The organism is [Flexibacter] sp. ATCC 35103, assembly GCF_001975985.1.
In the GTDB taxonomy this organism is placed as follows: domain Bacteria; phylum Bacteroidota; class Bacteroidia; order Flavobacteriales; family Flavobacteriaceae; genus Flavobacterium.
Genome location: NZ_MTQF01000006.1, coordinates 217,530 through 275,200, shown reverse-complemented (window position 1 = coordinate 275,200; position 57,671 = coordinate 217,530). Strand labels below are relative to the sequence as shown.

Below are 57,671 nucleotides of genomic sequence, written 5' to 3'. Positions count from 1 at the left end.
CTTTATTTTTTGTACCAATCCATAAATTTCCCGAATCATCTTCGGCAATTGCCTGAACATTTAATTGATCTGTAGCATTTAGAGGATAATTTCTAAAAAATAATTTCCCATTTTTCCTGCTTGTAAGCTGGCATAAACCTTTTGTAGTACCAATCCAGATTTCTCCTTTTTTGGTTTTCAAAATACTCAGGATATTGTTGCTTGGCAGAGTAGAAGTATCCGTATCTGAATGAAAAACCGAAATAAATTGTTTTGATTTTTTATTATAAATCGTCAATCCTTTTGAAGTTCCAAACCACATTTCGTCAACAATTTCTTTGATCGACCAAATTGCATTGCTGCTTATCGTATGATTGGTTTTGGTATGTAAATAACGTTTAAAAGTATTTTTGACAGGATTATAGCAATTGAGTCCGTTATAAGTTCCAACCCAGATTTTTCCTTTATTATCTTCCTCAATAGATAAAATATCATTGTTGCTTATCGAATTTTTATTAGTAACATCATTTCTAAAAACGGTGAATTTACTTCCGTCATATTTGTTAAGACCATCGCGCGTACCAAACCACATTTGCCCAAATTTATCCTGATGAATAGCAATAACAGAACTCTGCGAAAGTCCGTCTGTAGTCGAGATATTTTTAAGACGGTATTTATTTTGGGAAAATATATTTCCAAAAACAGATACGATTATTAGAAAGGCTATTTTGTATTTCATGGCATTGAAATTTTAGTAAAGAATTCTGTTTTGCCACAGATTAAAAAGATTAGAAAGATTAACGAAATAAGTTTAAAAAAATAGCCACGAATTCACGAATGATTGCGGTTAATTAATTAAAAAAATTCGTGAATTCGTGGCTAAAAAATCTTTTTAATCTTTTTAATCTGTGGCAAAAAACTATTTTAATCGTTTCTGCAATTGATAATCATATAACGAAGGAACTTTATCCATTGCTGTATTTAAGAACTCAATATAAGCGTCAGGGTCATATTTTACTTCGAATTTAGAGTTTCCGTTCACGCCTATAATTCTGGCAAAAGGCCCGTCTTTCATGCCGTATAATAAAACCGGTTTATCATTTGGGTTTGAAACCTGAACGTTCAGGTTCCAGAACGTACTAAAAGGTCCGTGAGAAGGTTTCCAGTAATCAGCACCGCCGCCGCCAAACAAATAATAACTATTATTTTTATCAGCGGTTATATGTACCGTAATATTATCGAATAAGTTTTGATGATTGGCACCTGAATGCTGATCTAAAAGCGCATCGGCAAAAATCTCACAATTCTGATACACGTTTTTAGTCGCAAAAGTGTTGAAACTTAAAGGATGAACGGCTTTATTATAAATTTTCAGATTCTTTACCAATACATTATGTACACCTCCCAAGGTCACTGTATAATGCGCCATATGAGTCCCGTCTGTTACAATGTCCTGAACAGTAACATTTGATATTTCCTCGGCTAAAATCCCGCTGTCAGAATTTGTGATTTTGACATCTTTTACCCAACTATTAAAAACACGTGTTAAAAAGATCGCATTATTTCCGGGTTCTACGTGATGTGCCAATCTGGGAATATCAGGAAAAGTAAAACGTAAATGTTCGATTCCTACTTCGTCAAGATGTTTCCATTCGACCAATTGTGCCTGATAGGCGGGTTTTATAGCAATCGTTAAAGGCGTTTTTATTGTAATTTTTGAATCCGAAATTTTAGTAATTTCAACTTGTTGTCTTACGATAGGAAGTTTAGGAAATTTCCAGTGATGAGAACCCGGTTTTACATTCGCTCCTTTGTATAAATCTTTTATGATTTCGCCATTTTCACCGTCTTTATTAAACAATTGCAATTCGACAATATCGCCAACTTTCAATCCTTTTACTTCCGAAACTGAAATGGTATGTTCGCCCATATTTCCGGAACTTACTTTCGCTAAAGGCTTTGGATTAGGTTCGTATTTATCCAGATATGATTTTACACGTTCACCCGGAATCTGCGTCCAGATAAATCCGCCGGACCACGCATATTGGGAGAAAGGCAAATCAATATTGTTTTCAGGTTCGCGTTGTCTTTTATCAAACGTGGTTAAATATTCGCGAAGTTCAGCCAAAGATTCCGGATTTTTGAGATACATCATAGGTCTCGGGCAATAGATTTCGGTTCCGTTTTCATCAGAACCTGCACCGCGAAATACAAAATTGCTTCTTTCGATATATATAATATCACTTAGAATTATTCTTCCAGCCGGCAATTGCAAAATCACATTTCCTTCAATCGCATTTGCAGCTTTTACCGCTTTCAGTAAAGCTTTCGAATCGTCAAGGTCATCATTTGCTTTTACGCCATAATCAGTCGCATTGATGATTGTTCCCTGAGCTTCAGGAAGATTGCTCTCGCCAAAATGATACCCGGCATAACTAAAATCAGGTAAATAATTCGCTTTTGAGTCGGGGAGTATTTTCGGCGTTTGCTGCGCCATTATAACACTATTTACAAAAAGACTGCAATAAATAAGGATGTTTTGGCGGGTCATGGTTGTGGTTATTTGGTTAGTTAGTTTTGCCACGAAGGCAGGATTTTTTTTGTTTCACGCAGATTTTAAAAGATTTAAGCAGATATACGCAGAGAAATTTTATAAGATGCTCTAAATAATTAATCTGTCTAATCGGCTTAAATCTTTTAAAATCTGCGTGAAACTTTTTTTTAATCCTAATTATAACGATAGCTTAAAAAAACTTTGCGCCTCTGCGACTTGGCGAGATTATCTTAAAGCGACTTCTTAATCCCCATTTCAAGTCCTCTCAATTCAGCCAAACCTCTTAAACGCCCAATCGCAGAATATCCGGGATTGGTCTTTTTATTCAAATCGTCCAGCATTTGGTGTCCGTGATCCGGACGCATTGGCAATTGAGTGTTATTTCTGTTTTCGACTTCAATGATCGCTTTTACCACTTCGTACATATCTACATCGCCTTCAAGATGATTCGCTTCATAAAAGCTTCCTTCAGCATCTCTTTCCGTACTTCTTAAGTGTATGAAATTCATTTTATCGCCGTGACGTCTCACCATTCCAGGTAAATCATTATCAGCTCTTACACCATAAGAACCCGTACACATAGTAAATCCGTTTGACTTTGATTCGGCGCAAGCCATCAATTCAACCAAATCCTCTTCGGTACTCACCACTCTTGGTAACCCTAAAATAGGGTAGGGAGGATCGTCAGGATGAATCGCCATCAAAACACCTTTACTTTCGGCAACCGGAATAATTTCCTGTAAAAAGAAGAATAAATTTTTCTTCAAAGCCGCTCTGTCAATATGATTATAACCGCTTAAAGTAATCAGAAAATCTTCTACAGAATATGCTTCTTCAGCACCTGGAAGTCCAGCCAGAATATTTTGCTGTAATTTTACTTTATCAATATCTGTCATGGCTTCAAAATAGCTTTTGGCTTTCTCGATTTGCGCTGCCGAATATTCATTTTCTGCTCCAGGTCTTTTCAAAATATACAATTCGAAAGCCGCAAAAGCATTAATATCAAAACGTAAAGCTTTAGATCCGTCGGCAGTTTCATAAGCAAGATCTGTTCTCGACCAGTCTAAAACCGGCATGAAATTGTAGCAAATACATTTTATACCGCACAATGCCAGATTTCGAATGCTTTCTTTGTAGTTTTCAATGTATTGAAGATAGTTTCCGGTTTGTTTTTTAATGTCTTCATGAACAGGAATACTCTCAACCACACACCATGTCAAACCTGATGCGCCTTTTTTAGGATCTCCGTCTTCGTGTTCTATTTCAACTTTTCGTTTAATAATTTCTTCAATATCCCAAACTTGTCCATTCGGGATATGGTGTAATGCCGTTACAATTCCGGTCGCGCCGGTTTGCTTAATATTTTGTAAAGAAACGGGATCGTTTGGCCCGAACCATCTTAACGTTTGTTCCATTTTTGGTTTGTTTTTTGCCTCCAAAGCCTTAAACTTTGAGAGTATTATTTTTATAATTTTCAGGAGCTAATCCCGCTCCCGAAGCCTCGGGACGTTACAATCTTTTATTTTTTTAAAGAAAAAAAATAAAAGGATTTCCACTTCTATCGGGGCTAGGACATTCATTTTTTAAAAGAACTATCGTTCTCTGTCAATGAGATTTTTAATTTTTCAAAATCCTTTTGCAATCTCAAAGCAAAGCGATATAAAAACAAAGTTTTGTGAACTTTGCGGTAAAACTTCTTAAAGTATAATCGGCATAAAAATTTAAATACTTGTTGCAGCGAAACCTCCATCTACTTTGAGGATCGTTCCCGTTACAAATTTTGACATGTCGCTGCATAAAAATAAAAGTGCTCCATCGATATCTTCAGGAGTTCCAAATCTTCCCATTGGCGTATGTTCGATGATTTTTTCGCCTCTAGGTGTTAGTTTTCCTTCCGGGGTCAATAATAATGCACGGTTTTGTTCTCCTATAAAAAATCCGGGAGAAATGGCATTTACACGAATTCCTTCACCATATTTTGAAGCCAGTTCAACCGACATCCACTGCGTAAAATTATCAATCGCAGCTTTTGAAGCCGAATATCCCACAACTCTTGTCAAAGGTCTTTGTGCTGACGCCGAAGATATATTGATAATATTTCCTTGTTTTTGTTTTGCAAAAAGTTCAGAAAACACTTGAGTTGGCAGCATTGTACCAATAATATTAAGATCGACTACTTTTTGTAAATCGTCTACTTTCATATCATAAATCGCCTGATCCGGACTAATAGTTGCACCAGGCATATTACCACCCGCAGCATTAATTAATATGTCAAGACGTCCGTATTTTTCTACAATAAGATCTCTGGCTTTTTCCAGTTCTTCCTTATTTAAAACATTCGCCTGAATCGCAAAAGCTTTTCCGCCATTGCTTTCTATTGTTTCAACGGTTTTATTGGCTTTCTCAATCGATTGAGAAACAATCCCGACAATAACGCCTTGTTTTGCCAAAACGTTTGCAAAGTTGCTTCCTAATACACCAGCACCGCCTGTTATTAATGCAATTTTTCCTTTTAGGTTAAATATTGAATCCATTTTATGTTTTTATAATTTTGTTGTGTTTTTTTTGCCACTCCCGATAGCTCGGGATAAAAAGATTAACACAGATTATTAAAAAAAATCCTTTCTAATTTTTTTAATCTGTGGCAAGAATATTTTATTGTTTTCTTATTGTCTGAATGATTTCGAGTGCTTTTCTGGTTTCATTTTCAATTACCGGATAATCTTGCTCTTCCATGCGTTTTTTACTGATGAGTTTACTTCCCAGCCCAACTGCAGAAACACCGGCATTAAACCAACTCTCAATACTTGCATGTGTGGTTTCTACTCCGCCTGTAGTCATGAAAACTAACGATGGAAAAATATCTTTTATACTGCTTAAAAACTCGGTTCCTAATATATTTCCCGGAAAAAGCTTAACGAGTTTTATTCCGGCATTTTCGGCTGCGATGATTTCAGTTGGTGTCATACATCCCGGAGCATACAAAACTTCTTTATCTTTTAAGAAATCTGCTACTTCAGGAACAAACCCCGGACTGATAAAAAAGTCCGCTTGAGCATCATTAAAGTCTTTGGCTTGTTGCAGATTTTTGATAGTTCCAATACCTAATAACATTTCCGGTAATTCGGCATTTCGTACAGCAACCATTTTTTTAAAGTTCGATAACGCTTCAGTGCCTCTGTTAGTATATTCTACGGCTCTTATTCCTGCTTTATAAAGTGTTCTTAGAATTTCGACACTAATAGTTTCGTCTGTAATAAAATAAAGCGGAAGAATACCTTGTTTGGCAATAACATCGATGGTATTTTGAATTGTACTCATGTTTTAAATCTTTACTTTAATAACAATCTTTTTGAGTGTTCCTTCACCAATCATGGCAGCGTGAACATCTGTGGGAAATAATATGGCAAATTGTTTTTCCTGCAATTCAAAAAACATATCAGGTTTATCATGAAAGAAACGTACATCTCTTTCGTCGCTGTAATCTCCATTTGGACTCACACATTTTTCTCTTGGTTTCCAGGCAAAAATTTCCGGACCTTTTATCGAAATCTGTATGTCGATGTTTTGATCGTGACATTCAAAACCTTTTATGCTTTCTTCTTTTGTGGCACCTTCGCCAACAATTACAATTACTTTTAATCCTTCGGCAATTTCAAATGCACCTTCTTCAAGTTTGCTGATGTCATTTTGATTTACATATTCAAAAGCTTTTTTGAAATTAGGATGCAGGCTGAAATATTTTGCAGCGTTTTGTAATGAATCTACAATCATTTTATTTGGTTTTTTATATTTTATAATTTGATTTTATATCTAAAGTTTTACCTTATATGATTTGTTATATCTTACTGGTTTTTAATAATTAATATTATATGTGTCAGTGTTAAATTGTATGTCAGTTTTTTAATTTTAAAATTGAATCAAATTCTTTAATAATTTAAATCATCATAAATATTTTGATTTAATGTTATGTTTTTTCGAACACATGTGTATATTTGCGTGTACGCACACGGGCTTTTACAAATGTATATAAAAAGTTAACTAAAACAACTTATATTTAATAAAAAAAATAATAATTCAGAGTGATGTAAAGCATCATTTAACTTAAAAATCATCACTATCATAACGATAAAAAAAATTGCAGAATTAGCCAATGTTTCCCCTGGAACTGTTGATAGAATTATCCATAATCGTGGGCAGGTTGCTCAGGAAAATGTAGATAAGGTAAATGCTATTATTGAAAAATATGGATACAAACGTAATATTCTGGCAAGTAATCTTGCTTTGAATAAAAAGTTTCATTTTGCCGTGTTTTTACCTCAATATGAAAATTTGGAATATTGGAAAAGCCAGATTGACGGAATAGAAAAAGCAGCTGTTGAATTCAGTAAATTCGGAATTGTGCTGAATTATTTTTTATATGATTTTAATACAGCATCGTTTAAGGAATCAGTCAAAAAAGTACTGGAATTTGATTGCGACGGATTATTGTTTGCACCTATTTTTTACGAAGAATCGGTTCGTTTTTTAAATGAATACAAAAAGAAAAATATTCCTGTTGTCATGATCGACTCGAATATTGATAGTAATGCTGAACATGCTTATGTGGGACAAGATGCTTTTCAGAGTGGTTATCTCGCAGGAAGACTGATTAGTTTTGCGGTTAAGAAAGAAAGACAAATCCTGATTTTTAAAATTACCAGAGAGATAGAAAGCACATCGGTTTATTTACAGCGTATCGATGGTTTCTATTCCTTTTTTAAAGACAATGATGAGCTTACAAACTTTAAATTTTCTGAAATCACGATCAAAGATTCCGGAATCGACCAATTGAATCTGGAAATGTTCTCTGGAATAAACAGTGTTTTTGTGCCTAATTCCAGAGCGTATATTGTTGCGGGATTTTTAGAACAAAACAATATAAAAGGCGTTCGTATTATTGGTTATGATTTACTGGAACAAAATATCGAATACTTAAACAAAGGTGTAATCGATTTTTTAATCAATCAAAGACCAGAAGAACAAGGATATATGGCAATTAATCATTTGTATAAAAAATTAGTTTTGCAGGAAACGATAGAAAATACACATTATATTCCGTTGGAAATTATTTTAAAAGAGAATTATTTTCCTGTGAGGAAAGGGTAGAATAATTGCCCACGCATTTGGCGGGTTAAAATAGGTCTTCACAGATTTTTTTTACTCTCATTTAATAAGTAGTAAACCCGACAGGTTTTTAAAACCTGTCGGGTTTGACAAGATTGCGGATAATAAAAATTAAAAACCCGCATCAATCCGTTTAAACCCGCCAAATCCGTGGGCAAAAACACCTATTTCTTAACCTTTACAACCAATGGATTATTGATTTTTTTAGCATACGAACTCAAATACATTTCCCATTCTTGTTTGGTTTGAAACGGACTTCCTTTTTTCCATCCAAAACCAACATAATAAATCACCTTATTGTTTTTTACCTTTATATTTCCGTAAAGGTTACTCAAATCTTTATCATTTGTGATATGATTATCAAAACTCGTTAAACTATTTTTTGGAGCTACAATTCCGGTTCCAATTTCAGAATCATCTATTGGTTCCCAATGACTTATCCAGCCTTCTTTTATATTGGTCCCAATAGTTCCTTTTTTGTCATGAAGTGTTAAACCGGCGGCAATAGATTTTGTTCCCGTAATGTTAATCTCAAAACGAGAAAGATAACTTCCGTAATCCAGGCTTATCAATTTCGATTCGGTTATTTTGTTTCCTTTTGCATCCCAGTCTGCATATGTCAGGATAAAACTCGTTCTGATGGGACCTGTTGTAATGGTTTTCCAACTCTTAAAATTCTTGGAGAAATAATATTTATCATCGACTTTAACCGCAATTCCGCCTACGCCACGACTGTCACCTACATGAAAATTGTCTAAACCTTCGCCAGTATCTTTATGATAAGTTCCCGTTCCGTTAGTAGCTTTTTCGTACCATTTATTAATAATTGGATAATCGACTCTTTTTAGCCATGCATCGATTCCGCTTGTCAGAGTTCCTCCCGCTATATTGTCTTCGACCATTTTTTGCGCAACCGGACCATATGTTCTAAAGGCAACTTTATTGTTTTCCCACGCATAATCATCCGTTCGTTCCGGTACAAATCTCGAATAACAATTGATGTTTTTGTTTGCTGATGGATTCTCTGATGGTATAATTTCAAATTCTTTAGTAGTTGAAGCGCTTATTTTAGGCTGAAATAACAGGATATCCATAACGCCGTCGCCATCATTATCTATAGCTTGTGTTTCTAAAAATGCATTAGAACTTATATCCTTTACCGTATAATCTTCCAGTTTAGCTGATGTAGGTAATTGAAGTGATTTTTTAGTAAGTTCTACCGTTTCATATTCCCGATCGACAGAAAGGGAATTGGTAACTGTAATGATTTTGTTTTGAGCATGAACGGCAAAAGTACCAGTAAAGATTGCGCCTAATAAAATATATTTTTTCAAAATATTGCTGTTTTTAGTTGGAGAGGAAATAATGTATTGAATCTTTAAATTTACAAATGAAATCTTAAATCAAAGTCCATAAAAGGAGTAAAAATGTACAGAAATCTGAGAATTAATTTTTTATGGTTTAAAAAAAACACTTAGAATAAATATCTGAATTACGGAAAACAGTAAAATTGAATTTTTAAAAAATTATAAGTTTGAAAATTAAAAAATATAATTATTTAAAAATGAGATATGTTTCAAATTTAATTCCAGAAAAATCACAAGTCTTAAAACATTATTTTAAAGGAAATGCTCATGAAACTAAAAAATCTAATCCTTCTCTAAAAATGTTAAGATGGATTGGTGGCGTTTTTTTCTTGCTAATTGCATTATCATGTATAAAACATTTATTATTAACTATATTGTTTGGTTTCTTGGGTTTTATGATTTTGCCGTCAAGTCATAATTGGATTGAGAAAAAATTTAGATTTATCCTGACTACAAAAATAAAATCTGTTTTTGCATTTATAATTTTACTTTTCTCGCTACCTCTTTTAGGGCATTATAATGATGTAGATAAAAAAGAAGCACATTTATTAAAGCTAAAATTAGAGAACGAAGCAAGAATAAGAGCAGAATTGGAGCGAAAAGAAAAGATTAGAAATGATAGTTTGACTTATTTTATAAATGCAAGTTCTCAGTTTGCAGATAAACATAAAATTAACGAAGCATCAAAACAACTTAAAAAAGCTGCGTTGTTTTCAAAATTGCCTGTTGATAAGAATAGAATTGCAGTTGAAGAAAATAAAATTTCAACGATAAAAGCATTTGATCTTGTTAAGGCGGAGAAATATAAACTTGCTCTTCCTCAATTGGATTCCTTAATTTTAAAAGAAGAAAATAATCCAAACTTATTTTACAACAGAGCGCTTTGCTATAGTAAAACTGCTAAAATTAAAGAAGCAGTCAGCGATTGCCTCAAAGCAATGCAGCTTGGAGATAAAAAAGCAGATAAATTATACAATAAAATCAACCCAATAAAAAAGCGAATTGTAGGATATATTACTCGTTGCTGTGATGGTTCAACATCAGGTTCAACAGGCAGAGGAACTTGTTCGCATCATGGAGGCGTTTGTGATTGGAGCGAACCAATTTATCAAGAATATAGAAAATACGAATAAATTATGATAAAAAATGTTTTTCAGGTTGTACCACTGGTAAATGTAAGTTTCTTTCAGAAATTATTTAGTCAATTACCAGCTGAGAATAGTGTGATTGAAGTAAATAATTTATTGGCATCTTATCCAATAAAGGAAATTTCAAATGAGAATATTTATGAAATTGAGCAACGTTATCAGATTAACATTCAAAAGGAATTCAAGCTTAATTTAGAAGAATTTTATGCTGTTTATTTAAATGATTGTCTTAAAGATGGAGTGTTAAGCAATTTAGATTTTGAAAATTTAAATCATTTGAAATTGATCTTATCTTTAAAAGATGATTGTGTAGAAAAATTAAATCATAATGTTGGAATAATTGTTTACAGAATTATTTTTGAGAAAGCTATTTCTAACGGAAAATTAATACAAGAAGAAGAGCAGCTTTTGAATAAATTAGAAAATGATCTTAAACTTCCTAAATCATTTATTACTACCATTACGAATGAAGTTAAACATAACTTTATTCAAAAACATGTCGAAAATGTTATAAAGTATCAAGAACTTTCCCCGGATCAAGAAGAAGAAATAAACAATATAGCTAAAAATTTAAAAGTCGATTTGCTTTTTAGTAAAGAGATAACTAATCAATTAGAAAGACTTAGATTGTATTGGAAATTAGAAAATCTGCCTTTATCTACTATTGAGCCTGATATTGTAATTCAGAAATCAGAAAAATGTTATTTTAAAATTGGTTCAGTAAAATGGCATGAATTAAAAAGCTTTAAACAAAAGCCATTACATTATAAATCAGATATGAAAGCCTTAAAAAGATTTTATTTGAATTCAGTTTTTCAAAAGGTGAATGATTATTCTCTTAAGTATGTCGATACAGGGAATTTATATTTAACCAATAAAAGAATTGTTTTTATTGGAAGTTATAAAAATTTAAATATAAGGTTTGATAAAATTTTACGTTTAAGTCCTCAATCTGATGGAATTGAAATAGACAAAGAAACTATTAAGTCCGTATTTATTCATTTACCGCACAAATTAGATGAATTTTCTTTAATTTTAGACAGGCTAATAAAAGAATTAGAGCTAAATAGTTAAATCAGTAAAAAGTATATGAAACAAAGCGCCGGAATTCTCCTTTATAAATTCGTCGATAAAACAATTTTCTTTTTATTAGTCCATCCCGGTGGTCCGTTTTGGAAAAATAAAGATCTCGAAAGCTGGTCGATTCCCAAAGGGGAATTTACAGCCGAAGAAGATCCGCTGGATGCAGCAAAACGTGAATTTAAAGAAGAAACAGGTTTTGAGTTAGAAGGTGATTTTATCGAACTGGAATCTGTAAAGCTAAAATCAGGTAAAACCATTTTTGCATGGGCACATGAATTTGATATTGATGCAACGCTCATAAAAAGCAACGAATTTGAAATGGAATGGCCACCAAAATCCGGAAAAATGCAATCTTTTCCAGAAGTCGACAGAGCCGAATGGTTTCAGACAGAACATGCCCTGAAAAAAATAAATCCTGCTCAGGCTGATTTTATCGTTCAGATAATCTCAAAAATATCCTCTTCACTCTAAAAATCTCTTTGCTTTAGAGAATAATTTTGTAATTTACATTTTCGGTCAGGCCGAGTAATTAAAAATGTAAATAAATAGTATGGAAGTTAAATGTATAATTTTCGATTGTGATGGTGTTCTTGTAGATACAGAAAAAATAGGTAATGGTATAATGCTTTCAATGGCTGCCGAACATGGTTTTAAGATGAAACTTGAAGATGCTTACCGTGATTTTAATGGTCGCAATCTAAAAGAATGTTTCCTTCATATTGAAGAAGCTATTGGAAAAAAACTTCCGGATAATTTTGAAAGTGAGTATCGCGAAAAAAGTTTTGAAGCTTTTAAAACTCAGGTCAAACCAATGGAAGGCATAGTTGAATTTCTAAATAAATTGACCATACCGTATTGTGTTGCCTCCAGTGGTCCCGTCGATAAAATTAGACTGAATCTTGAAGTCGCAGGTTTATTGAATAAGTTCGAAAATAAAATATTCAGTTCCTACCAGATAAATAGTTGGAAACCAGAGCCCGGAATTTTTCTGCATGCAGCAAAAGAAATGGGTTTTGATGTAAAAGACTGCATTGTCATAGAAGATAGCAAAGCAGGCGTGATCGCAGGAATTAAAGGCGGATTCAAAGTTTATGGTTTCGCAAACGGATTTAACAACGAAGATTTACAAAAACAAGGAGCAGAACTTTTTCATTCTTATGAAGAATTAAATTTTTTGATTTAAATATTTTAAAAAGTTTCAGGTTTCAAGTTTCAGGTTTCAAGTTTCAGGTTTCAAGTTTAAAAAATTTCAAGTTTAAAAAGTTTCAAGTTTAAAAAGTTTCAAGTTTCAGGTTTCGCCAGTTTATGTCATTTCGAGCGAAGGGAGAAATCACATCAGTAATTCGACAAAGATTAGGATTTTACTTTGCGGAGTTTCTAGTGTGATTTCTCCCTTCGCTCGAAATGACAAGATTAAACGTAATATTTTCTAATTATCTAATTGCCCACATTCTCTAATTCCTCACTTTCTTTATTATCAAAATCTCTATTTTAATTGTAATTTGTTACATTAAAATAAATTTTTATATATTTGATTGTAGAGATTCGTTTTTTTTACTGCTCAAGATTGTCAAATTGTTATTTCGAAAGCAATGAATAAACAGTTTCTTTTGGCTTAAAAATGCTTTTTCCCAAAGGGGTATTTTTAAGAATGTAGTTCTCAAAAAGCTACGAACTAACCTACAGACAGAAAGAAAATGACAAAATTTACAATTAGAATTTTAGTTCTATCGATATCTCTTTTATATCCAATTGCCAATGCGCAAATTAAAAAAATTGGAGTTCCGTTTATTACAAATTATAGCCCTAAAACCTATAAAGCAGCCTCAGAGAATTGGGATGTTTTACAGGATTCTAAAGGAATGATGTTTTTTGCGAATCATTTTGGAATCATGCAATTTGATGGCGTAAGATGGAGCATTGTAACGCAGCCGGAAAACAAAAGTATGGTTCGCTCTCTTGCAATTGCTAAAAATGATAAGATGTATGTGGGCGCTCAGGGCGAATTTGGTTATACAATTCAACTGCCAAACGGACAATATAAATATACTTCTCTGGTAAAATTGATCCGGCATTCTGCTAGAAATTTTGGTGATGTTTTGCACACCGTTGTCAGGAAGAATGAAGTTGTTTTCTTCTCGAATGAAGAAATATTTATCTACAAGGATAACAAAATCAAAACAATACGATCGCAAGCCAAGTTTGATGATTTTTTTGAAGTCAACACAGAAATCTATGTTTCAGATAATATAAGAGGATTGCTGAAACTGGAAAATGATGTATTGGTTGAAATTGAAAATAGTAAACAATTTATAGGATTAAAAATCAGGAAAATTTTTGAAACCAAAGAAGGTTTGATTCTTCTGACACAAAAAAACGGACTTTTTAGTTATAAAAATGGTCAATTAAAATCTTTTGTGACAAAAGTGGATCATTTGTTACAGCAAAATCAAATCTCAACCGGAATTCTGCTTTCTGATGGTTATTTTGCAATAGGAACACGTCAGACAGGGCTGATAGTCATTGATAGTGAAGGAAATTTGATTCAGCATATTAACAAACAAACAGGTTTGCAGAACGAATATGTTACGAATCTTAAAGTCGATACAGAAGGCAATTTATGGGTAACTTTAAAAGAAGGTATTTCGCTGATTCAGATTTCGTCGCCTTTGTCAAAAATACTCGATGCATCAAATTCTGAAACCAAAATATATTGCAGTCAGATTTATCAAAACAAACTCTTTATTGCCACAGATAATGGCGTTTTCTGGTTAGATTGGGAACGTTACAAAAATGGTCAGCATGAGAATATGCATTTTCAGCATATTGCAGGAATGTCTGAAAATGTTTGGAATATTGGTGTTTTTGGAAATTCGCTTTTGGCTTTTGAAAAAAACGGAATCTTTGAAATAAAAGGCAATTCGGCAGAATTATTAGCAAAAACAGATGGCGCATGGCAAGGAGTTCTAATCCCCAATCATCCTGATTTATTGCTTGTTGGTGGATATAATGGTTTGTATTTATTAAAAAATATAAATAATTCCTGGGTTTATCAGCACAAAATAAAAGGTTTTGAAGAAAGCAGCAGGGTAATGGTTACAGATGCTGCTGAGAATATCTGGATCGCGCATGGATATAAGGGAATTTTTAAAATCAGGTTTAATAAAACATTCGATACCGTTTCAGACATTCAGTTTTATAATGATAAAAATGGTTTTCCGTCGAGTTTGTTTTTAAACACTTTTAAGATCAATAATCAGATTCTTTTTGGGACAACAAAAGGGGTTTATAAACAAAATTCTCATTCAAATAAAATGATTCCGGATCTTACTTTCAGGAAACCTCTTGGTTTAGAGAATCATATTCGTTTGCTTAAAGCAGATCATCAAAATAATATCTGGTATATCTCAGGCGAAAATACCGGAAAAATGAGTCAGAAAGCGGGAGGCAATTTTACTGTAGAAGAATTGCCTTTTAGAAAATTAAGGTATTTGTATATTCCGGGTTTCGAAAATATCCAGACAACAGCTAACGGAGATGTATTTTTTGGTACACAAGACGGCCTGATTCATTATAATACTACCAAAAATAAAAAATATCAGGCAAAGTATAAAGCGGTTATTTCTGAGGTTAAATCTATTTTTCCTAAAGATAGTTTGTTGTTTTCCAGTAGATATGACGTGCTTTCGAATCAAACAGAATCATCAAAAAATAAGCTTTCAACTGTTTTATCGCATTCTAATAACGCATTGCATTTTTCGTTTGCTTCACTTTGTTATGATGAAGCCGATGCTACAAAATATGAATACTGGCTGGAAGGTTTTGAACCCAAATGGTCTGATTGGAATTTGCAGACTGAAAAAGAATATACCAATTTGCCGGAAAACGAATATGTTTTTCACGTAAGGGCAAAAAATATTTATGATGTCGTAAGTGAAGAAGCAGTTTTTAAATTTGAGATTTTACCGCCGTGGTATAGGACAACCTGGGCTTATATTTTGTATTTAATTCTTTTTAGTATTTTGATTTATACGATCATCAAATACCAAAAAAATCTGGCAGAACGGGAACGGGAACAATTAATCCTGAATCAGGAAAAAGAATTGTTACGCAATCGGGCTGAATTAAACGAGCAAAAACTGGCATTAGAAAAAGAGAATATGAGTATTATGAGAGAAAATCTCGAAGCGACTATTAATCTCAAAAATGCCAAAGTAGCTTCGAATACTGTGAATCTTATTCATCTAAATGAGATTTTACTTTCGATAAAAGATCTTATTGGTCAGATCGATAAAAAGAATGACTTCAATACCAATTATGGTTTATTGACTAAAATTAACCGAATCATAGACCACGAATTGCAGGGCGATCAGCATTGGAATGAATTTGAAGAGATCTTTAATCAGCTTCACGATAATTTCATGCAAAGGTTAAAAAACAGCTTTCCGGAACTTACTCCGCGTGATATGCGATTGTGTGCTTACTTGCGAATGAATTTCAATACAAAAGAAATTGCTCCGCTTTTAGGAATTTCTGTTCGTGGAGTTGAAGATACGCGTTATCGTATTCGGAAAAAATTGCAGCTTTCATCAGAAGCTAATATTACAGAATATATTCTGAATTTTTAAATTTGGCGCAAAACGCGTTGGCATATTAAACCCGACAGGTTTTAAAAACCTGTCGGGTTTTACGCAATCATGTAATAAATTACAAAACGATTGTATTCCTACAAATAAAATTCCTTCTCGATCTGTTTAAAACCAATACATCACGCGTTTTTTAGTATCAGTAAAATCCTAAGTAGTTTTACGCATTTTGCGGGCTAAGTATTACATTTTTTTACAAACACCGTAGTCAAACCGTATTCAAAAATGTAAGTCTTACCTCATTTATTTGTTAATATTGTGCCACTATTATCAAAATAACAATCTATTTTTTACAAAGTAGCTATTTATTGCGGTAATAATCTTTACTAACAAAAAAACTAAAAAATGAATCAAAAAGACTCTTTTTCCGGCCGACCACCGGGAAACAATTACAATCCCGTAAAAAGGGCATTTCTACTGACAATTATAATATTGTCGCCTTTTTTAAAACTACACTCACAATGCAATACTTTAATTTGGTCAGATGAGTTTAACGGTACGACCGTAGACGCAACCAAATGGCAAAGTATTTCAGGAAACGGCTGTCCATCGCTTTGCGGATTCGGAAATGCAGAGGCACAGCGTTACGATCCTAATCAGGCAACAATTGTCAAGGAAGGAACAAACAGTTATTTGAATATTGAGGCAAAATATGCACCAAATGCCTCATTTCCGCAACAACCTTATTCTTCTGCAAAACTTACTACAGAAGGTAAATATGCCATAAAATATGGAAGAATAGAAGCCCGTATGAAATTATCTAACGGAATGGGAGCATGGCCGGCATTCTGGATGTTACCGGCAGGAACTTCAAATTGGCCTTTTACAGGTGAAATTGATATCATGGAAGCTAAACACAGAAATCCAAAATCTATAGACGGGACAATTCATTATGACGGTGGCGGGTATCATTATACCGGAAGAAGTTATTCTTCGCCAACTGATTTGTCTACAGAATTTCATGTTTATGCGGTAGAATGGGGACCAAATATTATAAAATGGTTTATTGATGGCAATTTATTTCATACGGCTACACCACAAACAACTGTAAACGGCGGATGGCCTTTTAATGACCAACAGTTTTATATTATTCTGAATCTTGCAGTTGGTAGTTTAGGAACGCCATATACAAGTGTAAACGGAGCAGGAGTAGAGCCAATTCCGGCTGATTTTCCGGCAAAACTACAAGTAGATTATGTTCGTGTTTACAGCGGAAGTTTTACTTACGGCGTTTTGGGCGATGCAAAAGTTTACAATAACGAAACTGGTAAAACATATTCTATAAATGCTATTGCCGGTGCCACTTATAACTGGACAGTTCCTGCGGGAGCTACAATTACTTCAGGACAAGGTACAAATACCATCAATGTAAATTGGGGAACCACAGGAGGAGATGTTTCTGTGGCCACAACAGTTTCAGGATGTACGGGTAATACGTATAAATTGGCGGTAACTACCGAGGTGCCTTTACCGGTAGAAAGAATCTATGAAGATTTTCAATCTAACAGAAATGTTGTGTACGGACTTAAAACAGGAGTTTTGACAGAAGCCGTTGCAAATCCTTCGGCTACAGGAATCAATACTTCTGCTTTGGTAGGTAAATATGTTCGTAACGCATCTGAATTATATGATGTTATGAATATCAAAAATGTAACCATCAGCAATGCAAATGATTATGTATATGGCAGAAAAAAGATTTCTTTTGATATCTATACTTCGGCGCCGGTTGGGACAAAAATCTCAATGCAGCTCGAAAATAGCCTGGTAACCACAGCAACTAATTTTCCATCCGGAAGACACAGCGGTTACAAAGCCACAACAACGGTACAGAACAAATGGGAAACGATAGAATTTGAATTCGAAAAAGTGATCGATCCTAATACAAGTGCATTAACGATTAACAATGTGGTGTTTCTTTTTGAATCTAATTCGAATTCCGGAACTACCTATTATTTTGATAATTTGTTGACAAAAGCGGCTCCTGAAAAACCAATTATTGCAACTGATGTTCTTCAAAATTATGACGGAATCAACAAAATTATCAAAGGAACAACTACAGGAGTATATTCTGTTGTAGCAAATCCGGGAGCAAATTCAGTAAACTCTTCTGCAAATGTGGCGAAGTATGTTCGAAATGTAACGGAACAATATGATGTGCTTTTCTTTAATACACAAAGCACAATCGAAGACGCAGGTTTATTAAAAAACCAGACGAATAAAATCATGATCGATGTTTATACTTCGGCACCAATTGGTACAGTGGTAAGTTTGAATTTAGAAAATAGTGCAACATCGCTTCCTGCGAATTTTCCAACAGGAAGAAACAGTAATTATGTAGCCATTACAACGAAACAAAATCAGTGGGAAACACTGACTTTCTATTACAATTCAAGTCCGGATGAGGGAACATCAAATCTGGCGATAAACCAAATGGTGATTCTTGCCAATTCAGGTTCTTATACAAGCGATACGTATTATTTTGATAATATCAGAATTGGTTCTACCAAATTACCGGATACTTACACACCGGGAGTGGTTTATGAAGATTATCAAACAGTGCATAATATCACATTCAGAGATGCAATTGGAACTTATACGCCAAACACGGCAAATCCTAGTGCAAGCGGAATCAATACTTCATCTAACGTTGGAAAATATGTTAGAAAATCGACTGAGTTGTATGATAATTTTTCATTCAATGCGACTTTAACCAATATTGGAGATTTTAAAAGCGGAACTAAAAAGTTTGCTATGGATGTGTATACATCTGCACCTGTTGGATCAGTGATTTCATGGCAGGCAGAAAGCAGCGCTTCAATTCCGTCTAATTATCCAGCGGGGAGACATAGTATTTATCAGGCTGTTGTAAAACAGACCAATACCTGGCATACCTTAGTGTTTTCATACGCAAGCTCGCCTGATGCATCTACATTAGACAGCGAAGTAAATCGTTTTGTTTTCTTATTAGAGCCCGGAACGAACTCAGGAAACACGTATTATTTTGACAATATCAGAGCTGTAAATTTAGTTTCTACAGAAAATCCTCCTGCAACATTGCCTGCTCCGTGGGTAAGCACAGATTTAGGTGCTGTAACTCCGGTTGGAGAAGCTACTCACGCAAACGGAACTTTCACGATTAAAGGATCAGGAATTGATATTTGGGAATCAAGCGATCAATTTCAGTTTGTAAATCAGCCTATTACAGGTGATGCTGAAATTATTGCCAAAGTAAATTCATTAACAAACACAAATACTTATGCAAAAGCAGGAGTAATGTTTCGTGAAACGCTTACGCCAACTTCTAAACATGCAATGACAGATGTAACAGCTGCAGCAGGTGTAGAATTTTTATCCAGAGATGCTGTTTCAGGAATTACAACGGCTCAGGCAGCTACAGGAACAGCTCCAAAATGGCTTCGTGTAACGAGATCAGGAAACGTATTTACTTCTTATTCATCTGATAACGGAACAACGTGGACACAAATTGGTACACCAAAAACAATTGCCATGGCAAGCACCATTTATGTAGGAATGGCGGTAACTTCTCATGCAAACGGAACTTTGGCAACCGGAGTTTTCAGCGATGTGATTGTTCGAAATATTACAGCACCTACCAATGTCAATTTGGCTTTAGCCAAAACAGCTACAGCTTCTACAGAAGAAAATGCAACCTTATCAGCTAATAAAGCAACTGATGGAGACAGTACCGGAACTCGTTGGGCAAGTAGTTTTGCTAATGCAAGCGAATGGATTTATGTTGATTTAGGAAGTAATTACAACATTAATCGTGTGGTTTTAAAATGGGAAGCAGCTTTTGCAACGCAATATAAAGTACAAATTTCGACAGATAATGTTTTCACTGAAAACGAAACTGTAAACACACAAACGGCAAGTGATGGCGGAACAGATGATTTAGCAGTAAGCGGAACAGGAAGATACCTTAGAATTTTATGTACCGCAAAAGCCCTGGCTCCATACGGATATTCCCTATTCGAAATAGAAGCTTACGGATCTGCCTCGACAGCTAAAAAGGCTGCAGTTGCTAGCGAAGAAGCACAAGTTGAAACGACTGTTTTTGCGGTGTATCCTAATCCGGCAACTAATTATATTCAAGTAGCAATACCTGAAAAATTAGACAATAAAACGGTAACGATTTATGATGAATCAGGAACATTGCTGGTAGAGAAAAAAATTGATGCTGATGCTAAAGAAGATCTGATAGATATAAGCAGACTTAGAAGAGGAATCTATATTCTTAATTTTAAATCAGATCAAAAAAGCTGGTCTAAAAAACTGATCAAGCAATAAATAAAAAATCCGTTGGGTGTAATTTGTTTTAAAATGATGTTCTCGGTTTCAATAATCTGGAATTAAATTTAAAAAAGGATAGCACCGATACTTGCACCTGACGGATCAATACAATCATGACTTAAAATGACTTTGATGAAAAATCTATTTGCGTAACCCCAAAATAACCTAGATATGAATAGAATTAAACTTAAAAGAATTACTTTTTTGGCAACACTGTTTTTAGTGTTCTCCAATTTAATGCACGGTCAGGGACCAATTCCTTTTACCATAAGTAATACCTCTACATTTAATGATAACGAATTGTATGTCGCTATTGTAGGTATTGATTATACTACAGGAAATCACGTTTGGGTAAATGCCAAAACAAGTCAGGTATTGCCCATGAGTTCGTCTTACAACACAGTTACAGGACCTACAATTGGCGGAAATACCGGACCGGGACAAAACTCAAAATATGCCAATTGTTTTACCAAGCTAAGCGAAATCCCTAACAAGACTTTTACGCTGCCTCAAATTGCAGGCTGCAGGGTTTTTATTGCTAAAGGACAACAATTGTATTTTTACTTTTTTGGCGCAAGCGGAGCACCTTCAGGATATACGTCGCCAAACCCGTTGAATGCTACAGACCCAAATCAGGGAATTTTATATGAAATTATCGAATTAACCAATAACCAATATGGCTTTTTTGGAAATCCATCCAGAGTTGATTCCTATAAATACCCAATGGGACTGGAATTATTTGGTGCTAACGGATACCAAAAAAGAGTGGGTGAATTAAAAAAACACGAAGATATTGTGGCTGCTTTTAAAGCAAATGTGCCATCAGAATTTCAGGGTTGTGTAAATAATACAACAGGCGAAATTACTGCGCCATCAAAAACGCCTGCTTTTGCAGACGGAACAGGAGGAACTTCTGTAGGAGCTCAGGCTAATTATCTAAAATCTTATATTGATGCGATCTGGAATAAATATAAAAATGAAGATTTGATATTTTATGCCGGAGATGCCGGAGTATTTAAAGGAAGAGTTATTGGTGAACAACTGGAAATGGTTGGGCAATCTGGTGGTTTTGTTGGTCGTACAGGACGTGTACAAAACAGACCTTCGACTCAGGAAGCACTTGAAGGTAAAGGTGTTCTGGACAGAAGACTTGTTGACGGAGATTTAGACCTTGTAATTCAGGCACAATTAACAGCAGCAATTAACAGACATGTTGTAAACACAACAACTGCAAATCCGGGACAACAAAACTGGTATGATGCATCGAAATTTTATCAGGTGAATCCAACAAACCATTATTCTAAATTCTGGCATTTACCGGGAATAAGTGTTGATAATCTGGCATACGGATTTGCTTATGATGATGTGGCTGATCAATCGCCATCGCTTCATTCGCCTCAGCCAACTAAAGTAATTGCTACTTTTGGAGGATATGCAGGATCAGTACCTTCAGTTCCCGCAACTACAGATGTAATTACGGTTTATAAAGATTGTAACTATACAGGATTCTCTGGCGGATTAACTATTGGAGACTATAATCTGGCGCGTTTGAATACTTTAGGTGTTTTAAACGATGATATTTCTTCGCTTAAAATTACACAGGGTTTTCAGGCGATTTTATATCAGGATGATAATTTTACAGGAGCTTCTACCGTAATTAATTCTGATAATGCTTGTCTGAATACCACCTGGAATGACAAAGTAACCTCGATCAGAATTATTGCTAACGGAACAACTACTTTAGGAAACCAGACTTTTTACCTGCAAAACAGAAACAGTAATCTGTACATGGATGTATGGAATTCAAGTGTAGCAAATGGTGCAGGAATTAATCAGGGCGCTCTTAACTCAGGAAGCAATCAAAAATTTACTTTAACACACTTAGGCGACGGATTGTATAAAATTATTGCCAATCACAGCGGTCAGTCTTTAGATGTAAATAATTTTAATAAAGCTAATGGTGCGCGAGTAGAACAATATCCATATAATGCAACAACGAATCAGCAGTTTGTATTGGTTTCAACCGGTGACGGATTTTATAAAATTGTTGCCAGACACAGCGGTCGAATTGTTGAGGTTGCAGGAGCAAGTACAGCATCCGGAGCTATTGTACAACAATGGGATAACAACAACCAAACGTGCGGACAATGGAAACTGGTTCCTGCTACATCTTCGCAAACATCGACTTTAATTCAGGCCGAAGATTATTCAGCTATGAGCGGTATTCAGGTAGAAGCTACAACAGATACCGGAGGAGGTTCTAATGTGGGTTACACAGAAACCGGTGACTGGTTGGCATACAACAGCATTAATTTTCCAACTACTGGTTCTTATTTAATCGAATACAGAGTGGCAAGTGGTGTAACGGGCGGTAAATTATCATCAGATTTAAACGGAGGAACTATTGTTCTGGGTAATGTCGATATTCCAAATACCGGAGGATGGCAAAACTGGCAAACGGTATCTCAAACCGTAAATGTGAATGCAGGAACGTACAATTTCGGAATCTATATTCAAAATACGGGAATGAATATCAACTGGATAAAAATTACAAAAGTTGGAGCTGGTTTAGCGGCTAAAACTGCTTCAGCAACAGTTGCAGAAGAAGAAGCTCCAGTTGAAACAGCTTTAAATGTATACCCAAACCCGGTTGAAAACACACTTTATATCACTACAGATGTAAGCGGAGGAAATGTGAGTATTGTAGATTCACAAACCGGAGCAACAGCAGGACAAAAAGTAAATAACAGCAGTATAGATGTTTCGCATTTAAGAAGAGGCGTTTATCTGGTAGTTTTTGAAAAAGATGGTAAAAAAACGGTAAAACGTTTTATAAAAAAATAAGTAAGCATATAAATTTTAGAGTCAGGATTTATTCACTAAATCCTGACTCTTATCTCTAAAATATTTAATCAAAAATATAAAATTTCGTCCCCAATTATTTACATTTTTTATTAACCTATTAAACAATTATTATGAAAAACAATTACAAAAGAATGCCGTTAAAATGGATGGTTATTTTAGTATTGGGCGTTTTCAATTTATCGATGGCCCAGAAAAAAGTAATCGCTTATGTCCCAAACTGGGTTGACCTGAATTCCTTTTCGAGTACTATCCAGTATAGTAAACTAACGCACATAAATATTGCGTTCGAAAATCCTGATGCAAACGGATATCTCTCTTACAACTCCGGAAACACGACTCTTATTAATGCTGCCCACAATCAAAACGTAAAAGTTTTTGTTTCGCTTGGCGGAGGAGCAATTTCTGAAGGAGGAGCAATTAGAGATAATTATTTTAATTTGATTACCTCCGGAAACAGAACAGCATTTATCCAGAAAATATACGATTATGTCGTAGCACATAATTTTGACGGAGTAGATGTTGATCTTGAAGGACCTGCAATCAATGGTGATTACGGCGGATTTGTAATTGCTCTTGCGGCTAAATTGCATGCAAATGGTAAACAAATTACAGCAGCACTTTCTGAAGGATATGGCGGTGCAAATGTACCAGCGTCTACTTTTGCAGCTTATGACTGGATCAATATCATGGCCTATGATGCAACAGGACCTTGGGCTCCTGGATCTCCGGGACAACATTCTCCTTACAGCATGGCAGTGAATCAATTTAATTACTGGACAGGGAGAGGATTACCGGCAAGTAAAGCAATCATTGGTCTTCCGTTTTACGGATATGGTTTTGGAGCTTCTGCAAATCAGGGAATTTCTTATGCCAATATCGTAGCCCAGTATCCTGGAGCAGAAAATCAGGATCAGGTAGGAAACACGATTTATTATAACGGAATCCCAACCATCAAAGCAAAAACAACTTTTGCAATTCAAAATGCAGGCGGAGTTATGATTTGGGAATTATCTCAGGATGCTACCGGTTCAAAATCATTATTAACAGCCGTAAATCAGGTTATTACAGGAAGCAATCCACCAACAGGTACAGGAACTTTAATTCAGGCAGAAAGCTATTCATCTATGAGTGGTATTCAGACTGAAGCAACAACAGATACTGGCGGAGGTCTTAATGTAGGTTACGCAGATACAGGAGACTGGATGGCTTATTACAATGTTAATTTCCCTACTTCAGGAAATTATGTAATTGAATATCGTGTTGCAAGTGCTGTAACCGGAGGAAGATTATCTTCTGATTTAAGTGCCGGAACTATTCAGCTTGGTGCTGTCAATGTACCTAATACCGGAGGATGGCAAAATTGGCAAACCATTACGCAAACCGTAAATGTAAATGCCGGAACATACAATTTCGGAATCTATGTTCAAAATACAGGTTTTAATCTAAATTGGTTCAGAATCACAAAAGCGGCTTCAGGTTTGGCGGCAAAATCAGCGCCTTCAGAAGTTGTTGCAGAACAATTTGTAGCCTTAAATGTCTATCCAACTTCTGTAGACAGCACACTATCTATTACTCAGGATGTAAGCAATGCTAATGTGAGTATCATTGATTCTCAAACCGGTGCAGTTGTTTCAGGGCAAAAAGTAAATAACAATAGCGTAGATGTTTCGCTTTTAAAATCAGGTATTTATTTGATTGTTTTTGAAAAAGATGGTGCACAAACCGTGAGACGTTTTATTAAAAAATAAGTTTTTGTTAAAAGCACTATTTCTTCTTTTTGATCGAAAGAAGGGATAGTGCTTTTTTTTCAATTAAAAATTGAGAAATAAAAATTAGAATTTATTTCAATCTGTGTGGGAATTTTTGTCTCAGATTTAGAGATTGAAAAAAAAAAATTATACAGATTCTGCAGATTTTTATTATTGTCTTCGAGTGTAGTTTGTCATTTCTACGAAAGAGAAATCTCCGCGAGAATCTCCGCAATGAGAACCAATCTTTGTCGGGTTTTAGTGAGGTTGCTTCGTTCCTCGCAATGACATAAAATGAGAATAATATCTGCTCAATCTGCCAAATCTGCGAGAAAAATAAAACACAGCAGCATATTTAAAAAGTAACCCCAAACCTTAAATATTATATGAAAAACAATTACAGATTTCGGTTAAGTTTATTTGTTTTTATTGTTTTTAGCAGTTTTGCCGTTGCGCAAACTTCTTTAGGCTCGAGTAAAACATTCATGAACAATTTAAAAAACGGACTTTCAAGTGCTACTTCCAAAAGCACTACAGAGAAAACCATTTTGCTTCAGGCAGAGAACAAAAACTTCAATGCAAAAATCAATTACAAAAAATCTGATGCTTCAAGTGAATTTTTGATTGGAGAAATCAAAAATGTAGCAGAATCTTCTTTTTATATCAAAGTGATGGATAAATCCCTTGAAGGACACGTCATTTTTAAAAAGACAAGAGAAGCTTACAAATATTACTCAGATGCTCAGGGAAATGCCTTTGTTTCTAAAGTTGATATCAATACATTAGTTTGTATCGATTATAAAAATGTTCCGGAAAGTACCAATAAAACAACCAGTAAAACAGCTGCTGCAGCAATTGCTCCGGCTTTATTAAACCTGCAAAGTTTACCAGGCGGCGCAGGCTGTGTTTTATTAGATTTTGATGGCTATAATATGCCGGCAGGAAATCTCTGGAATAACGGAAACGCCATAAATGCAGCACCATCCGGAATGAGCGATGCCGATGTACAGCAACATTGGGAAGTAGTCTCAGAAGATTACCGACCTTTTAACCTGAATGTTACGACAAGTGAAGCCGTTTTTAATTCATACCCAAGAAACAGAAGAATGCGTGTGGTGGTGACTCCAACCAATACTGCAGCCCCGGGGGCGGGAGGTGTGGCATATATTGGTTCCTTCAATTGGGACAATGATGTACCTTGCTGGGTATTTATTACTTCGGGTAAATCTGGTGGAGATGCCTCTGCGCATGAAGTAGGGCATACTTTTGATCTGGGCCACGATGGCCGTACAAATCCTGTTGAAGACTATTTTGTGGGCATAAACAATACTTCGTGGGCGCCAATCATGGGAGCAGGATATTACAGACCTGTGGTACAATGGAGTAAAGGAGAATACGATTATGCAAATAATAAACAAGATGATGTCGCTACTATTGCCGGAACTAAATTTGGCGTAGGATACAGAGGTGATGATTACGGAAATAATACAGCTTCTGCAGCCACTTTAGATTATAATGCCAGCGGTGCTATTAATCAGAAAAACGGAATTATTTCCAGTGAAGCCGATTATGATTTTTTTGCGTTTACAACAGGCGGAGGAAATGTCTCGATCAATGCCAATACAGTGGGACGAGATGGAAACCTGCATCTTTTGATCAGATTGTATAATGCCGCAGGTGCCGAAATGGGAACCTATTGGAACTCTGATCCTTTTGCATTAAATGCGTCTATGAATGTGAATTTGCCGGCCGGTAAATATTTTATTGGTGTTGATGGTACAGGAGCAGGAAGCGCCGGTTATGGCGGATATTCAGCTTACGGTTCTATTGGTAGTTATTCCGTTACTGGAACGATTCCGCCGGGAGGAAACATTGCACCTTCTACTGATGTCATTACGGTTTATAAAGATTGCAATTATACCGGATTTTCTGGAGGTTTGACTATTGGTGATTATAATCTGACACGATTGAATGCGTTAGGCGTTTTAAACGATGATATTTCGTCGCTTAAAATCACTCCGGGTTTTCAGGCAATTTTGTATCAGGATGATAATTTTACAGGCGCTTCAACAGTAATTAATTCTGATAATTCGTGTTTGAATACAACATGGAACGACAAAGTAAGTTCAATCAGAATACTTGCAAACGGAGTAACGACTTTAGGAAATCAGACTTTCTTTTTGCAAAATAGAAACAGCGGATTGAATATGGATGTCTGGAATGCCAGTTTAGCCAATGGTGCCAATATCGCACAGGGAACTGTAAATTCAGGAAACAATCAAAAATATACTTTCACACATTTGGGTGATGGTTTGTATAAAATTATTGCCAATCATAGCGGTCAGTCTTTAGATGTAAATAATTTTAATAAAGATAATGGTGCCAATGTAGAACAATATCCGTATAACGGAACAACAAATCAGCAATTTGTCGTGACTTCGACTGGAGACGGATTTTATAAAATAGTGGCCAGACACAGCGGTAAAATTGTTGAGGTTGCCGGAGCGAGTACCGCAAATGGTGCAAATGTACAGCAATGGCAGGATAACGGTCAGACTTGCGGACAATGGAAGTTGATTGCAACAACAACTGCTCAAACTTCAACCTTGATTCAGGCCGAAGATTACTCAGCTATGAACGGAATTCAGACAGAAGCTACAACAGATGCTGGCGGAGGCTTAAACGTTGCTTATACAGATACCGGAGATTGGCTGGCGTATAACAGTATCAATTTCCCTACAACAGGTTCTTATTTGATTGAGTATCGAATAGCAAGTGCTGTTGATGGTGCTAAAATCTCTTCGGATTTAAACGGAGGAACTATTATTTTAGGCAATGTAGATATCCCAAATACAGGTGGATGGCAAAACTGGCAAACCGTAACACAAACTGTAAACGTAAATGCCGGAACGTATAATTTTGGAATTTATATTCAGACCAGTGCGGTAAATATCAACTGGTTCAGAATTACCAAAATTGGTGCTGCCGCAATTACTACTGAATCTTCATTGACTATTGCAGACGAAGAGACGAAAGATGTAGCATTAAACGTATATCCTAATCCGGTCTCAGAAACGCTTTTCTTTACTACAGATGTAGTAGGAGGAACAGTTAAAATAATCGATTCCCAAACCGGAAGTTTGGTTAAAACACATGAAATCAGAGATAACAGCATAAATGTTTCCGGTTTAAACCGTGGCGTTTACGTGATTGTTTTTGATAAAGACGGTAAACAAACTGTTAGACGTTTTATAAAAAAATAATAGTTGTTAGTTGTTTTTATTTCAACCTTTGTCAAACTTGTAGATTTGACAAAGGTTTTTACCCAATAATTAAAATAGCTTAAAGGCTGTCAGAAATGGCAGCCTTTTTTATTTGTGTAAAATTCACAAAGCTCATAGCTGAAACACTTTGTTACCAATAGCTATCGAAATTGTGAAAGCAGTGTTTATGTAAAGACTTATATGTATAAACTTAGCGTTCTATGCGTTTTAATTATTCTTTATTAAGAAGTAAAAAGTGTTTTTTATCCTGAATTCTTCAAAAAAAGAAAAGAACATTTTGTTTTTTGAACCCAATACTAAAATTATTCAACATCCATTAAATCAATTGTTTACTACGTTTAAGCCATTTATTTGGGACTAATTTAAAATTTAAAGAAAAAACTTATTAATAAAATAAAATGTAGTATAATTTTTACTATATTTGATATGCTAAAATTATAACTTATTGATTAACAATGAGTTATTTTGTCTTGTATCGTTTTTTTTACTTCAAATAATTACGCCTGATGCGTTAATCTATTAAACAATTACTATGAAAAAAAATTACAAAAAGAGAAGACGAAAACCCGTGATCGAGTACTGGAACTTTTTAGGCAACGTTCAATAAATTGCTTTCGAAAATCCCGATACAAACTGCTATTTCTAAATAATAATATAACATTAAATAATATAAACATGAAAAACAGTACCCGATTATGGCTGAGTTTAATAGTTGTTATTGTCTTAAGTAATTTTGCAGCAGCACAAACTTCTTTAGGTTCGAGTAAAACGTTTATGAAGAATTTAAAAAAAGAGCTTGCAAAGAATCAGAAAACAGTTTCGCTTAAGGTTGAAAATTCAAAAACCTTTACAGCAAAAATAAATTTTAAAGAATCTAATGCCTCCGGTGAATTTTTAGTTGGAGAAATCAAGGATGTTCCCGAATCTTCTTTTTATATAAATGTGAAGAATAAATCACTTGAAGGTCATATCATTTTTAATAAAACAAAAAAGGCCTACAAATATTATTCAGATGCCCAAGGAAATGCTTATGTCTCAAAAGAGGATATCAATAAACTAATTTGTATTGATTATCCGAAAGCTTCTCAAAATCCAGGGAAAGTAACCAGTAAAGCAGTTGCCGAAATTGCTCCGGCTCTATTGCATTTGCAAAGTTTACCGGGTGCACCAGGTTGTGTATTATTGGATTTTGACGGGTACTATATGCCTCCGGGAAATCTTTGGAATAATGGAAACGCCATAAATGCAGCACCATCCGGAATGAGTGATGCTGATATCCTGGAGTTCTGGGAACTAGTAGCAGAGGATTACAGACCATTTAATCTGAATATAACTACAAGTGAAGAAGTTTATAATTCGTACCCTAAAAACAGAAGAATGCGTACTGTGGTAACTCCAACACAGACAGCCAGACCAGGAGTTGGAGGCGTTGCTTATGTTGGGTCTTTTAATTGGGATAATGATGTTCCTTGCTGGGCATTTGAACTTTCAGGTAAAAACGGTGGAGAAGTTGCATCACATGAAGTTGGCCATACCTTCGACCTTAGTCATGATGGGCTTGAAGATGGTGCAGAATATTTTGTGGGAGTACCCGGAACATCTTGGGCTCCAATTATGGGTACAGGATATTACAGAGAAGTGGTACAATGGAGTAAAGGCGAATATAATAATGCAAGTAACAAGGAAGATGATATTGCAATTATTTCAGGTCCTAAATTTGGAATAGGGTTTAGACCTGATGATTATGGAGATAATGCCGCTACTGCATCTAATATAGAATATAATATGAATGGAATAATTTATAAAAAAGACGGGATCATTTCTACTCTGGGTGATCAGGATTTGTTTACGTTTACCACAAAAGGGGGAAATGTTGCTATCAATGTCAATACGGTTTCGAGAAATGGCAATATTCACCTTGCAATGAGATTGTTTGACGATTCTGGCAGCGCGATAAATGCGTATTATAATCCTGATCCATTTGTATTAAATATTTCTTTGAATGTAAACTTACCTGCAGGTAAATATTTTCTACGAGTAATTGGGATAGGAGCAGGCTATCCAGTTTCCGGAGGATATTCTTCTTATGATTCACTTGGAAGCTATTCTATTACCGGAATTATTCCGCCGAGTGCAATAAGCGCTTCAAGCGATGTAATTACGGTTTATAAAGATTGTAATTATGAAGGATTTTCCGCAGGGTTAACAATTGGAGATTATGATTTGGATCGTTTGAACTCTTTAGGAATTTTAAATGATGATATTTCTTCACTCCGTGTAGCAGAGGGGTTTCAGGCTATTTTATATCATGATGATAATTTCACTGGAACTTCAACCATAATCACTTCAAATAATAGTTGTTTAGATACGTTTTGGAATAATAAAGTAACTTCTGTTCGTATCCTTGCAAATGGTGTAACAGATTTGGGAAATGCAACTTACTTTTTACAAAACCAAAACAGTTTTATGGACATGACTGTTTTGGGTAGCAGCACAGCCAATGGAGCTAATATTATTCAAGGGGATTCACGTTCAGCTGCAAACCAGAAATTTACTTTTACCCATTTGGGACATGGATTGTACAAAATCATTGCTAATAATAGCAATAAGTCCCTGGATGTAAATAATTCCAGTAAACTCAATGGTGCCAATGTGGTACAAAATGAATATAGCGGGACACCTAGTCAACAGTTTGTAGTAGTAGCTGCAGGTATTAGATCTTATAAACTTATTGCCAGACACAGTGGTAAATTAGTTGAAGTTGCAGGAGGAGATTTTGATGAAGGTGCCAATGTACAACAATGGGAAAACAATAACCAGACCTGGGGACAATGGAGATTATTTTCGACAACAGTTGGGCAAACGTCTCGTTTAATACAAGCCGAAGATTATTCTGCAATGAGCGGAATCCAGACAGAAACTACAACAGATACTGGCGGGGGTTTACATGTAGGCTATACTGACAGAGGCGACTGGCTGACATATAACAATATTAATTTTCCAACATCAGGGGCTTATCTAATTGAATACAGAGTTGCAAGTGCTGTAAACGGCGCAAAAATATCAGCTGATCTAAATGAAGCAACAATTCAGTTTGGCAGAGTAAATATCCCGAATACAGGAGGATGGCAAAAATGGCAAACAGTATCTCAGACTGTAAATGTAAATGCAGGAACGTATAATTTTGGAATATCTATACGAAATAGCGGTGTAAATATTAATTGGATCCGAATTACAAAAGCCGAAACAGGAGCAATAGTTCCGGAAAATTCATGGGATATTGCAAATGAAGAAAAGGATGCTGATTTTTTAAATATTTATCCAAATCCTGTCGAAAATACCCTTTTTATAACCACAGATTTAACCGGAGGAAATATAAGTATTATAGATTCCCAAACCGGAAGTTTAGTTAAAACTCATGAAATCAGAGATAACAGCATAAACGTTTCCGGTTTAAACCGTGGTGTTTACCTCATTGTTTTTGATAAAGACGGTAAACGAACTGTGAAACGTTTTATAAAGAAATAATAGTTGTTAGTTGTTTTTATTTCAACCTTTGTCAAACTTGTAGATTTGACAAAGGTTAACACAATCTTGTCAGAAATGGCAAGATTGTTTTTTTATACAGGTTTCCGTTTTTTTATTTTCCGCTAGTAAAATTATTAACCTTGCACAATCATTCTTTGTGTGCAATTATATTTGATTCAACTTATCACAAAAAATAAAAACTTTGCGCCTTCGCGACTTTTCGAGACTAAAAAAACTAGCACTCAGTTAGCAACAAAAATTATCATTCCGTAACACTACCATAAAACTATTTCAGGTTTTAATGTATAAAATTGCAAATCGTTTTAAAAACGTTCCTAATCTCATTTGCAAAAGCTTAACCTATGATTTCTAAAATTAATTCTCCTTATAAATATTGTTTTACTTTTCTGTTTTTTATTTTATTGAATGCTGGTATTTCGGCACAAAAACAAAAGAATCTCGAAGGCGTTCAGGTTGCATTTTTATCTGATGTTCACTTGCAGGATCTATTCGGAACATTTTCTGATAACGATTATAAGGGCATTCTGAATACGAAAACCGGAAAATATACGTTAATTAGAACAATGGCGTCTCAGTTGCATTCGACCCGAATTTTCAATGAAAACTATTTTGCTTTTATAGCCGCTCTAGAAGATATCGCAAAAAGAAAGATAAAATATGTGGCACTTCCGGGAGATTACACAGATGATGGTCAGCCAATTCACGTAAAAGGATTAGAGAAAATCTTAGATCAATACAGAAAAAAATACAATATAGAGTTTTTCATCACTACAGGAAATCACGATCCTGTTGGGCCTTTTGCACAAGAATCCGGTAAAGAAGATTTTTTAGGAAAAGAAGGAAAAAGTCAACCCATTTATAGCAAAGTCGGCCTGTATACGCCAAACTTAACAATCGAACAGCCTGTAGTTATTACTGCCGATATTGCTAAAATGGGTTATTTAGGAATCACTGACAATCTGAAAAACTTTGGTTTTTATCCAAACAAAAAATACAAATTCTGGGCAACTCCATTTTCTACTTATACCAATCAGGATTATAGTTTCGAAAAAGCCTCACAAGCCGCTTTATTATCAAATCGCGTTTATAATGTTGCACCGGGATTTGAAGTTCCGGATGTGAGTTATGTCGTTGAACCTGTTGACGGACTTTGGTTAATGTCGATTGACGGCAATGTTTATATTCCGAAGAAAAACGATAGCGATCCCAAAGATTCTAAAAGTTATTCAGAAGCCAGTACGGGATATAATAATGTACTTTCGAATAAAAAACACCTTATAAAATGGGTAGAAGAAATTTCGGAGCAAGCCAGACAACAAGGTAAAATCCTGATTGCTTTTAGTCATTTTCCCATGATTGATTTTAATGACGACGCTTCTGCAGAAATAAAAGAACTTCTTGGACCAAATAAATGGCAATTGAACCGCGTTCCGGTTGAAGAAGTGGCGCAGGTTTTTGCAGATGCAGGATTGAAGATTCACTTTGGCGGACACATGCATATTAACGATACCGGAACCAGAACCACGGCAAAAGGAAATACTTTGGTTAATATCCAGACGCCATCGCTGGCAGCATATATTCCGGCGTATAAATTATTAACGATCAAAAAAGATAATCTGGTCGATATTCAAACCATTACAATCGATGAGGTTCCGGGATATGACGAACTTTTTGATTTGTACAAAATGGAATATAAATTCCTGCAAAGCCAAAAGACAAAAGACATTTGGAATAAAGAGATCCTGAAAACAAAAAATTATCACGATTTCACAGATTTTCACCTGAAGGAATTGATTCGTTTAAGATTTTTAGCTGATGATTGGCCTTCAGCTTTCAAGAATTTTATATTGAATGTTTCTGGTGAAGATTTATTGGTTCTGGCTAATATTCAATCTGATAAAGATTTTGATGAGATCCTGAAAAACAAGGAAAATTTCAAAAAACAATGGACAGAAGCTGAAGATAAAGCAGAGAAATTTCTAACAGAAAATAAGCTAAAAAAACAAGATTTCAATTGGACAGGTTATGATTTGCTGGTAGATTTCTACCGTTTTAGAAGTGCCGATGAACTTGCTTTAGCTGATGTGGGAACCGCAAGGGCAAAACAATACAAACTAATATCTCAATTGTTTTTTGAAAATCATAAAGAAGGGGCATCAAAAGAAAAAGTGCTGCAAAACCAAATGCGATTGTTTCTGATGATCTTTAATAAATTCATGCACGAAGTTCCGGCAGATCATTTTAGTGTAGATTTAAAGAGTGGCGAGATTAAAAGTTTGAAATGAGAAATAGAACACGGATGACGCTGATTCGCTAAAGCGAAAACGCAGATTTAAACGGATTTTTTTATTTTGTCATTTCGAAGAATGAGAAATCACACTCGGAAATCGATAAAGTAGACCTGACAGGTTTTTAAAACCTGTCAGGTTTAACCCCAAAAACTGAATACTGAGACTGAATACTGAGACTGAAAACTTACTCAGCTCCATTTACAGGATCAACTCTCACATAAGTTCCATCATCATATTTTATCTGATAAGGAGAATTGAATAAAGTGCTTGGCAAATAATAATCGGTTGTAATGACTTGTGCACCGGATTTTTTGGCTGCTTCAAAATGCGTATAATCATTTGCGCGGGCTTCTTTAGTATCAGAGTCGGCTCTGGTTCTTATTATATATCCTTTTTTTACTAAATCGCTGATTTCAGGATCTTCAGAGTTGTTTCTGAATAATGTTGCAGCTTCGGGTTTTCCAGGATCAGCGTTGATAAAAACGGCACGGCCTTTTAAGGATGGATGGTTTTGGGCATACAAATCTCTTTTGGCCCCATTATTATCCAAAATAAATAAAAATTTACCTTTTGCTTTTTTCAGCGTTGGCCAATTATTATGCAATACCGCTTCTTCCAGCGTTTTGTATTTTCCTCGCACCATATCGGGAGTAATCAATTTATCTCCTAAACCTTTACGAAGTTCTGCATCTAAGGCATCAAATAATTCGGGTGTAAATTTCTCTGCTTTTGTACCTAGAAAACTGTCATCATCTTTTGGTTCCAGCGTAATAAAAACCGGAACGTGATCCGGATTGGCATCAGACCATTTTTTTAATTCGGCAAGACAATTTTGAAGCGTATAACAAGAGGTTCTAAAATCAATATCGATCATATGAAAAACTTTAAAACCCGGTTTTTTCATCTCTCCGTTCGGGTCATAAGCTTTTTCTGATTTAGCAATATCCAATCCTTTTGGGTGAACATATTTGCCGCCTTTAGGATCTGCCTGAACATCAATTTCCAGATTTCTTAAACCTTTATTCAATTGATCAGTAATTGGAATATGCGTGTATTGCAATCCTTTCAGAGAACGTGAAGTATCTTTTGCCTGAATAAAATTGTATAAATCCGGTTCAATATTCTGGCGGTAACTATTGTGAGAACCAATTACCTGAATTTGATTGATCTTTAAATTGTCGCCTTGGGCATTAGAATTACTAATTGCGGCACCGGCAATTAATAATGTAAACAGAGTTTGTTTCATAATTGTTTGAATAAGAATTACTGAAATAGAAGAGGGGATTTGACAAATGAGAAGTTTGCCTTTTTTGAGAATACTAAAGTAGAATCAACATCTGATTTTTATGTTAGTTTAAGAAAAAGAAATCGCAAACCCAGTGTCATTTTTAGATCAAAAAAGTAGTATTAATAAAGCAAAAGAATTCATTCCTTAATTTAAAGTTAACCTTCAGGAAAAAAACATTGGTATAACATTTTATTATTTTACATCACGAAACAGTCCCCAATTTTGTTATGAAGAATCCTGAAATATTTGAAAAAACGTATAACGATTACTGGAAAAAGCTAAATGCTTTTTCGTATACGATGACTCAGGATAAAGACTTGGCACAGAACATTGTTCAGGATGTATTTATTGATTTATGGGAACGAAAAGATGACTTGAATATTCATGCGATCGAACCTTATTTGTTTCGTGCGGTAAAAAATCAGGTTTTCAAACATTATCAAAATAATAGGTTTGACAAGACGATTCTCGAAGATAAATTCGAAGATTATATTATTGATAATTTCAGCTCGATCGATCCTGAATTAACAGATTTACTTTATTCCTTATTAGATAAACTTCCGGAGAAACGAAAAGAGGTTTTACTAATGTATAAATTTCAGGACATGTCAATCGATCAGATTGCAGAAGAACTTGGAATTTCGAAACAAACGGTGAAAAACCAAATTTCATCAGCTTTAAAACAATTGCGCGAAGGCTTGAAAGATCTTGCCTGGCTTGCTCCATTCATTATATTGAATCAAAAGTTTTAAGATAACTTTCTGTTAATGGTTTCATAATATTTCTCCATAGTACGATTTTGCAATTCTGGTACTTATTGGTAATAACAAGTATTATGATAAAAAGAATCAAGCATAGCTTAGAACATTTAATAGATAAAAGTTCCCGAAATAAAACATCTGAAGCAGAAGAAAATCTATTGAATGATTTTGCTTTAAACGAATATCAAAACTCAAATTGGGACGAAACTTCGATGGGAAACCCAAATGAAGTTTCTCAAAATATATACGACAATATTCAAATTAGAATAGGGAAAAAGAAATCTTTTAATCCTTATTTAAAATATATGGCAGCTGCCAGTATTCTTTTTTTGGTTGGTTTAGGATTTTTATATACACCAAACGTTACAGCCGAAAAACAAGTCTCATTTAAAACGTCAGATACCCCCAAATCTATCGAATTAAGTGACGGCTCGAAAATTTATCTGGCAGCAAATTCATCATTTCAGTATCCTGAAAAATTTATGGGCGACGAAAGAAAAGTTTCTTTACTAAAAGGGAATGCATTTTTTGAAGTGGCCAAAGACAAAACACATCCTTTTATTATTAGTTCAGGCGAAATAAAAACAAAAGTTGTGGGAACGTCCTTTCACATCCAGTTATCAAAATCAAAATGTGAAGTAATTGTTGTAACCGGAAAAGTAAATGTTTCTGCAAAAGGGCAAAGCGTTGATCTGGTTCCAAACGAAGAAGCCTTGTTTACAGCTGAAAAATTAACCAAACAACTGGCAGATAAATCCTTTTTGGTCAATTGGTACAATACAGATATTACCTTAAATCAAACTACGCTAAAACAGGTAATTACCATTTTACAATATAAATACGGTGTTTTATTTCAATACAATGACGAGCGTGTATTGGCAACTCCGCTAACGGTATTCATTAAAAAGGATGCGACGTTAGAAAGTATTCTGCAGCAAATAAATTATATCACAAACCTAAAATTTAAAGTTTATGGCGAAATAGTAAGAGTGGATTAAAAAACAAAAAAAAGCAGTTGCTGAGAACAACTGCCAATTATCATTAAGTATCGTAAAAAAACCAATAACTTAAATCATGTATTTTAAACTTACCTATTTAAATCTAAAGAGAATTGTCTTTTTAGTACTGGCGTTACTGGCCGTTCAAAGCGGTTACAGTAAAACTAATTTTTCAGGAGAATCAAAAGTAAAAAATAAAATAGAAAAAGCAACTCTTGTTTCTATTTTTTCAAAATTGACACAGCAAACGGACTATAAATTTAGTTACGGACAAGCTGTTATTGCTGACAATACTGTTTATACCGTAAATTACACAAACGAATCTATTGCTTTTATTTTAAGTGATTTATCTAAAAAAGCAAGTTTCAATTACAGTATCAACGGTAAATTAGTTTTAATCCAGAAAACAATTGCTCCTAAAACAGTTAGTAATAAAGTAGTTGAAAGGGTTAAAGTAAAAGGAAAAATCGTTGACGAAAACAAAGTGCCAATTCCTGGCGCAACAATTATGGAAACGAGTTCTACAAACTCTACAGTTTCTAATTTCGACGGAGAATTCGAAATTACCGTTGGTGAAGGAAAAACAATTGAGGTTTCGTACATGGGATATAAAACGAAAACAGTTGTGGTACAAAATAGTTTTATGACCATTCAGTTAGAGCCCAATACAGCTGAGCTAAACGAGGTTTTGGTTGTAGGTTACGGTAAACAATCTAAAAAAGATGTGACTGGAGCTGTTACGCAACTTCAGGCAGCAAATTTTAAACAGGGAATCAATATTTCGCCTGATAATTTATTACAAGGAAAAGTGGCCGGAGTTCGTGTTGTAAGTACAAGCGGAGAACCTGGAGCAGGTGTAAATGTTACGATTCGTGGAGTTGGATCTATAAGAAGCGGAAGTACTCCTTTGTTCGTAGTCGATGGTGTTCCGTTGGCAAACGACGATGTGAGTCCATCAGGAACAAATGTTGGTTTTGGTGCATCTGCAGCAAAAAACCCGTTGAACTTTTTGAACAGTAGTGATATCGAATCTATTACAGTTCTTAAAGATGCCTCTGCAGCAGCTATTTATGGTGCAAGAGGATCTAACGGAGTTGTTTTAGTGACGACTAAAAAAGGATCTAAAGGCGAAGGAACTTTGACTTTTGATACTTATACAGGACTTTCGACTGTAGCAAATAAACTGGATGTTTTAAGTGCAAGCCAATATAGAGGCGCAATTAAAGAACCAGCTTTTGATCATGGCGGAAACACAGATTGGCAAGATGTAATTTACAGAACTGCAGTGACAAAAAATAATGCTTTGTCTTTTTCTAAACAAACAGAATCTGGAAACTATTATGCTTCTATTGCGCAGATGGATCAGGAAGGTATTATTCGCAACAGTAATTTTAAACGTATGTCAGGCAGAATTAATGCTGCCGAATCTTTTCTGGATAACAAACGCTTAAAAGTAAAAGTGAATCTTACGGCTAGTGAAACTAAAGATGATGGAGTTCCTACCAGTGATGACGGAGGTTCAAACGGTCAGTTGATTGTACATACTTTGATGGCAAACCCAACTAGATCAGTTTTTGATGCTAACGGAAAGTATACCAACTTTAATATGAATGCGCATTACAATCCTGCTTATTTATTGAGTATTTATGAGGATCAAACGCGTACGCTTAGAGTTTTAGGAAATCTTGAAGCTTCGTTAAGAATTATTGACGGATTAGAATATAAATTAAATATTGGTATCGATCGTTCTACAGCAGAAAGAAACACGACAATTTATCCTAACGTAACAGATTTGAATCCAAAAGGGAAATATGTTCAAAATAATTTAGATTCAAAGAACTCTTTAATCGAGCATTATCTGACATATAATTTATTGCTGGATAAACATAAATTTGAGGTTTTGGGAGGTTTCTCTTATCAAAAATTCGAAAGATCAGGAACAAGTTTCAGTATCGACGGAATCTCTGCTCAAGGTGTTGGTATCAAACCATCTATTAATCCTGGTTTTGCAGGAACACAATCCGGAACTACGGGTTATGCTCAGGAAAATGAGTTGCAGTCTTACTTTGGAAGATTAAATTATACTTTCAACGATAAATACCTATTAACAGCTTCTATGAGAGCTGACGGTTCGACTCGTTTTGGTGACAATAACAAATACGGTTACTTTCCTTCATTTGCTTTAGGATGGAATGTTTTTAAAGAAAGTTTCCTAGAAAACGTAACGGCTATAAACAACTTAAAGCTAAGAGCGAGCTGGGGACAAACAGGAAATCAGGAAGTGCAAAACAAACTAACAAAGGCAAGTTACTCTTTGTCTGGTCCTGACGGATATTATTTATATGATGATTTGGCTCTGGTAAACGGAGTTTCTGTAACCAGAACTGCAAATCCTGATTTAAAATGGGAAGTAGTTACACAATACAATTTAGGTTTAGACTTCAATTTATGGGGTGATAAATTGTACGGAACTCTTGATTACTTCAACAAAACAACTACAGATGCAATCTTAAACGTTCCTTCAAGTCCTTTAAAACCAACAACAACAGTTTGGACAAATATCGACGGAAAAATCGTTAACAAAGGTTTTGAATTTATGTTAGGGTCAAAATTAGTTGATACTAAAAATTTTACCTGGAATGTCGATATGAACGGGGCAACCTTAAAAAATATAATTGAAGATTTACCGGTTTCAGAAATCCTGACAGGAACTATTTCAGGACCTGGACAATCAGGGGTCAATGCTAATATTTACAAAAGCGGTTATGCAGCGGGTTCTTTTTATTTGCTGGAGCATATTGGTTTTGATAGTAAGGGAGGAAATATTTTTAAAGATCAAAACGGAGACGGTAAAATTGATAACAGCGACAGAATCATTATCGAAGGGGCGTTACCAACTTTTTACTACGGATTTAATAGTGATATGAGATACAAAAACTTTACATTTTCATTCTCTATCATTGGTCAAACCGGAGGTTATTTATTGAATAATACAGGATTGAATGCCTTAAATATAAACAACCTGGCTTCTGACCGAAATGTTGCTACAGGATATTATGAATCTGGTGCAAATGCAACAAACGCGCCAACTCTATCAACATTATTCTTAGAAAAATCAGATTTTATCAGATTGAATACTGCACGTATTGGTTACAATTTTGATCTAAAAGGAGTAAACTGGTTAAACGGGTTAACACTTTATGTAACAGGTCAAAACTTACTTACGATTACGAATTATACAGGTTACGATCCGTTGATCAACAGCCCGAAATCTAACGGAGGAAACCAATCTATAGGTATTGATTACGCTAGTTATCCAACTTCGAGAACGTTCAGTTTCGGAGCAACTTTAAAATTATAAATCATGAAGACAAAGACATTTTTTAGCCTAAAAATTATAACAATATTCTCTTTTATTTTTCTTTTAAACAGCTGTACAGATCTTGATGAAGTTGTATTAGATGAAAAATTAGGAACTGATGCTACAGATCCAGCAGGCGCACTTGCAGCAGCTTATGACAGACTTGGAGACGGGGCCTTTGTAGATCACGGAGCTGTTTTTGCCATGCAGGAATACACTACAGACGAAGCTATTTTACCAACTCGCGGAAGTGACTGGGGAGATGGTGGAAAATGGAGGGACATGCACGAATTTACATGGACTTCAAGTAATGCTATTATTGTAAGTAACTGGGATTTGCTAACAAACGGAATCACACGTTCATTGACCGCAATTAAGTCGGCAGAACAAACTTCTTTTTCGGAAAAGGCTTTATTTGTAGCAGAATCAAAAGCACTTTTAGCTTATTATACTTACACTACATTAGATCTATACGGGCAAGCGCCATTTAGAGATCCGTTGAATGTAGATGCGCCTTTACAAATTTTAAAAGCCGAAACGGAGATCGATAAATTAATTACAGATGTCGAGGCTTTAATACCAAATTTAGCTGATCTTGGGACACAGCGTACACACCACGGAAGATTTACAAAACAAGCAGCTTATGCTTTTTTAAGTACTATGTATTTAAATCGTGCCGTATTAAAAGACCGTTACAATGCCACTTCAGGTTTTAATTTTAATGAAGCTGCCGTAGCCGGATCAACAGGAACTGATATGGATCGTGTAATTTATTATACATCGTTATTAATCGATTCAGGAAGATTTAGTTTAGAAAGTGATTTCTTCAAAAACTTTGCAAGAGATAACGATAATGGTAAAGAGCTTATTTTTGCCATTTCTCAAAAGATAGATTATATCCGTAATGGTTCAAACAGTTTTGCTTATGTATGTATGGAGCGTAACCAGAGAACATCTGCAGCAAACAGAGGAACAAATGCAGCTTGTATAACTCCTGAATTCTATGCATCATGGAACGGTAATCATGATGATCCAAGATTTGAACAACATTATCAATATGCTGATGGTACATGGTTTATGAACGATGGTACAGATGTAAGTGTTCCGGCAACAGATATCGTACCTAAAAGCAGCCCGGCGTTGCCTTGGTTCCATTTTAACAGAGGAATTCAGGCCGGACTTCAATATGGTCCTGTATTATTAGCTTCGGGATCTCTTGAAATGGTAGGTAACCGTATTAAAGTTTCTCCATTAGTTATGGAAAAAAGTACCGGTACAAGAATGAATTTTACACCATCATTAACATTTGCTGATCCTACTAAATCTGTTTTCGCCCAAAACGAAATCAATCAGGGAGCACGTGTTTTTAAATATGAATTTGATCCGGAAGGAGGAAACGGTAACAGTAATGTTGATATTCCGTTATTTCGTTTAGGAGGAATTTATGCCATGAGAGCCGAAGCTTATTTCAGAAAAGGAAACACAGGTCTTGCCATGATCGATCTTAACAAACTGCGCACAAGCAGAAAAAGAGAATCATTGTTTGCAAATGCTCCCGGAAAAGCACTTACCTCTTTAGACTCAGAGCAATTGTATAAAGAATTAGGTTTTGAGTTGTACTGGGAATTACAAAGAAGACCACAAAGTATTCGTTTTGGAAAATTTGACTTACCAGGAACTGCAAAAGCTGCATCTCAGCCTTTTAGAAGAGTATTTCCAATTCCGCAAACCGTTATCGACCAAAAAGTATTCCAACAAAATCAAGGATACAATTAAAAATTTTGTGTTAGTTTATTTTTTATTTTTTTTACAAAAAGCCTGTTTCGAAAGAAATGGGCTTTTGTTATTAATACCTCATATTAATCCCATGAATTATGTTGTTCTTTGATAGCAAGTGTTCATTTTTTAATTTTAACATTGTAAGTTAATAAATACATAAACATAAATTTAAAATAAGTATTTACTTATATAATGATTAATTTAGTGAGATAATTTTTAAATAAATTCTCATGATAGCAGTACGATTTTTTGGTAACAAAGAGGTAAGAGTTGTAAATGATTTAGAAAAACCTTCACCTAAAGGAGATGAAGTATTATTAAAAATTGGAGGTGCCGGAGTATGCCATTCTGATTTGCATGTAATTGACGAAGGTTTGGTTTCCGGTGTTACTTTTACACTCGGGCATGAAAATGCCGGTTGGGTCGAAGAGGTAGGAGAAGATGTAAAAGGTTTTAAAAAAGGAGATGCCGTTTTAGTTTACGGACCTTGGGGATGCGGACATTGTAAGCCATGCCAACATTCCAGTGAAAACTATTGCGACCATCATTCTGAACTGCCTTTTGGTGGTGGACTTGGTTTAAATGGTGGTATGGCAGAGTATATGCTGGTACCTTCGTCACGTTTATTAGTGCCAATTCATGATTTAGATCCCGTTATTGCAGCTCCATTGACAGATGCGGCCTTGACACCATATTCAGCCATTAAGCGTTCTCTGCATAAGTTAATGCCTGATGAATATGTTGTTGTAATAGGAGTAGGTGGATTGGGACATGTTGCACTTCAGATTTTGACAGAAATGTGCGGGTCAACTATTATTGCTTGTGATATAACTCCAGAAAGACTTCAATTTGCTAAGGAATTAGGTGCTTCTCACACCGTAAATTCTACTGATAAAGATGCTGCAGAACAGATACAAAAAATCACAGGAATCAAAAAAGCAAAAGTAGTACTTGATTTTGTAGGCGCTTCATCTACCGTTGCCTTAGGAACTAAGATTATTGGTCTGGACGGAGATTTAACAATAGTTGGATTAGGTGGAGGAGAATATGATTATAAAGTAGGCGCATTGCCTGTGGGAGTAAGCGTAAGTAACCCGTATTGGGGATCCAGAACTGAATTAATGGAAGTAATTGGGCTGGCATTACAGAAAAAAATCCATATCGAAATTGAAAAATACAGTTTAGATCAGGCCCTTGAAGTTTATGATAAATTAAGACGTGGACAAATAAAAGGAAGAGCGGTTTTAGTTCCGTAATACAACATTGATTCTATAAAGTAAAAAGCGGATGAAAAAAATTTCATCCGCTTTTTTGTTTTTTTGAGTATTATGTTCTTAATTAAGAAGTCGTTATAATATAAAAATAGAATGAGATATTATAAATAATGATAGAAGTTGTGGACGTAAATTTGAAAGTAATTATCAAAAAAGAAATAAAAATATCAAAATATACAAATCAAAAAAGAAAATAAAATGATACATCAAATCGATACAACAGACAATATTGTAGCTTTTAGAGCACTGGCAGAAGTAACCAAAGAAGATTTTTTGCGTGTAGTCGTTCCTTCTGTAGAACATTTGGTAAAACAAATTAATGAAATCAATTTTTTATTAGTTTTAGATACTGATATTCAGAATTTCACTGCTGGAGCCTGGCTTCAGGATGCATTACTTGGATTGAAACATCTGGGAAAATGGAACAGGGCTGCCATCGTTACAGATTCTGAGGAGATAATTACTTTTACTAACGGTTTTAGTTATGTCGTTCCGGGAGAATTTAAAGGATTTAAAAAAATAGATTTCAATAAAGCCCTGAATTGGGTCGAAGGAAATATTCAGGTTAAATAATCATTCTTAGAATGTGCTTATTTATGGTGGTTTCTATTCGTAGCACAGCAAAAGTAAAAATAACAAAAAAGCCTGTAATAAATTTACAGGCTTTTTTGATTTATAATGATATTTCAATAAAAAATAACCATTAATTCACGAATCTTTTCTAGCTGATGATGTAGCATAATCCATGAATTAATGGCTAACCAATATTTCTTTATTTGTTTTTTGTATGATTGGGAACCTGAAAAGGAAAACCTAAAACAAATTTAGTAATTATATTCGATACCACTGCTCTCGTTGATTTCTCTTTTTTCTTTATTTTTTTTCGAAATCTGTTTGTAAAATGCAGAAGCCAATAATGGTAAGGCAAGACTTCCTACTATGGCACCGGCTTTATTTTGTCCTGCTTTTTTTAATGCAGCACCAACTATAAGTGAACCTACTCCCGCACAAACTAAGTGTTTTACAGAAAGATTTGGTATTTTGTTTCCTACTGTTTCAGGCGTAATTCCGTGCAATAATGGGTCTATAAAATTTAAATTTTCCATGATTTGTTTAATTTATTTAGTTTAACTTTTATTATAAAGATAGTTTCTCACTATCCGTTTCATTCTCAATCTCAATTTTTTCGATTTCTACTTTTTCTTTTTTAATAGCCTGTCTTAACAAAGCAAAAAGGCTCATATAAACATTTGCTACAAAAACAAGCGAAAATCCTGCCAAAATATAGCCGCGCCAATCATTTAGCAAAAGTTTATAATTACAAAGGACTAAAAATACAATTGTGACATAATGGCTAAAACAATATTCGCATGTAAAGAGATAAAATGCCTTTCTGGCTAAGATTGTCCGCTCGTTTTTAGAATGTTTGACACACCATTCGCGAGGCTCCTTAAATATTTCTTCATGCGTGACCGTCCAGCTAATGCAAGCTATAGGAATAGCCAGAACAAATAACCAGATAAGTTGAATTGTAATATCCATAAGACAAATTAATTTTTTTTAATCACGTTTTGTATTTAAAACAGATACTTTAAAATTACTGCAATTCAATCTATTAAGGTTATATAGTTTTAATTTTTTATTATAAAATTTTTAGCATAGATCAAAAAAATAACCGTTAAGTTTAAATTCTTAACGGTTATCTAATAGTAATATTTCATGATCTAGAATTTTTCCGGACTAATACTCGGGAAAGGATCATGTGATACTTCCTCTATATCGCGGTCCAGATTTCGTGAAGCTTCTTCGTCTGAATCATCATCATCCAGATCTCCGTCTTTTTCCAGAGAATCATCTAAATCGTCCGGATCCTCATCATTTGTAATTTGATCTTCGTCATTCACTATTGGTTCTTCACCCGGATTATTTTCATTTCGGTTATAATCATTAGTCTGATGGTTGATATCATCTATAAACTCTTCCTGAATTTGATATTTATTGTCCTGATTGGCGTTTTCTTTATCAATAAGAGTGTCTAAGTCCTGATTAAAATCACGGTTTTCATAACCATAATTTTGATTTTCTCTATTTTCCATAATACAATACTTTAAAATTAGTTATAATTACAAATCTACCTCCTAAAGTTCCGCAGTTCCTTACAGAAAAATAAATTCTAATTGTATAATTAACAGTAATTTATAATGTAAGTATTCTCCTGAATAATATAATAATACTCAAGAGTATGATTTTATTATTATTTTAAAAATCATTAGCAATATGGCGTCTGATAATCAAATGTTTAAATGATATAATCTTTGCCTGTAATCATGTAAATTCTTGGTTTCATTGTAAAGTAAATTTGTTTGGCTTTTAAAGTTAACAATTCTCAAATTCGAATGATAACTACAAACGAGAATTAAAAATCACTGTTTTTATAACTATTTAAAAATCCTAACAACGATCAAAAAAATGAAAAATTCAAAAAAACCAAGTCAGGATCACGCTGATGATAAGCAAAGAGATTTAGAGATCAATAAATCAAATGCCGATAATCAGTTTCTAACGACCAATCAAGGAGTAAAAATTAATGACAATAACAATTCATTAAAAGCAGGCGAGAGAGGACCTTCGTTGCTGGAAGATTTTATTCTGAGAGAAAAAATTACCCATTTTGACCACGAACGTATTCCGGAAAGAATTGTTCACGCCAGAGGATCTGCAGCTCATGGATATTTTGAATTGTACGACACAATGGAAAAATATACCAAAGCAGGCTTTTTAAACGATAAAAGTATAAAAACTCCTGTTTTTGTGCGTTTCTCTACCGTTGCAGGATCAAGAGGTTCTACAGATTTAGCACGTGATGTACGCGGATTTTCGGTTAAATTTTATACACAGGAAGGAAATTATGATTTAGTAGGAAATAATATGCCGGTATTTTTTATTCAGGATGCCATGAAATTTCCTGATTTAATTCACGCCGTAAAACCTGAACCACATCACGAAATGCCTCAGGCAGCTTCTGCACACGATACCTTTTGGGATTTTATTTCATTAATGCCAGAATCCATGCACATGATTATGTGGGTTATGAGCGACAGGGCAATTCCAAGAAGTTTAAGAATGATGGAAGGTTTTGGAGTTCATACTTTTAGATTTATCAATAAAAATAACGAATCTCATTTTGTAAAATTTCATTGGAAACCTAAATTAGGAACGCACGCCGTAGCCTGGGATGAAGCACAAAAAATATCAGGTAAAAATTCAGATTTTCACAGACAGGATCTGTGGGAAGCTATCGAAGGCGGAAATTTTCCTGAATGGGAATTAGGCGTACAAATTATTCCGGAAGCTGACGAACATAAATTTGAATTTGACCTTTTAGACCCAACCAAATTGATTCCCGAAGAATTAGTTCCGGTACAAATTATAGGTAAAATGGTGCTGAACAAAAATCCGGACAACTTTTTTGCAGAAACAGAGCAGGTTGCTTTTCATCCCGGACATGTTGTTCCCGGAATTGATTTCTCGAACGATCCGTTGTTACAAGGAAGATTGTTCTCTTATACAGATACACAATTGTCGAGATTAGGAAGCCCTAATTTTCATGAAATCCCAATTAATCGTACCGTTGCACCAATGCACAACAACCAGCGTGACGGACATATGCGTCAGGAAATTCCAACTGGTCGTGTAAGTTATCATCCTAATTCATTAGGAGGCGGTTGTCCGTTTCAGGCAAAAATAGACGAAGGAGGTTTTAGTAGTTTCAACGAACGAATCGATGCCCAGAAAATACGCGAAAGAAGCGAGAGTTTCTCAGACCATTTTAGTCAGGCGAAACTGTTTTTTAACAGTCAGACACCAATAGAACAAAATCATATTACTGATGCTTTATCTTTTGAACTTGGAAAAGTAGAAACAAAAGCAATCAGGGAACGTATGTTGGGATTAATCTCTAAAATAGACAAAAATCTGGCGGCAAAAGTGGGCAAAGCTTTAGGGATGAATGTACCTGCTGAACTTGAAAAACCAATTAACCACGGAGTTGGAGCTGATGATAACGGAAAACATGAACCTACAGAAGTAAAACAATCTATTGAAAGTTCTGATGCCTTAAGCATGCTTAAAAATCCAACAATTTCGAATACGATCGCTACCAGACAAGTTGCATTTTTATGTGCAGAAGGTGTAAATGCCGAATCTATAAAAACGATGAAACTGGCTCTTAAGGACGCAGGCGCAAAAGCAGTGATTATTGCACCACATTTAGGCACAATTGTTTCTGAGGAAGGTCTTGAAATTCCGGTAGATCAAAGTTATCTTATCGCTTCATCTGTATTATTTGATGCCGTATTTCTTCCCGCAGGAAAAGGAATTACCGCACTTAAAGATAAAAAAGAAGTGGGCGAATTTATAAAAGATGCCTACCATCATTGCAAGTTTATTGCAGCAGAAGGTCAGGGAGTTCAGGTTCTTCCTTTAAAAGAAGATTTGCATAAAGATGCCGGAATCCTGACAAGCGAAAAAACAGGCGATAAGGCTTTGGCCACTTCTTTTATAAAAGCTATGGGAAGACACCGTTTCTGGGAAAGAGAAGATTTATTAAAACAAGCAAAATAGGGATAAACCTTTGCAAAATCATCAAACAATGAACACATAGCGACCTGGGGTTTTATTAAAAAAGTGTAAAATCTATGTTGCTATGTGTTTCTGATTGATACCTAATATGAAATTTATAATAAGTACCAAATGAAAAAATTTTTATACCAAAACAGTCTGTCTATTGTGTTTCTGTTACTTTTTATCGGAGCTTTTTTTGGTCAGATATTTTTTGGTATTGGCGAATATAACAAGGAGCTTATAGAAAATGGCGGCCATGCCGTTACAATGAGTAATTATCTGACTACCGGACATTTTATCGAATCAACTTTTGAAAATTGGGAAAGTGAGTTTTTGCAAATGGCCTTATTTGTATGGCTCACTATTTTCTTAAAACAAAAAGGATCATCAGAGTCTAAAGGTTTTGATGGAGATGAAGAAGTAGATCGTGAACCTTCTGCCGAACGAAAAGGCGCGCCATGGCCTGTAAAAAAAGGAGGTATCTGGTTATGGTTGTATAAAAACTCATTGACCATAGTTTTATTTTTACTGTTTTTTGCCTCATTTGGACTTCATTTTTACGGAAGTTTCAAAGATGAAAATACAGCTAATATACTCAAAGGGAATTCACCAATTTCTTTAGCGGATTATTGGGGAGAATCCCGTTTTTGGTTTGAATCTTTTCAAAACTGGCAAAGCGAATTCCTTTCGGTTTTTGCCATTATTGTGCTGTCTGTTTTTTTACGTCAAAAAGGATCTTCACAATCTAAACCCGTAGATGCGCCCCATAGTGAAACGGGAGAATAAATCTAATATAAATATACTATGCCTTCTGAAAAAGTAATTGAATGTTGCCGAGCTTTAATTGCCAAAAAATTAACGATCACATTTGTAGAAAGTGCTTCAGCAGGAAAATTAAATTACGAATTCTCTACAGTAATAGATTCCGGAAAAATCCTGATAGGAGGAATGGTCTGCTATCATACCTCGATGAAAGAAGATTTGCTTTTGATTCCGAAGGGAACTATCAAAAAACATAGTGCAGAATCTTCTATTGTAACTCAATTAATGGCGCAGAATTTCTATCGCTTCGTTTCATCAGATATTTGTGTTGCTTTAACCGGACTAACCACACCTGGCGGGAGCGAATCACCGGAGAAACCTGTAGGTACAATTTTCGTTCATATTATTTTTCCTGATAAAGAAATAGCCAAACGTTTTACTTTTGCAGGAAAACCTGAAAGTATTGTTGACCAGGTAATTGATGCAGTTTCTGAATTGATTTTAGAAGAAATTAAATGATGTTTATTTAAAATTAAAAGTATAACCGTAAACAAAAACGATCATTATTTTAAATCATAAGCTGTCAATTTCGCCTTTGATTCAGCTGCTATAATTAGAAAATTAGCGGTCAGACCAATTAAACAAATCATGGAACAGTTTGAATAAAGTTTAATTTATAAGATATTTTTTAATCAATAAAAATATTACTTTTACCCAAATACTGATATTCTACACTTATTTAAGTAAAAAAGCGTTACTATATCTTACAGTTAAATTATTATCAGACTCTACAATGACTAAAAATTTGGATATTCCTACAGCTGCTGATTTTTTAGAAAAACTAAAATCTCAAACAGCAACTGCGCATAAAAATCTTGAAAGCCTTCCGGTTTCAGCATCTATACTTTCTCCAAAAATGCAGATAAACGATTATTGCCATTATTTATCTCTTATGCATGATGTGCATTCAAGTATTGAGAAATCAATATATCCTTTACTTGAGAATATTATTTCGGATTTAAAAGAAAGAGAAAAAACACATTTAATTGATCATGATCTTTCTTTTTTGAATTATAAAAAAGATAAAAATGTTTCTGTTTTTAAAAATGATAATATCAATATTCCATTTGCACTCGGGATCTTGTATGTTGTTGAAGGTTCTACACTTGGCGGACGATTTATTTTAAAAAATGTAGAGACTGTTCCGGGATTAGATCAAGAACAAGGAGTTTCCTATTTTACGGGTTATGGAAATAAAACCGGAAGTTACTGGAAGAATTTCTTAAATGAGTTTACAGCTTATGAAGAACAAAATAATTGCGCAGACGAAATTATTGAAGGCGCTGTTTATGCCTTTGACTGTATTTATAATCATTTTTTGATTTCGGGCAATGAAGATTAGGGATATTGTAAACAGAGATATTGTCACGCTTACAAATTGTGAACATGAACCCATACACATTCCGGGAAGTATTCAGCCTCATGGTTTTTTGCTGGGAATAAATTTAGACTGGAAAATTGAATTTTGTACCGCCAATATTAATGTATTTATTGATCTGGTATATAATGAAATATTAGGTCAGAAATTCAGTGAAATTTTTGGGGCAACTGCGCAAAAAGAGTTGTATGATTATGTACACAACCAAAAAGAACAATCTGTTTTTCCTTTGCAGTTAGAACTTAAAGGAATCTCTTTTCAAATTGCGATACATAAATCAGGTGATATTTATGTTCTTGAAGCTGAACCACAATCCAGTGGTAAAGAACAAATGGCAGACCTGTATGCACAAACCATTCAGTTTGTGTCTAATATGAACAATACCCGATCACTAAAAGAGTTGTGTGCGCTTGTTGCAGAAGGAACACGCGAAATTACAGGCTATGACCGTGTAATGATTTATCGTTTTGATGAAGATTACAATGGCGAAGTTTTTGCCGAAAGCTGCAGGGATGATATCGAGCCATTTTTAGGGCTACATTATCCGCATACGGATATTCCGGTTCAGGCAAGAGAATTGTACATGAAAAACCTTTTACGACTTATTGTTGATATTGGTTATGAGCCGGTTCCTATTTTTACAATCGATGATGGCGAAAATAAAAATCTTGATCTGAGTCTTTCAACACTTAGAAGTACGTCGCCAATTCATGTTGAATATCTTGAGAATATGGGCGTGGGGGCAACACTAACTATTTCGCTCATTCACCATGACAGATTGTGGGGACTTATTGCCTGTCATCATTATTCGCCTAAAAATATTTCTCCGGAAATTAGATTGGCAGCCAAACTTCAGGGACAATTTATTACCTCGCAAATCGATTTGCGTCAGTCGAATGATGAGTACGAAATTGCCCGTAAAACTATTGTAGCCCTGGAAAGATTGACCGCTTTGAATCTTCCGTTAGAACATCAGTCTTTTGAAATTATTTGTGCTGATCCTGAATTGTTAAAGCTTTGCAATGCATCCGGAGTTTCAATTTGTATTGGACATAAAACCTACAAAAGCGGAATCACGCCTGTAGATAAAGATATAGAAAAAATTATTTTGAACATGAATGCCAATGAGTATGGAAAAACTTTCAGTACCAATAAAATTAGCAATCATGTGCTTGATTTAGAGAGTTATGAACATGTTTCAGGTATTATTTATTTCTCTCTGGGAAACGGTAATAACATTATTTGGTACAGGCCAGAAACAGTTGCCGTTATTAACTGGGCAGGAGATCCTGAAAAAGCCATTATTATTGACAGTAAAGGATTACATCCCAGAAATTCATTTAATTTATGGAAACAAATCATAAAACACCAAAGTAAAGTCTGGTTACAGCCAGAATTAAATGCCGCATTGAGTTATGCACATTTCCTTCACAATCAGATTATTATGTTGTTGTTGAGTGAAGAAGAAGGAAAATATCGAAATTTGAGTGATGTATTGAAAGAAACAAATCTCGAACTTGAAAACATCAACTGGATTAGTACACACGATTTGCAGGAGCCTTTAAGAAAAATTCAGTTAATTGCTTCAAAAGTATTATCAGATACTACAGAAATTCCTTCGAATTCTGTATTAGATTCGTTACAGAGAATAACAAAATCGGCTAATAGAATGCAAAATTTATTAATCGATATCCTAAAATATACCCGAATAAAGAATACAAAAGAATCCTTTCAGAATGTTAGCCTTAATCATATTATGGAAGAAACATTGCAGGATATGAAAGAGATAATTCAGGAAAATAAAGCAATTATTGAATGCGAAAATCTTCCTGAAGTTCATGCAGTACCATTCTTGATGAAGCAGTTATTTTCTAATATTATACAAAATTCATTAAAATATGCATCACCAGACAGAGTTCCGGTGATTAAGGTTACAGCATCGCAAGAACCGGAAATAAATGAATACTCTAATAAAGTATATTGCAATTGGGTGACTTTTACAGACAACGGAATTGGTTTTGAACAACAATATGCGGAATCTATTTTTAAGATATTTACCAGATTACATACCCTCGAAAAATACGACGGATCAGGGGTTGGACTGGCATTGTGCAAAAAAATAATGCAAACCACGAATGGAAATATCCGCGCAGTTGGTACATTGGATAAAGGAACAGAAATTACGATTTATTTTCCTTGTGATCCCGAAGATTCACTTATCTAATTGCTTTTATAATGCACTAAAAGTTGTAAAAACATGAATCTTTACAACTTTTAGTTTTTAGATTATTTCTTACTGTAAAGCGAACCGTTTTTGATAGACTTTTTATCTAATTTTCCTTCATCATACAATTCTTCTAAAACAACTTCGGCTTCAGGATATGACATGGTACAAATAACAGCATATTCTTTTGGCGTTAATGTTGGATAGATTTCAAACAGCGACAAGGTATTTTTATTTGGATTTTTCTTTTTAGCTTCAGGAAATAATGCCAATACGGCATTTTCATAATAGGCATAAGGCTTAGATCCATAAACCGTTACTTGATTGTTATTTGCATCAGCAAAAAACAGAGTAGGAAAACCTCTTACACCAAGTGTTTTGGCTAAGTTTAAATCGTCCTGAAAAAGTTTTTTTGCATCACCTTCGTAATCCTCTTTCAGTTTTTGAATATTAAGACCTGTAATTTTTGCTGCGTCGGCTATGATTTCCCATTTCGAAATGTTTTTCTTTTCCAGATATAATTTTTCACGAAGAACCCGCATAAATTTCACCGCTTTTTCCTTGTCCTGAATTTGCGCCGCTTTTACAGCAATACAAGAAGGATACGAAGAATCTAACGGATCTTCAAGCCAGACATTTCCATCAATTGGCATTTCATAATGCAAACTGGCCTCATCCCAATGATGCGCTACATCTGCGGGTTTGCTGATACCGCCGCTGTTATAAGACCAATCCGGCAATAAACCGCCCATTCTGTAATCAATATCAATATAATCGCCGTATTCCAGTTTTAGTTTTCTTAATTGTGGCTCAATTCCCCAACACGAAGAACAAATAGGATCTGTATAGTAAATTATTTTTACGGGCTTATTTTCTGTCTCGATATGTGCTTTTTCATTTGTTATTTCGCCAGTTGTTATTTCACAGGTTCCACTTACAGGGTCGCACAACAATGGATTGGTTTTATTTTCATTCATGTTAAAGTTGGTTTGTGATTGTAAATTGATACTGCATATCAGGATTAATAATAGCGAAAGTAATTTCATCTGACTGTTTTTAATTTACGCTTCGGATTTAATTTTTAAATTTACACAAAGTTCGTTCGTATTTAATCACAAGTCAATTAGTCTAAAAAATATGACTACAGAAAAAGAAAATGAATGTCCCGCTCAGGGACTTTTAAAATTATTGTCAGGCAAATGGAAACCACAGATTTATTTATTGGCTGTAGACAAACCTTTACGTTTCAACGGACTTTTAAGAGATCTAAATGGGGCGAATAAACAATCTGTTGCAGTTGCACTTCGCGAACTCGAAGACTTTGGACTTTTAGATAAAAATGTTATCAAACTAAAACCTTTGCATATCGAATATGTTTTATCAGAAAAAGGAAAATCCTTAATTCCTGTTTTTAGACAATTAGAACTTTTTTTAGAGCAATAAAATATCAGCCACATATAAAATAATACCTGATGATTTATCAAAAAATTAAACGCCTTTATAACCTTTCGGAAAGTGAAAGTTTTGGATTTTCAGAAACGGAAATTTTCGAACTTGAAAAAAGATTAGATACAACATTGCCTGCAAAACTTAAAGAATATTATCTGGAATTAGGTAAAGAAGAAAATCTGAATTATTCCTTTAACCAGCTTTTGAAACTTAACAATGAAGTTGGATTTTCAGATGACGGATATTTAGTTATTTACGAAGAAAACCAGGCTGTAGCATTTTGGGGAATCAAACAAGAAGATTTAATACTTGATAATCCTTCAGTTTACGGTAATTATGATACAATCGAAAAATCAGATTGGGAAATTGAAACCCGGACAACTGAGTACTTCTTTCTGTTTATGGCTGTTTTTAATGGTACTTTAGGCGGATTAAAGTATAACGGAAATTATTTTGGCACGGTTGATTCAGATATTGTAAGATCTGTAGAGCAAAACTGGACTTTAGTACCGGAAATTAGTCGCGATAATCAAAAAGTATATACTGATGATTATAATGAGATGATCAGTCTGTCTTTTGATAAAACGAATGCTTGCACCGCAGTTTTTATTGGAACAAGCCATCAGAACCGTTTTGATAGCATTTTAGAAAATTTAGATATTGATTGGTCTTATCTTTCCTATGATGATGATGAGGAATAATAAATAGAAAATTAATGCTTTTAAGAATAAGCATAAAAAATCATGTGGCGAATATTGCGCTGTAAAAACAATACAATTTAATATGAAAATGTACATTTTAGTTAAACGGGACGTTCCTGACAAACTTGTTCCGGTAATTGCCGCGCACGCTTCGTTAGCCTGTTTTAGAAAATTTGAACATAACGAAAATATGCAGAAATGGATCAACGGAATATTCAAAAAAGTAGTTTGCGCAGTCTCTGAAATTGAGTTTATAAACGCCCAAAAAGAAGAAGATAATATTGTATTAACAGAATCTTCTTTAGACAATCAGGAAGTTTGTATCGCATTTGTACCAAGAGAAGAATATCACAAAATGTTTAAGTTCTTTAAAATGTGGACACCAAAAGATACGCTGTAAAAATTGTAAATTGGATATGCTCCGCTGAAATTTCTTTCTTATTAGATTTTCATTAACAAAAATTAAATTCTCATTAGTTTATATTTGTAAGGCAAAAAAATAATTTTAAGCCCGTAAATATGAAAATCAACGCATTTAAGATTTATAGTTTCCTGTTTTTTGCTTTTTCGATCACGTCATATAGTCAAAATGTAAAATTGATAAATGTTGACCAATTAAACGAAAGAATCAAAAACGGAAAAGACAGCACTTATGTAGTCAACTTTTGGGCAACCTGGTGTGCACCCTGCATTAAGGAATTACCACATTTTGAGAAGCTAAATGCTGAATATAAAGCAGAGAAACTCGCAGTTTTGTTGGTTAGCGTCGATTTTAAATCAAAATTAAATTCAGCTGTGATTCCTTTTGTCAAAAGAAAAAACATGAAAAGCAACGTTTTTTTATTAAATGAAAGCAATCCCCAGGAATATATCGACCGTATAGAACCAACATGGTCAGGAAGTATTCCAGCGACGATTTTTATAAAAGGAGATAAAAGAAAATTTATCGAATCTGAACTAACCTATGAACAATTATTAACCGAATATAAAAAACTATAAATTATGCAAAAGTTCATTACAACAATCACAGTACTAGTATTTAGTATTTTATTTGCCCACGCACAAACTGCAACACTTAAGGCAGGACAGCCGGCACCGGAATTCAAATTAAAAAATGTTGATGGCAAAGAGATTTCTTTTGCAAGTTATCCAAAAGCAAAAGGATTTATCGTTGTTTTTACCTGTAATACTTGTCCGTATGCAGTGGCATATGAACAAAGAATAATCGATTTAGATAAAAAATTTAAACCACAAGGATATCCTGTAATCGCCATTAACCCAAATGATCCCGAAGCTTCTAAAGCTGATGCTTTTGATAAAATGCAGCAATTGGCAAAAGATAAAAAATATCCTTTCCCATATTTATTTGATCAGGGACAAGTAGTTACAGATCAATACGGAGCAAAACATACACCGCATCTTTTTATTGTTTCTAAAACATCAAAAGGAAATATCGTAGAATATGTAGGAGCAATCGATAATGATCCTGAAGGAACTAAAACAGAGAAAACAAAATATGCAGAGGATGTGATTGCAGCATTAAAAAGCAATCAGAAACCTGCTATAACTGAAACTAAGGAAATAGGCTGTACAGTAAAAAGAAAAGCTAAAGCCTAATTTACAGAACAGATATAAAAAAAGCCTCATTATGAGGCTTTTTTTATGATGTGTCTCGTCCTGAAAAAAGTTGACTATAATTAAATAAATTATGTCAATAGAAAGCGAAGAGTTAAAAAACGGGTCAGCCCCTAAAATTTACAGTGAAGCCTTCAAAAAACAAGTTGTAAAAGAATTTGAACGGGGTTTATTTACAAAAGCGGAACTTCGCCGGCGGTATAAGATTGCTGGGAATAGCTGTATACCACGTTGGTTAAAAAAATATGGTAAATTTACATATCAAGATAAACTAACCATCGGACGACCAATGAAAGATCCTCAATCTCAGCGTATCAAAGAACTTGAAGCACAATTAGCTAAAAAAGAACAGGAGTTATTAGTCTTTAAAAAAATTATTGAAATAGCCGAACGTGAGCTAAAAGTTGAAATTGTAAAAAAGTCTGGTTCCAAGCAGTCCAAGAAATAAATCATATTTACAAGATTAGCCCTTGTGAAATATGTCGAGTGCTTGGGTATAGTAAGCAAGCCTATTATAAAAGAAAATCACTTTTATTAAAATCAGACTTAAACCAGGAACATCTGAGATGTTTAATAATGTCTGTGCGTCAAAAACTTCCAAAAACCGGCGGCAGAAAATTACATTACATGCTCAGAGATGCTTTTAAGAAACATCAAATAAAAATTGGCAGAGATAAATTATTTGATTTTCTACGCGAAGAATATTTACTAGTTCCTAAAGTTCGAAGATATTACAAGACAACAAACTCAAAGCACTGGATGCGTAAATATCCAAACTTAACTAAAGAAATAGCGATTAACAGACCTGAACAGATTTGGGTTGCAGATATTACTTATCTTAGAACTAGAGAGAAAACACATTATCTGCATCTTATAACTGATGCTTATTCTAAGAAAATTGTTGGTTATAATTTATCCGATAATCTAATGGCGAGTTCTACATTGAAAGCTTTAAAAATGGCTGTTACCAATAAAAACCAAGATAGTAATCTCATACATCATTCAGACAGAGGATTACAATATTGCAGTAAAGAATATACGCAGTATTTAATTAGAAATAATATTCTAATAAGTATGACTCAAAATTATGATCCTTATGAGAATGCAGTTGCAGAAAGAGTGAATGGTATTTTGAAAGAAGAATTCGGATTGTTCGAAATCTTTGAAAATTTTGAAAACTTAAAAAAGCAGGTTCAGGAATCTATTTTGCTTTATAATCAAATTAGAGTACACTTATCAATAAATATGCTTACTCCAAATCAAGCTCATTTACAAAATCAAGTAAAATTGAAAACATGGAAAAAATTAAATCGGAATAAGATTTCTTTTGTTCCGATTTAATTAATTTTATAATATTAATCCAGTCAACCTTTTTCAGGACAACTCA

Annotated in this window: 41 protein-coding genes (1 of these 41 only partly in view); 29 read left to right on the top strand and 12 right to left on the bottom strand. The window is 34.5% G+C overall.

What is annotated here, in order from left to right; all coding sequences use genetic code 11:
• The 6 genes from BXU01_RS14210 to BXU01_RS14185 all read right to left on the bottom strand — a co-directional run.
• Positions 1 to 718 carry the start of a two-component regulator propeller domain-containing protein gene (locus BXU01_RS14210; RefSeq protein ID WP_083693813.1) on the bottom strand. It extends 3,374 nt beyond the left edge of the window, so only the first 718 of its 4,092 coding nucleotides appear in the window; the start codon lies at positions 716 to 718; the stop codon falls past the left edge of the window.
• Between the two features lie 180 nt (positions 719 to 898).
• On the bottom strand, positions 899 to 2,563 hold the full coding sequence (locus tag BXU01_RS14205) for a DUF4955 domain-containing protein (RefSeq protein WP_255373774.1): 1,665 nt from the start codon (positions 2,561 to 2,563) through the stop codon (positions 899 to 901).
• A 200-nt stretch (positions 2,564 to 2,763) separates the two neighbouring features.
• Complete coding sequence (gene uxuA / locus BXU01_RS14200) at positions 2,764 to 3,948, bottom strand: mannonate dehydratase (RefSeq protein WP_083693811.1); 1,185 nt, start codon at positions 3,946 to 3,948, stop codon at positions 2,764 to 2,766.
• Positions 3,949 to 4,254: 306 nt separating this feature from the next.
• Positions 4,255 to 5,067 (bottom strand): SDR family oxidoreductase, encoded by an 813-nt coding sequence (locus tag BXU01_RS14195; protein ID WP_083693810.1) that lies wholly within the window; start codon positions 5,065 to 5,067, stop codon positions 4,255 to 4,257.
• 121 nt (positions 5,068 to 5,188) lie between these two features.
• Positions 5,189 to 5,854 (bottom strand): bifunctional 4-hydroxy-2-oxoglutarate aldolase/2-dehydro-3-deoxy-phosphogluconate aldolase, encoded by a 666-nt coding sequence (locus tag BXU01_RS14190; RefSeq protein WP_083693809.1) that lies wholly within the window; start codon positions 5,852 to 5,854, stop codon positions 5,189 to 5,191.
• A gap of 3 nt (positions 5,855 to 5,857) precedes the next feature.
• On the bottom strand, positions 5,858 to 6,307 hold the full coding sequence (locus BXU01_RS14185; RefSeq protein WP_083693808.1) for a YhcH/YjgK/YiaL family protein: 450 nt from the start codon (positions 6,305 to 6,307) through the stop codon (positions 5,858 to 5,860).
• 336 nt (positions 6,308 to 6,643) lie between these two features.
• Between BXU01_RS14185 and BXU01_RS14180 the strand changes: the two genes are divergently transcribed.
• Positions 6,644 to 7,681 carry a LacI family DNA-binding transcriptional regulator gene (locus tag BXU01_RS14180; protein ID WP_369819556.1) on the top strand — a complete coding sequence of 346 codons (1,038 nt, stop codon included), beginning with the start codon at positions 6,644 to 6,646 and terminating at the stop codon, positions 7,679 to 7,681.
• Between the two features lie 182 nt (positions 7,682 to 7,863).
• Here the strand turns inward: BXU01_RS14180 and BXU01_RS14175 are convergent, their stop codons facing one another.
• Positions 7,864 to 9,033: a DUF4861 family protein gene (locus BXU01_RS14175; RefSeq protein WP_083693806.1), complete on the bottom strand. Its 1,170-nt coding sequence runs from the start codon at positions 9,031 to 9,033 to the stop codon at positions 7,864 to 7,866.
• 200 nt (positions 9,034 to 9,233) lie between these two features.
• Here BXU01_RS14175 and BXU01_RS14170 point away from each other — a divergent pair, with 200 nt between their 5' ends.
• The 11 genes from BXU01_RS14170 to BXU01_RS14120 all read left to right on the top strand — a co-directional run bounded on the left by BXU01_RS14170 (position 9,234) and on the right by BXU01_RS14120 (position 33,985).
• A complete protein-coding gene (locus tag BXU01_RS14170) occupies positions 9,234 to 10,199 on the top strand; it encodes a hypothetical protein (protein WP_123774056.1) in 966 nt (321 codons plus the stop codon).
• A gap of 3 nt (positions 10,200 to 10,202) precedes the next feature.
• Positions 10,203 to 11,288, top strand: coding sequence for a hypothetical protein (locus tag BXU01_RS14165; RefSeq protein WP_083693804.1), 1,086 nt, complete (start codon positions 10,203 to 10,205; stop codon positions 11,286 to 11,288).
• A gap of 15 nt (positions 11,289 to 11,303) precedes the next feature.
• Positions 11,304 to 11,768 carry an NUDIX domain-containing protein gene (locus BXU01_RS14160; protein ID WP_083693803.1) on the top strand — a complete coding sequence of 155 codons (465 nt, stop codon included), beginning with the start codon at positions 11,304 to 11,306 and terminating at the stop codon, positions 11,766 to 11,768.
• Positions 11,769 to 11,847: 79 nt separating this feature from the next.
• On the top strand, positions 11,848 to 12,480 hold the full coding sequence (locus BXU01_RS14155; RefSeq protein WP_083693802.1) for an HAD family phosphatase: 633 nt from the start codon (positions 11,848 to 11,850) through the stop codon (positions 12,478 to 12,480).
• Between the two features lie 514 nt (positions 12,481 to 12,994).
• Positions 12,995 to 15,925 carry a triple tyrosine motif-containing protein gene (locus BXU01_RS14150; RefSeq protein WP_083693801.1) on the top strand — a complete coding sequence of 977 codons (2,931 nt, stop codon included), beginning with the start codon at positions 12,995 to 12,997 and terminating at the stop codon, positions 15,923 to 15,925.
• A gap of 363 nt (positions 15,926 to 16,288) precedes the next feature.
• Positions 16,289 to 20,251 carry a family 16 glycosylhydrolase gene (locus BXU01_RS14145; protein ID WP_083693800.1) on the top strand — a complete coding sequence of 1,321 codons (3,963 nt, stop codon included), beginning with the start codon at positions 16,289 to 16,291 and terminating at the stop codon, positions 20,249 to 20,251.
• Between the two features lie 174 nt (positions 20,252 to 20,425).
• The gene (locus BXU01_RS14140) at positions 20,426 to 23,098 is read left to right on the top strand and encodes a beta-1,3-glucanase family protein (RefSeq protein WP_083693799.1); all 2,673 of its coding nucleotides are present in this window, start codon (positions 20,426 to 20,428) and stop codon (positions 23,096 to 23,098) included.
• A gap of 131 nt (positions 23,099 to 23,229) precedes the next feature.
• The gene (locus BXU01_RS14135; protein WP_083693798.1) at positions 23,230 to 24,867 is read left to right on the top strand and encodes a glycosyl hydrolase family 18 protein; all 1,638 of its coding nucleotides are present in this window, start codon (positions 23,230 to 23,232) and stop codon (positions 24,865 to 24,867) included.
• 386 nt (positions 24,868 to 25,253) lie between these two features.
• On the top strand, positions 25,254 to 28,130 hold the full coding sequence (locus tag BXU01_RS23765; RefSeq protein WP_255373773.1) for an RICIN domain-containing protein: 2,877 nt from the start codon (positions 25,254 to 25,256) through the stop codon (positions 28,128 to 28,130).
• 696 nt (positions 28,131 to 28,826) lie between these two features.
• Positions 28,827 to 31,679 carry an RICIN domain-containing protein gene (locus BXU01_RS14125; protein ID WP_255373772.1) on the top strand — a complete coding sequence of 951 codons (2,853 nt, stop codon included), beginning with the start codon at positions 28,827 to 28,829 and terminating at the stop codon, positions 31,677 to 31,679.
• A 362-nt stretch (positions 31,680 to 32,041) separates the two neighbouring features.
• Positions 32,042 to 33,985, top strand: a complete 1,944-nt coding sequence (locus BXU01_RS14120) for a metallophosphoesterase (protein WP_083693797.1) — start codon at positions 32,042 to 32,044, stop codon at positions 33,983 to 33,985.
• Positions 33,986 to 34,175: 190 nt separating this feature from the next.
• On the opposite strand, the gene BXU01_RS14115 is transcribed toward BXU01_RS14120, so the two are convergent.
• Positions 34,176 to 35,237: a phosphatidylinositol-specific phospholipase C1-like protein gene (locus tag BXU01_RS14115; RefSeq protein WP_083693796.1), complete on the bottom strand. Its 1,062-nt coding sequence runs from the start codon at positions 35,235 to 35,237 to the stop codon at positions 34,176 to 34,178.
• A 269-nt stretch (positions 35,238 to 35,506) separates the two neighbouring features.
• On the opposite strand from BXU01_RS14115, the gene BXU01_RS14110 reads away from it, so the two are divergent.
• The 6 genes from BXU01_RS14110 (at position 35,507) to BXU01_RS14085 (ending at position 44,025) form a co-directional block, all read left to right on the top strand.
• Positions 35,507 to 36,031, top strand: a complete 525-nt coding sequence (locus BXU01_RS14110; RefSeq protein WP_083693795.1) for an RNA polymerase sigma-70 factor — start codon at positions 35,507 to 35,509, stop codon at positions 36,029 to 36,031.
• Between the two features lie 83 nt (positions 36,032 to 36,114).
• Positions 36,115 to 37,038, top strand: a complete 924-nt coding sequence (locus BXU01_RS14105; RefSeq protein WP_083693794.1) for a FecR family protein — start codon at positions 36,115 to 36,117, stop codon at positions 37,036 to 37,038.
• A gap of 76 nt (positions 37,039 to 37,114) precedes the next feature.
• Positions 37,115 to 40,399 carry a TonB-dependent receptor gene (locus BXU01_RS14100; protein ID WP_083693793.1) on the top strand — a complete coding sequence of 1,095 codons (3,285 nt, stop codon included), beginning with the start codon at positions 37,115 to 37,117 and terminating at the stop codon, positions 40,397 to 40,399.
• A gap of 3 nt (positions 40,400 to 40,402) precedes the next feature.
• Complete coding sequence (locus BXU01_RS14095; protein WP_083693792.1) at positions 40,403 to 42,175, top strand: RagB/SusD family nutrient uptake outer membrane protein; 1,773 nt, start codon at positions 40,403 to 40,405, stop codon at positions 42,173 to 42,175.
• A 233-nt stretch (positions 42,176 to 42,408) separates the two neighbouring features.
• Positions 42,409 to 43,434 (top strand): NAD(P)-dependent alcohol dehydrogenase, encoded by a 1,026-nt coding sequence (locus tag BXU01_RS14090; RefSeq protein ID WP_206196622.1) that lies wholly within the window; start codon positions 42,409 to 42,411, stop codon positions 43,432 to 43,434.
• Positions 43,435 to 43,650: 216 nt separating this feature from the next.
• Entirely contained in the window at positions 43,651 to 44,025 is a 375-nt protein-coding gene (locus BXU01_RS14085; protein WP_056254873.1) for an STAS/SEC14 domain-containing protein, read from the top strand.
• 251 nt (positions 44,026 to 44,276) lie between these two features.
• Here the strand turns inward: BXU01_RS14085 and BXU01_RS14080 are convergent, their stop codons facing one another.
• The 3 genes from BXU01_RS14080 to BXU01_RS14070 all read right to left on the bottom strand — a co-directional run bounded on the left by BXU01_RS14080 (position 44,277) and on the right by BXU01_RS14070 (position 45,548).
• A complete protein-coding gene (locus tag BXU01_RS14080) occupies positions 44,277 to 44,558 on the bottom strand; it encodes a hypothetical protein (RefSeq protein ID WP_083693790.1) in 282 nt (93 codons plus the stop codon).
• A 31-nt stretch (positions 44,559 to 44,589) separates the two neighbouring features.
• Entirely contained in the window at positions 44,590 to 44,994 is a 405-nt protein-coding gene (locus tag BXU01_RS14075; protein ID WP_083693789.1) for a hypothetical protein, read from the bottom strand.
• Between the two features lie 182 nt (positions 44,995 to 45,176).
• Positions 45,177 to 45,548, bottom strand: coding sequence for a hypothetical protein (locus BXU01_RS14070; RefSeq protein WP_083693788.1), 372 nt, complete (start codon positions 45,546 to 45,548; stop codon positions 45,177 to 45,179).
• A 373-nt stretch (positions 45,549 to 45,921) separates the two neighbouring features.
• Between BXU01_RS14070 and BXU01_RS14065 the strand changes: the two genes are divergently transcribed.
• From BXU01_RS14065 to BXU01_RS14045, 5 genes are all read left to right on the top strand, one after another.
• Positions 45,922 to 48,075, top strand: a complete 2,154-nt coding sequence (locus tag BXU01_RS14065) for a catalase (protein ID WP_083693787.1) — start codon at positions 45,922 to 45,924, stop codon at positions 48,073 to 48,075.
• 129 nt (positions 48,076 to 48,204) lie between these two features.
• Entirely contained in the window at positions 48,205 to 48,861 is a 657-nt protein-coding gene (locus BXU01_RS14060; protein ID WP_083693786.1) for a DUF6766 family protein, read from the top strand.
• Positions 48,862 to 48,879: 18 nt separating this feature from the next.
• On the top strand, positions 48,880 to 49,356 hold the full coding sequence (locus BXU01_RS14055; RefSeq protein ID WP_083693785.1) for a CinA family protein: 477 nt from the start codon (positions 48,880 to 48,882) through the stop codon (positions 49,354 to 49,356).
• A 274-nt stretch (positions 49,357 to 49,630) separates the two neighbouring features.
• Positions 49,631 to 50,239, top strand: coding sequence for a biliverdin-producing heme oxygenase (locus BXU01_RS14050; RefSeq protein WP_083693784.1), 609 nt, complete (start codon positions 49,631 to 49,633; stop codon positions 50,237 to 50,239).
• Entirely contained in the window at positions 50,229 to 52,499 is a 2,271-nt protein-coding gene (locus tag BXU01_RS14045; RefSeq protein WP_083693783.1) for an ATP-binding protein, read from the top strand. Before BXU01_RS14050 ends, BXU01_RS14045 begins: the two co-directional genes overlap by 11 nt.
• Before the next feature lie 62 nt (positions 52,500 to 52,561).
• Here BXU01_RS14045 and BXU01_RS14040 read toward each other — a convergent pair whose 3' ends face one another.
• Positions 52,562 to 53,476: a ClpXP adapter SpxH family protein gene (locus BXU01_RS14040; protein WP_083693782.1), complete on the bottom strand. Its 915-nt coding sequence runs from the start codon at positions 53,474 to 53,476 to the stop codon at positions 52,562 to 52,564.
• A 160-nt stretch (positions 53,477 to 53,636) separates the two neighbouring features.
• Between BXU01_RS14040 and BXU01_RS14035 the strand changes: the two genes are divergently transcribed.
• From BXU01_RS14035 to BXU01_RS14005, 6 genes are all read left to right on the top strand, one after another.
• Positions 53,637 to 53,942 (top strand): helix-turn-helix domain-containing protein, encoded by a 306-nt coding sequence (locus BXU01_RS14035; protein ID WP_083693781.1) that lies wholly within the window; start codon positions 53,637 to 53,639, stop codon positions 53,940 to 53,942.
• Positions 53,943 to 53,971: 29 nt separating this feature from the next.
• Positions 53,972 to 54,649, top strand: coding sequence for a hypothetical protein (locus BXU01_RS14030; protein WP_083693780.1), 678 nt, complete (start codon positions 53,972 to 53,974; stop codon positions 54,647 to 54,649).
• Between the two features lie 82 nt (positions 54,650 to 54,731).
• A complete protein-coding gene (locus BXU01_RS14025) occupies positions 54,732 to 55,049 on the top strand; it encodes a peptidyl-tRNA hydrolase (RefSeq protein ID WP_083693779.1) in 318 nt (105 codons plus the stop codon).
• Between the two features lie 119 nt (positions 55,050 to 55,168).
• On the top strand, positions 55,169 to 55,648 hold the full coding sequence (locus tag BXU01_RS14020) for a TlpA family protein disulfide reductase (protein ID WP_083693778.1): 480 nt from the start codon (positions 55,169 to 55,171) through the stop codon (positions 55,646 to 55,648).
• 3 nt (positions 55,649 to 55,651) lie between these two features.
• Positions 55,652 to 56,266 carry a thioredoxin family protein gene (locus BXU01_RS14015; RefSeq protein ID WP_083693777.1) on the top strand — a complete coding sequence of 205 codons (615 nt, stop codon included), beginning with the start codon at positions 55,652 to 55,654 and terminating at the stop codon, positions 56,264 to 56,266.
• Positions 56,267 to 56,357: 91 nt separating this feature from the next.
• Positions 56,358 to 57,625, top strand: a protein-coding gene (locus tag BXU01_RS14005) for an IS3 family transposase (RefSeq protein ID WP_123774022.1) whose coding sequence is annotated in 2 segments (ribosomal slippage) — positions 56,358 to 56,697 and positions 56,697 to 57,625 — 1,269 coding nt in all. Because the reading frame shifts where the segments join, the coding sequence is not laid out codon by codon here.
• Positions 57,626 to 57,671: the final 46 nt, after the last annotated feature.

Bases quoted from the DNA above. Each gene is read 5' to 3' on its own strand.
- uxuA (WP_083693811.1), bottom strand. From the start codon at position 3,948: ATGGAACAAACGTTAAGATGGTTCGGGCCAAACGATCCCGTTTCTTTA.
- BXU01_RS14195 (WP_083693810.1), bottom strand. From the start codon at position 5,067: ATGGATTCAATATTTAACCTAAAAGGAAAAATTGCATTAATAACAGGC.
- BXU01_RS14190 (WP_083693809.1), bottom strand. From the start codon at position 5,854: ATGAGTACAATTCAAAATACCATCGATGTTATTGCCAAACAAGGTATT.
- BXU01_RS14185 (WP_083693808.1), bottom strand. From the start codon at position 6,307: ATGATTGTAGATTCATTACAAAACGCTGCAAAATATTTCAGCCTGCAT.
- BXU01_RS14165 (WP_083693804.1), top strand. From the start codon at position 10,203: ATGATAAAAAATGTTTTTCAGGTTGTACCACTGGTAAATGTAAGTTTC.
- BXU01_RS14160 (WP_083693803.1), top strand. From the start codon at position 11,304: ATGAAACAAAGCGCCGGAATTCTCCTTTATAAATTCGTCGATAAAACA.
- BXU01_RS14155 (WP_083693802.1), top strand. From the start codon at position 11,848: ATGGAAGTTAAATGTATAATTTTCGATTGTGATGGTGTTCTTGTAGAT.
- BXU01_RS14150 (WP_083693801.1), top strand. From the start codon at position 12,995: ATGACAAAATTTACAATTAGAATTTTAGTTCTATCGATATCTCTTTTA.
- BXU01_RS14145 (WP_083693800.1), top strand. From the start codon at position 16,289: ATGAATCAAAAAGACTCTTTTTCCGGCCGACCACCGGGAAACAATTAC.
- BXU01_RS14140 (WP_083693799.1), top strand. From the start codon at position 20,426: ATGAATAGAATTAAACTTAAAAGAATTACTTTTTTGGCAACACTGTTT.
- BXU01_RS14135 (WP_083693798.1), top strand. From the start codon at position 23,230: ATGAAAAACAATTACAAAAGAATGCCGTTAAAATGGATGGTTATTTTA.
- BXU01_RS23765 (WP_255373773.1), top strand. From the start codon at position 25,254: ATGAAAAACAATTACAGATTTCGGTTAAGTTTATTTGTTTTTATTGTT.
- BXU01_RS14125 (WP_255373772.1), top strand. From the start codon at position 28,827: ATGAAAAACAGTACCCGATTATGGCTGAGTTTAATAGTTGTTATTGTC.
- BXU01_RS14120 (WP_083693797.1), top strand. From the start codon at position 32,042: ATGATTTCTAAAATTAATTCTCCTTATAAATATTGTTTTACTTTTCTG.
- BXU01_RS14115 (WP_083693796.1), bottom strand. From the start codon at position 35,237: ATGAAACAAACTCTGTTTACATTATTAATTGCCGGTGCCGCAATTAGT.
- BXU01_RS14110 (WP_083693795.1), top strand. From the start codon at position 35,507: ATGAAGAATCCTGAAATATTTGAAAAAACGTATAACGATTACTGGAAA.
- BXU01_RS14105 (WP_083693794.1), top strand. From the start codon at position 36,115: ATGATAAAAAGAATCAAGCATAGCTTAGAACATTTAATAGATAAAAGT.
- BXU01_RS14100 (WP_083693793.1), top strand. From the start codon at position 37,115: ATGTATTTTAAACTTACCTATTTAAATCTAAAGAGAATTGTCTTTTTA.
- BXU01_RS14095 (WP_083693792.1), top strand. From the start codon at position 40,403: ATGAAGACAAAGACATTTTTTAGCCTAAAAATTATAACAATATTCTCT.
- BXU01_RS14090 (WP_206196622.1), top strand. From the start codon at position 42,409: ATGATAGCAGTACGATTTTTTGGTAACAAAGAGGTAAGAGTTGTAAAT.
- BXU01_RS14085 (WP_056254873.1), top strand. From the start codon at position 43,651: ATGATACATCAAATCGATACAACAGACAATATTGTAGCTTTTAGAGCA.
- BXU01_RS14080 (WP_083693790.1), bottom strand. From the start codon at position 44,558: ATGGAAAATTTAAATTTTATAGACCCATTATTGCACGGAATTACGCCT.
- BXU01_RS14075 (WP_083693789.1), bottom strand. From the start codon at position 44,994: ATGGATATTACAATTCAACTTATCTGGTTATTTGTTCTGGCTATTCCT.
- BXU01_RS14070 (WP_083693788.1), bottom strand. From the start codon at position 45,548: ATGGAAAATAGAGAAAATCAAAATTATGGTTATGAAAACCGTGATTTT.
- BXU01_RS14065 (WP_083693787.1), top strand. From the start codon at position 45,922: ATGAAAAATTCAAAAAAACCAAGTCAGGATCACGCTGATGATAAGCAA.
- BXU01_RS14060 (WP_083693786.1), top strand. From the start codon at position 48,205: ATGAAAAAATTTTTATACCAAAACAGTCTGTCTATTGTGTTTCTGTTA.
- BXU01_RS14055 (WP_083693785.1), top strand. From the start codon at position 48,880: ATGCCTTCTGAAAAAGTAATTGAATGTTGCCGAGCTTTAATTGCCAAA.
- BXU01_RS14050 (WP_083693784.1), top strand. From the start codon at position 49,631: ATGACTAAAAATTTGGATATTCCTACAGCTGCTGATTTTTTAGAAAAA.
- BXU01_RS14045 (WP_083693783.1), top strand. From the start codon at position 50,229: ATGAAGATTAGGGATATTGTAAACAGAGATATTGTCACGCTTACAAAT.
- BXU01_RS14040 (WP_083693782.1), bottom strand. From the start codon at position 53,476: ATGAATGAAAATAAAACCAATCCATTGTTGTGCGACCCTGTAAGTGGA.
- BXU01_RS14035 (WP_083693781.1), top strand. From the start codon at position 53,637: ATGACTACAGAAAAAGAAAATGAATGTCCCGCTCAGGGACTTTTAAAA.
- BXU01_RS14030 (WP_083693780.1), top strand. From the start codon at position 53,972: ATGATTTATCAAAAAATTAAACGCCTTTATAACCTTTCGGAAAGTGAA.
- BXU01_RS14025 (WP_083693779.1), top strand. From the start codon at position 54,732: ATGAAAATGTACATTTTAGTTAAACGGGACGTTCCTGACAAACTTGTT.
- BXU01_RS14020 (WP_083693778.1), top strand. From the start codon at position 55,169: ATGAAAATCAACGCATTTAAGATTTATAGTTTCCTGTTTTTTGCTTTT.
- BXU01_RS14015 (WP_083693777.1), top strand. From the start codon at position 55,652: ATGCAAAAGTTCATTACAACAATCACAGTACTAGTATTTAGTATTTTA.